Source organism: Virgibacillus tibetensis, from assembly GCF_036026595.1.
Taxonomy (GTDB): domain Bacteria; phylum Bacillota; class Bacilli; order Bacillales; family Amphibacillaceae; genus Virgibacillus_P; species Virgibacillus_P tibetensis.
In genome coordinates, this window is record NZ_JARZFX010000019.1 from 1 (window position 1) to 51,488 (window position 51,488).

68 protein-coding genes and 6 pseudogenes are annotated in these 51,488 nt (G+C 33.4%); 19 read left to right on the forward strand and 55 right to left on the reverse strand.

The window, feature by feature from the left end:
• From QGM71_RS19705 to QGM71_RS19770, 14 genes and pseudogenes are all read right to left on the reverse strand, one after another.
• Positions 1-488: GNAT family N-acetyltransferase (locus QGM71_RS19705; protein WP_327609274.1), on the reverse strand; the 488-nt coding region annotated here is incomplete at its 3' end.
• 345 nt (positions 489-833) lie between these two features.
• Positions 834-2,066, reverse strand: coding sequence for an MFS transporter (locus QGM71_RS19710; RefSeq protein WP_327609275.1), 1,233 nt, complete (start codon positions 2,064-2,066; stop codon positions 834-836).
• A 108-nt stretch (positions 2,067-2,174) separates the two neighbouring features.
• Positions 2,175-2,744 (reverse strand): DUF2087 domain-containing protein, encoded by a 570-nt coding sequence (locus tag QGM71_RS19715; protein WP_327609276.1) that lies wholly within the window; start codon positions 2,742-2,744, stop codon positions 2,175-2,177.
• Between the two features lie 213 nt (positions 2,745-2,957).
• The gene (locus QGM71_RS19720) at positions 2,958-3,311 is read right to left on the reverse strand and encodes a VOC family protein (protein ID WP_327609277.1); all 354 of its coding nucleotides are present in this window, start codon (positions 3,309-3,311) and stop codon (positions 2,958-2,960) included.
• 167 nt (positions 3,312-3,478) lie between these two features.
• On the reverse strand, positions 3,479-3,655 hold the full coding sequence (locus QGM71_RS19725) for a hypothetical protein (protein WP_327609278.1): 177 nt from the start codon (positions 3,653-3,655) through the stop codon (positions 3,479-3,481).
• Positions 3,656-3,786: 131 nt separating this feature from the next.
• Positions 3,787-4,515, reverse strand: a complete 729-nt coding sequence (locus tag QGM71_RS19730) for a metallophosphoesterase family protein (RefSeq protein ID WP_327609338.1) — start codon at positions 4,513-4,515, stop codon at positions 3,787-3,789.
• 165 nt (positions 4,516-4,680) lie between these two features.
• On the reverse strand, positions 4,681-4,914 hold the full coding sequence (locus tag QGM71_RS19735) for a DUF4306 domain-containing protein (RefSeq protein ID WP_327609279.1): 234 nt from the start codon (positions 4,912-4,914) through the stop codon (positions 4,681-4,683).
• Positions 4,915-5,067: 153 nt separating this feature from the next.
• Positions 5,068-5,589: pseudogene (locus tag QGM71_RS19740) on the reverse strand (N-acetyltransferase family protein).
• Between the two features lie 75 nt (positions 5,590-5,664).
• A complete protein-coding gene (locus tag QGM71_RS19745; RefSeq protein ID WP_327609280.1) occupies positions 5,665-6,228 on the reverse strand; it encodes an NUDIX hydrolase in 564 nt (187 codons plus the stop codon).
• A gap of 127 nt (positions 6,229-6,355) precedes the next feature.
• Entirely contained in the window at positions 6,356-7,150 is a 795-nt protein-coding gene (locus tag QGM71_RS19750; RefSeq protein WP_327609281.1) for a phosphotransferase family protein, read from the reverse strand.
• 113 nt (positions 7,151-7,263) lie between these two features.
• Complete coding sequence (locus QGM71_RS19755) at positions 7,264-7,818, reverse strand: GNAT family N-acetyltransferase (RefSeq protein ID WP_327609339.1); 555 nt, start codon at positions 7,816-7,818, stop codon at positions 7,264-7,266.
• Between the two features lie 167 nt (positions 7,819-7,985).
• A complete protein-coding gene (locus QGM71_RS19760) occupies positions 7,986-8,375 on the reverse strand; it encodes a hypothetical protein (protein WP_327609282.1) in 390 nt (129 codons plus the stop codon).
• Between the two features lie 301 nt (positions 8,376-8,676).
• A complete protein-coding gene (locus QGM71_RS19765) occupies positions 8,677-9,198 on the reverse strand; it encodes a tubby C-terminal domain-like protein (RefSeq protein ID WP_327609283.1) in 522 nt (173 codons plus the stop codon).
• A gap of 250 nt (positions 9,199-9,448) precedes the next feature.
• Positions 9,449-9,796: a VOC family protein gene (locus QGM71_RS19770; RefSeq protein ID WP_327609284.1), complete on the reverse strand. Its 348-nt coding sequence runs from the start codon at positions 9,794-9,796 to the stop codon at positions 9,449-9,451.
• A 112-nt stretch (positions 9,797-9,908) separates the two neighbouring features.
• Between QGM71_RS19770 and QGM71_RS19775 the strand changes: the two genes are divergently transcribed.
• Positions 9,909-10,424, forward strand: a complete 516-nt coding sequence (locus tag QGM71_RS19775) for a TetR/AcrR family transcriptional regulator (RefSeq protein WP_327609285.1) — start codon at positions 9,909-9,911, stop codon at positions 10,422-10,424.
• A 485-nt stretch (positions 10,425-10,909) separates the two neighbouring features.
• Here QGM71_RS19775 and QGM71_RS19780 read toward each other — a convergent pair whose 3' ends face one another.
• The 6 genes and pseudogenes from QGM71_RS19780 to QGM71_RS19805 form a co-directional block, all read right to left on the reverse strand.
• On the reverse strand, positions 10,910-11,092 hold the full coding sequence (locus QGM71_RS19780) for a hypothetical protein (RefSeq protein WP_327609286.1): 183 nt from the start codon (positions 11,090-11,092) through the stop codon (positions 10,910-10,912).
• 191 nt (positions 11,093-11,283) lie between these two features.
• Positions 11,284-11,478: a hypothetical protein gene (locus QGM71_RS19785; protein ID WP_327609287.1), complete on the reverse strand. Its 195-nt coding sequence runs from the start codon at positions 11,476-11,478 to the stop codon at positions 11,284-11,286.
• A gap of 278 nt (positions 11,479-11,756) precedes the next feature.
• Positions 11,757-12,779 carry a DUF5050 domain-containing protein gene (locus QGM71_RS19790; protein ID WP_327609288.1) on the reverse strand — a complete coding sequence of 341 codons (1,023 nt, stop codon included), beginning with the start codon at positions 12,777-12,779 and terminating at the stop codon, positions 11,757-11,759.
• A 158-nt stretch (positions 12,780-12,937) separates the two neighbouring features.
• Positions 12,938-13,353 (reverse strand): annotated as a pseudogene (locus QGM71_RS19795) (IS1595 family transposase); the annotation flags it as partial.
• Between the two features lie 85 nt (positions 13,354-13,438).
• Positions 13,439-13,699 (reverse strand): hypothetical protein, encoded by a 261-nt coding sequence (locus QGM71_RS19800; protein ID WP_327609289.1) that lies wholly within the window; start codon positions 13,697-13,699, stop codon positions 13,439-13,441.
• A gap of 133 nt (positions 13,700-13,832) precedes the next feature.
• Positions 13,833-14,540, reverse strand: a complete 708-nt coding sequence (locus tag QGM71_RS19805) for a DNA alkylation repair protein (RefSeq protein WP_327609290.1) — start codon at positions 14,538-14,540, stop codon at positions 13,833-13,835.
• Between the two features lie 313 nt (positions 14,541-14,853).
• Between QGM71_RS19805 and QGM71_RS19810 the strand changes: the two genes are divergently transcribed.
• On the forward strand, positions 14,854-15,396 hold the full coding sequence (locus tag QGM71_RS19810) for an NADPH-dependent FMN reductase (protein ID WP_327609291.1): 543 nt from the start codon (positions 14,854-14,856) through the stop codon (positions 15,394-15,396).
• A gap of 148 nt (positions 15,397-15,544) precedes the next feature.
• A complete protein-coding gene (locus QGM71_RS19815) occupies positions 15,545-15,814 on the forward strand; it encodes a DUF1292 domain-containing protein (RefSeq protein ID WP_327609292.1) in 270 nt (89 codons plus the stop codon).
• Positions 15,815-15,903: 89 nt separating this feature from the next.
• Here QGM71_RS19815 and QGM71_RS19820 read toward each other — a convergent pair whose 3' ends face one another.
• A complete protein-coding gene (locus tag QGM71_RS19820; protein WP_327609293.1) occupies positions 15,904-16,374 on the reverse strand; it encodes a DinB family protein in 471 nt (156 codons plus the stop codon).
• Positions 16,375-16,592: 218 nt separating this feature from the next.
• Here QGM71_RS19820 and QGM71_RS19825 point away from each other — a divergent pair, with 218 nt between their 5' ends.
• Positions 16,593-17,519 carry a prenyltransferase gene (locus QGM71_RS19825; protein ID WP_327609294.1) on the forward strand — a complete coding sequence of 309 codons (927 nt, stop codon included), beginning with the start codon at positions 16,593-16,595 and terminating at the stop codon, positions 17,517-17,519.
• A 368-nt stretch (positions 17,520-17,887) separates the two neighbouring features.
• On the opposite strand, the gene QGM71_RS19830 is transcribed toward QGM71_RS19825, so the two are convergent.
• Both QGM71_RS19830 and QGM71_RS19835 read right to left on the reverse strand, forming a co-directional pair.
• A complete protein-coding gene (locus QGM71_RS19830) occupies positions 17,888-18,088 on the reverse strand; it encodes a hypothetical protein (protein WP_327609295.1) in 201 nt (66 codons plus the stop codon).
• 323 nt (positions 18,089-18,411) lie between these two features.
• On the reverse strand, positions 18,412-18,975 hold the full coding sequence (locus QGM71_RS19835; protein ID WP_327609296.1) for a hypothetical protein: 564 nt from the start codon (positions 18,973-18,975) through the stop codon (positions 18,412-18,414).
• Positions 18,976-19,109: 134 nt separating this feature from the next.
• On the opposite strand from QGM71_RS19835, the pseudogene QGM71_RS19840 reads away from it, so the two are divergent.
• Positions 19,110-19,331, forward strand: a pseudogene (locus tag QGM71_RS19840) (FMN-dependent NADH-azoreductase); the annotation flags it as partial.
• A gap of 237 nt (positions 19,332-19,568) precedes the next feature.
• Here QGM71_RS19840 and QGM71_RS19845 read toward each other — a convergent pair.
• The 16 genes and pseudogenes from QGM71_RS19845 to QGM71_RS19920 form a co-directional block, all read right to left on the reverse strand.
• On the reverse strand, positions 19,569-20,021 hold the full coding sequence (locus QGM71_RS19845; protein WP_327609297.1) for a hypothetical protein: 453 nt from the start codon (positions 20,019-20,021) through the stop codon (positions 19,569-19,571).
• A gap of 134 nt (positions 20,022-20,155) precedes the next feature.
• On the reverse strand, positions 20,156-20,617 hold the full coding sequence (locus QGM71_RS19850) for a GNAT family N-acetyltransferase (protein ID WP_327609298.1): 462 nt from the start codon (positions 20,615-20,617) through the stop codon (positions 20,156-20,158).
• 123 nt (positions 20,618-20,740) lie between these two features.
• A complete protein-coding gene (locus QGM71_RS19855; protein WP_327609299.1) occupies positions 20,741-21,262 on the reverse strand; it encodes a nucleotidyltransferase domain-containing protein in 522 nt (173 codons plus the stop codon).
• 247 nt (positions 21,263-21,509) lie between these two features.
• The gene (locus tag QGM71_RS19860; RefSeq protein WP_327609300.1) at positions 21,510-22,769 is read right to left on the reverse strand and encodes an MFS transporter; all 1,260 of its coding nucleotides are present in this window, start codon (positions 22,767-22,769) and stop codon (positions 21,510-21,512) included.
• Positions 22,766-23,248 carry an ArsR/SmtB family transcription factor gene (locus tag QGM71_RS19865; protein ID WP_327609301.1) on the reverse strand — a complete coding sequence of 161 codons (483 nt, stop codon included), beginning with the start codon at positions 23,246-23,248 and terminating at the stop codon, positions 22,766-22,768. The genes QGM71_RS19860 and QGM71_RS19865 overlap by 4 nt, the downstream gene beginning before the upstream one ends.
• A gap of 276 nt (positions 23,249-23,524) precedes the next feature.
• Positions 23,525-24,022, reverse strand: a complete 498-nt coding sequence (locus QGM71_RS19870; RefSeq protein ID WP_327609340.1) for a GNAT family N-acetyltransferase — start codon at positions 24,020-24,022, stop codon at positions 23,525-23,527.
• A gap of 309 nt (positions 24,023-24,331) precedes the next feature.
• A pseudogene (locus QGM71_RS19875) lies at positions 24,332-24,469 on the reverse strand (GNAT family N-acetyltransferase); the annotation flags it as partial.
• A gap of 152 nt (positions 24,470-24,621) precedes the next feature.
• Positions 24,622-24,942: a hypothetical protein gene (locus QGM71_RS19880; protein ID WP_327609302.1), complete on the reverse strand. Its 321-nt coding sequence runs from the start codon at positions 24,940-24,942 to the stop codon at positions 24,622-24,624.
• 161 nt (positions 24,943-25,103) lie between these two features.
• A complete protein-coding gene (locus QGM71_RS19885; RefSeq protein ID WP_327609303.1) occupies positions 25,104-25,772 on the reverse strand; it encodes an MOSC domain-containing protein in 669 nt (222 codons plus the stop codon).
• A 132-nt stretch (positions 25,773-25,904) separates the two neighbouring features.
• Positions 25,905-26,252 (reverse strand): hypothetical protein, encoded by a 348-nt coding sequence (locus QGM71_RS19890; protein ID WP_327609304.1) that lies wholly within the window; start codon positions 26,250-26,252, stop codon positions 25,905-25,907.
• A 57-nt stretch (positions 26,253-26,309) separates the two neighbouring features.
• Positions 26,310-26,519 (reverse strand): hypothetical protein, encoded by a 210-nt coding sequence (locus QGM71_RS19895; protein WP_327609305.1) that lies wholly within the window; start codon positions 26,517-26,519, stop codon positions 26,310-26,312.
• 157 nt (positions 26,520-26,676) lie between these two features.
• Complete coding sequence (locus QGM71_RS19900) at positions 26,677-27,453, reverse strand: SDR family oxidoreductase (protein ID WP_407703061.1); 777 nt, start codon at positions 27,451-27,453, stop codon at positions 26,677-26,679.
• Positions 27,454-27,915: 462 nt separating this feature from the next.
• A complete protein-coding gene (locus QGM71_RS19905) occupies positions 27,916-28,461 on the reverse strand; it encodes a hypothetical protein (RefSeq protein ID WP_327609307.1) in 546 nt (181 codons plus the stop codon).
• 165 nt (positions 28,462-28,626) lie between these two features.
• Positions 28,627-29,010 (reverse strand): VOC family protein, encoded by a 384-nt coding sequence (locus tag QGM71_RS19910; protein ID WP_327609308.1) that lies wholly within the window; start codon positions 29,008-29,010, stop codon positions 28,627-28,629.
• A 223-nt stretch (positions 29,011-29,233) separates the two neighbouring features.
• Positions 29,234-29,815, reverse strand: a complete 582-nt coding sequence (locus QGM71_RS19915; RefSeq protein WP_327609309.1) for a DUF4256 domain-containing protein — start codon at positions 29,813-29,815, stop codon at positions 29,234-29,236.
• A gap of 276 nt (positions 29,816-30,091) precedes the next feature.
• Positions 30,092-30,895 carry a nucleotidyltransferase family protein gene (locus QGM71_RS19920; protein ID WP_327609310.1) on the reverse strand — a complete coding sequence of 268 codons (804 nt, stop codon included), beginning with the start codon at positions 30,893-30,895 and terminating at the stop codon, positions 30,092-30,094.
• A gap of 316 nt (positions 30,896-31,211) precedes the next feature.
• Between QGM71_RS19920 and QGM71_RS19925 the strand changes: the two genes are divergently transcribed.
• From QGM71_RS19925 to QGM71_RS19940, 4 genes are all read left to right on the forward strand, one after another.
• The gene (locus QGM71_RS19925) at positions 31,212-31,499 is read left to right on the forward strand and encodes a TIGR04104 family putative zinc finger protein (protein ID WP_327609311.1); all 288 of its coding nucleotides are present in this window, start codon (positions 31,212-31,214) and stop codon (positions 31,497-31,499) included.
• Between the two features lie 530 nt (positions 31,500-32,029).
• Positions 32,030-32,914 (forward strand): fructose bisphosphate aldolase, encoded by an 885-nt coding sequence (locus QGM71_RS19930; RefSeq protein WP_327609312.1) that lies wholly within the window; start codon positions 32,030-32,032, stop codon positions 32,912-32,914.
• A gap of 85 nt (positions 32,915-32,999) precedes the next feature.
• Positions 33,000-33,716, forward strand: a complete 717-nt coding sequence (locus QGM71_RS19935; RefSeq protein ID WP_327609313.1) for a DUF2161 domain-containing phosphodiesterase — start codon at positions 33,000-33,002, stop codon at positions 33,714-33,716.
• A 270-nt stretch (positions 33,717-33,986) separates the two neighbouring features.
• Positions 33,987-34,301, forward strand: coding sequence for a hypothetical protein (locus QGM71_RS19940; protein WP_327609314.1), 315 nt, complete (start codon positions 33,987-33,989; stop codon positions 34,299-34,301).
• A gap of 450 nt (positions 34,302-34,751) precedes the next feature.
• On the opposite strand, the gene QGM71_RS19945 is transcribed toward QGM71_RS19940, so the two are convergent.
• The 9 genes and pseudogenes from QGM71_RS19945 to QGM71_RS19985 all read right to left on the reverse strand — a co-directional run bounded on the left by QGM71_RS19945 (position 34,752) and on the right by QGM71_RS19985 (position 39,542).
• A complete protein-coding gene (locus tag QGM71_RS19945; protein ID WP_327609315.1) occupies positions 34,752-35,168 on the reverse strand; it encodes a VOC family protein in 417 nt (138 codons plus the stop codon).
• Positions 35,169-35,254: 86 nt separating this feature from the next.
• On the reverse strand, positions 35,255-35,566 hold the full coding sequence (locus tag QGM71_RS19950; RefSeq protein WP_327609316.1) for a hypothetical protein: 312 nt from the start codon (positions 35,564-35,566) through the stop codon (positions 35,255-35,257).
• A gap of 109 nt (positions 35,567-35,675) precedes the next feature.
• On the reverse strand, positions 35,676-36,029 hold the full coding sequence (locus QGM71_RS19955) for a VOC family protein (protein ID WP_327609317.1): 354 nt from the start codon (positions 36,027-36,029) through the stop codon (positions 35,676-35,678).
• Positions 36,030-36,166: 137 nt separating this feature from the next.
• A pseudogene (locus QGM71_RS19960) lies at positions 36,167-36,616 on the reverse strand (DinB family protein); the annotation flags it as partial.
• Positions 36,617-36,932: 316 nt separating this feature from the next.
• A complete protein-coding gene (locus QGM71_RS19965) occupies positions 36,933-37,493 on the reverse strand; it encodes a GNAT family N-acetyltransferase (RefSeq protein ID WP_327609318.1) in 561 nt (186 codons plus the stop codon).
• A 179-nt stretch (positions 37,494-37,672) separates the two neighbouring features.
• A complete protein-coding gene (locus QGM71_RS19970; protein WP_327609319.1) occupies positions 37,673-38,053 on the reverse strand; it encodes a VOC family protein in 381 nt (126 codons plus the stop codon).
• A 209-nt stretch (positions 38,054-38,262) separates the two neighbouring features.
• A complete protein-coding gene (locus QGM71_RS19975) occupies positions 38,263-38,763 on the reverse strand; it encodes a GNAT family N-acetyltransferase (protein ID WP_327609320.1) in 501 nt (166 codons plus the stop codon).
• On the reverse strand, positions 38,754-38,951 hold the full coding sequence (locus tag QGM71_RS19980) for a hypothetical protein (RefSeq protein ID WP_327609321.1): 198 nt from the start codon (positions 38,949-38,951) through the stop codon (positions 38,754-38,756). Before QGM71_RS19980 ends, QGM71_RS19975 begins: the two co-directional genes overlap by 10 nt.
• A 129-nt stretch (positions 38,952-39,080) precedes the next feature.
• On the reverse strand, positions 39,081-39,542 hold the full coding sequence (locus QGM71_RS19985; RefSeq protein ID WP_327609322.1) for an NUDIX hydrolase: 462 nt from the start codon (positions 39,540-39,542) through the stop codon (positions 39,081-39,083).
• Between the two features lie 195 nt (positions 39,543-39,737).
• Here QGM71_RS19985 and QGM71_RS19990 point away from each other — a divergent pair, with 195 nt between their 5' ends.
• The 7 genes from QGM71_RS19990 to QGM71_RS20020 all read left to right on the forward strand — a co-directional run bounded on the left by QGM71_RS19990 (position 39,738) and on the right by QGM71_RS20020 (position 45,959).
• The gene (locus QGM71_RS19990; RefSeq protein WP_327609323.1) at positions 39,738-41,480 is read left to right on the forward strand and encodes a M3 family metallopeptidase; all 1,743 of its coding nucleotides are present in this window, start codon (positions 39,738-39,740) and stop codon (positions 41,478-41,480) included.
• Positions 41,481-41,627: 147 nt separating this feature from the next.
• Positions 41,628-42,140, forward strand: a complete 513-nt coding sequence (locus tag QGM71_RS19995; RefSeq protein ID WP_327609324.1) for a GNAT family N-acetyltransferase — start codon at positions 41,628-41,630, stop codon at positions 42,138-42,140.
• Positions 42,141-42,374: 234 nt separating this feature from the next.
• Positions 42,375-42,794 carry a fructose-bisphosphate aldolase gene (locus tag QGM71_RS20000; protein ID WP_327609325.1) on the forward strand — a complete coding sequence of 140 codons (420 nt, stop codon included), beginning with the start codon at positions 42,375-42,377 and terminating at the stop codon, positions 42,792-42,794.
• Positions 42,795-42,872: 78 nt separating this feature from the next.
• Positions 42,873-43,706, forward strand: a complete 834-nt coding sequence (locus QGM71_RS20005) for a DUF4037 domain-containing protein (protein WP_327609326.1) — start codon at positions 42,873-42,875, stop codon at positions 43,704-43,706.
• A 128-nt stretch (positions 43,707-43,834) separates the two neighbouring features.
• A complete protein-coding gene (locus tag QGM71_RS20010) occupies positions 43,835-44,371 on the forward strand; it encodes a GNAT family N-acetyltransferase (protein ID WP_327609327.1) in 537 nt (178 codons plus the stop codon).
• A 413-nt stretch (positions 44,372-44,784) separates the two neighbouring features.
• The gene (locus QGM71_RS20015) at positions 44,785-45,267 is read left to right on the forward strand and encodes an NUDIX hydrolase (protein ID WP_327609328.1); all 483 of its coding nucleotides are present in this window, start codon (positions 44,785-44,787) and stop codon (positions 45,265-45,267) included.
• A 128-nt stretch (positions 45,268-45,395) separates the two neighbouring features.
• Entirely contained in the window at positions 45,396-45,959 is a 564-nt protein-coding gene (locus QGM71_RS20020; protein ID WP_327609329.1) for an HAD-IIIA family hydrolase, read from the forward strand.
• Positions 45,960-46,094: 135 nt separating this feature from the next.
• On the opposite strand, the pseudogene QGM71_RS20025 reads toward QGM71_RS20020, so the two are convergent.
• From QGM71_RS20025 to QGM71_RS20055, 7 genes and pseudogenes are all read right to left on the reverse strand, one after another.
• Positions 46,095-46,551, reverse strand: a pseudogene (locus tag QGM71_RS20025) (GNAT family N-acetyltransferase).
• A 251-nt stretch (positions 46,552-46,802) separates the two neighbouring features.
• Positions 46,803-47,288: a hypothetical protein gene (locus QGM71_RS20030; RefSeq protein ID WP_327609330.1), complete on the reverse strand. Its 486-nt coding sequence runs from the start codon at positions 47,286-47,288 to the stop codon at positions 46,803-46,805.
• Between the two features lie 136 nt (positions 47,289-47,424).
• Entirely contained in the window at positions 47,425-47,841 is a 417-nt protein-coding gene (locus tag QGM71_RS20035; RefSeq protein WP_327609341.1) for an oxidoreductase, read from the reverse strand.
• On the reverse strand, positions 47,838-48,041 hold the full coding sequence (locus tag QGM71_RS20040) for an oxidoreductase (protein WP_327609331.1): 204 nt from the start codon (positions 48,039-48,041) through the stop codon (positions 47,838-47,840). Before QGM71_RS20040 ends, QGM71_RS20035 begins: the two co-directional genes overlap by 4 nt.
• 55 nt (positions 48,042-48,096) lie before the next feature.
• Positions 48,097-48,237, reverse strand: a complete 141-nt coding sequence (locus QGM71_RS20045; protein ID WP_327609332.1) for a hypothetical protein — start codon at positions 48,235-48,237, stop codon at positions 48,097-48,099.
• 130 nt (positions 48,238-48,367) lie between these two features.
• On the reverse strand, positions 48,368-48,802 hold the full coding sequence (locus QGM71_RS20050) for a GNAT family N-acetyltransferase (protein ID WP_327609333.1): 435 nt from the start codon (positions 48,800-48,802) through the stop codon (positions 48,368-48,370).
• Positions 48,803-49,171: 369 nt separating this feature from the next.
• Positions 49,172-49,339 (reverse strand): hypothetical protein, encoded by a 168-nt coding sequence (locus tag QGM71_RS20055; RefSeq protein WP_327609334.1) that lies wholly within the window; start codon positions 49,337-49,339, stop codon positions 49,172-49,174.
• A gap of 473 nt (positions 49,340-49,812) precedes the next feature.
• Between QGM71_RS20055 and QGM71_RS20060 the strand changes: the two genes are divergently transcribed.
• The 3 genes from QGM71_RS20060 to QGM71_RS20070 all read left to right on the forward strand — a co-directional run bounded on the left by QGM71_RS20060 (position 49,813) and on the right by QGM71_RS20070 (position 51,403).
• Complete coding sequence (locus QGM71_RS20060; protein ID WP_327609335.1) at positions 49,813-49,941, forward strand: hypothetical protein; 129 nt, start codon at positions 49,813-49,815, stop codon at positions 49,939-49,941.
• A 107-nt stretch (positions 49,942-50,048) separates the two neighbouring features.
• On the forward strand, positions 50,049-50,534 hold the full coding sequence (locus QGM71_RS20065; protein ID WP_327609336.1) for a tetratricopeptide repeat protein: 486 nt from the start codon (positions 50,049-50,051) through the stop codon (positions 50,532-50,534).
• 161 nt (positions 50,535-50,695) lie between these two features.
• Positions 50,696-51,403 carry a hypothetical protein gene (locus tag QGM71_RS20070; protein ID WP_327609337.1) on the forward strand — a complete coding sequence of 236 codons (708 nt, stop codon included), beginning with the start codon at positions 50,696-50,698 and terminating at the stop codon, positions 51,401-51,403.
• The last annotated feature ends 85 nt before the right edge of the window (positions 51,404-51,488 follow it).

Consider the following 51,488-nt stretch of genomic DNA (forward strand, 5'->3'; position numbering starts at 1 on the left):
TCATCTGAATATGTTTTATTGTAAAATAAAGACTGACGTAAGACACCTTCTTTTACAAATCCCACTTTTTCATAGGCTCTAATTCCACGTAAATTATGGCTAAATACTTCTAACTGTATACGATTTAATTTGAGTTGTACAAAAACAAAACTTAGAACTATTTTAATGGCTTCTGTACCATATCCTTTTCCTGTTAATGAAATAGAAGCCATTGATATTCTGAATCCCGCTTTTTTGCTTTCCTCATCAATATCTAAAATCGATAACTCTCCAATCATTTCATCACTGCTTTTTAGACAAATAGCAAAATCATAACGACTTGAATCATTATTTATATTCTTTATATGTGCCTTAATTTGCTCCAAAGAAAAACTAGGATTAGTCCCTGTCATATAACGTATTTCTTTATCTAGTGTATTTTCTAACATAATAGAAGCATCTGACTCACAAAGAGGTCTTAGATATATTCTCTCGCTTTCTAATCTCATTTTGACTTTCTCCTCATTTCTGTTATTCAATTTATTGTTTGAGTAAATGGACTTACTCTTACTTTGATATTACATTAATCTATAATGCTGTGATACACCAAGAACAATTTATAAATGTTTTATCCCCAACACAATGCAATAAAATGTATCTACACTAACCTGCTACGTTCGTAATAGGAAAATAGTATTGCCATTTTTTCAGTAATGCACCAGTTACTGCAATAAGGCAGTTATATAGAACTGCAATTCATTAAGTTTTATTGGAGTTATTTCTTTGTACTACTAATCACCTCTAAATAAATGCACAACAAATTGAGTCTGGTACAGAGTATCGTCATTATTTTCCTACAAACTCCTTCTTAGTTTCCTTTTTTCATGAAGTAAATCAACTTGTAAAAATAAAATGGCGTATATTATTGTAAAGATAATATACGTAATCCCCACAAGGAAGCTTAAAGCCCTTGGTTCGAAAACTTCTAATAGAAATCCCGCTATTCCCATTGAAATCCCTAATGTAGTATTGGATATCATTGTAGTCAAACCGAAAAAAGTACCATGCATTGATTTCGGTACGATTTTCATAGTAATTGTAGATAAGCAGATGTTACTTATTCCTCCAACAAACGTAATAAATAATACAGTTAACAGGGCTAATGTAAACGATGGAACAATACTTAATAGCAGGTGGCCAATCCCCTCAAATGCAATAAATATAACAATAAGTGTAACTAACTTTCGCTTAAGTAGATTAGAAAGGAATGAACTTAGAACAAACCCTAATCCTAAAAAAGCATAAATAAACCCTACACCTAAATCTTCCATTTGAAAAACCTCTAATGCATATACACTCATTAGCACATTATCAATGCCGTTAGCCAATGGCATAGTCAATTCGATAAAAAGAATTACGATTAATGCAAAAGAGCCGAAAATCAGCTTATTTGCTGATTTTTTATGAGTAGTTATTTTTTGGTGTTTTACATTAATTTTAGCTTTGGATGTTACCGGCATTGAAATTTTTGATAGAAACAATGCGGATATTAGGAAACTTATGCCATCTAAAAGAAAAGGAATATGTAATCCAAATAGATATGAAATAACTCCTCCAGAACTTGAACCGAAAACAAGAACACCGCCTACCATAATTTGTTCAATTGCATTAACATACAATAATCTATCCTGTTTAACAATTGCAGGTATAGATGCCATTCTGGTCGGGGCATACAATGCCTCTCCTAAAGCTAAGCAAAATGCACTAATAAATATAAACCACAATTGCTCTGAACCATGAACTAAAATAGGAGACACAGCAAATGGAACTCGAATCACATCAATCATCATTAATAATTTCTTCTTTGAAAATCGATCAGCAAGTATTCCACCCAAAGGTGCCATTACTAAAAAGGGTACAAGGCGTATTGCAAAGTAAAGCCCAATTGCAGAGCCTGAACCAGTTAGTTGATAGAGTAATGTAAGAGTTGCAACTTGAGAAAATCTATTTCCTATTCCACTTGCAGTGCCGGCCCAAAACAACTTTTGATAACTTTTCTCTTGCTTCCACACTTTCCAGTTATTCATATACCCACCTCTAATTCGATAATTATCTAATTAGTTTTGTAAGAAAAACCTTGACTTATTAGATAACCAGAAGTCAAGGTTCTGACTGTACTATAATCAATGTTGTACTTAAATCAACCACATTTCCTTTGGATTCAATTCATACTCTCCATTTTGTCTATTCATAAAATGACACATGATGAACTCACGTCGTATGGTTGCATAATCCTCATGAAACTGTTTAATATATTCATTTATTTCTTTTTCCTGATAATTACGACCTATTTTTAAACCCTTAATAAGATGTTCTAACACTACGAGCTTTTTCTTGCGTTGGGCAGGAATGTTTTTCAGTTTGCCACTATCATCAAAGAAATTAGTAATGATTTTGTATTTTTCATCTTTTGAAATATTTAATGGTTCCATTTCCTCACCTCGAATCTGTAAAATCGCAGTGGCCATAGATTCAAGTTTTTTCTCATTTAAATGAAAATAGATAGTGTTTTTATCACGACGCTGATAAATGACATCAATTTCTCGTAACTTAGTAACGTGGTAAGAAATAGTAGGTGGTGTCAATCCTAATTTCCCGGCCAGTGCCTGCCCGTGTAAAGGTTCCCCCTGTAATAAAGCGATAATTTTTATTCTTGTTTTATCTCCAATCGTTTTATGAAAATTTACTATCCTATCTAGCTGCATTAAAGGCACCCCCGAAAAATATCTAATTAGATCATAATCTAATTAGATATGTATTACAATAGTTAAATGTACGAAGTGTAGGTGTGAAAAGTATTTGGATCTGTATTCCTCATAAATTGCTCAACTTCCCAAAGGCAATATCATAAATTTAGAATAGAACAAGACGATCAATTTTGATCGCCTTGTTCAACTAAAGCACCCGTTAGCTTAATATTAACACTCGCAAATCATTAAAATATTTCCATCAGGATCTTTGAAATTAAAATAATGGTTATGCTGAATTTCTGTAATTAAATTAACGCCCTTACTACTCATAAAATGAAATGCTTCTTCGATGTTTTTTGTATTTAAGTGGAATGCTGGTATTTTAAATATTTTTTCCTCTGAATAAATCTTGCTGTCTAACACAATCTCTGTACCTTCCGTAGGTATAACGTAAAGATGACCAAACTGAATTTCTCCATCTGTTTTTAGCCCTAAAATATCACAGTACCAATCTCTCGCTTTCTCTATGTTGCTTACTGGGATAAATACTGTTCCGATTTGATTTAAAATAGGATTATCCATAAAAACACCCCTTTAAATGATCTTATTAAATATTCTATATTATTAATATAAAATCCTGCTTCTTTAGCAAAAAAGACCGCCATTATTACGATCTCATTGTTGTATTAAAGCACCCTAGAGTTGAAGATGAAAAAGACTTTTGTTAAACAAACGCCCCCGATTGAAAATTATTGGTCTGTCTTTTGTTTTGGTATAAAGTTACTAGCAATTAATATAACGATACCAATAATGGCTAGTGCCCAACTTATATAATTCATTGGTATAAAATTAACTATATTTATTGCGTCCACCGCCCCAATTGCAAAAATTACAGTACCAAGAAACCTAAGAGTATTTTTATTCAATATAGTACCTCCTTAAAAACTCATGATTATTAAAAATTTCTTCTTCTTAAATAATGTTGTCCCTATCATAAATTCGATAAAAAGGTGTTTTTCCTTCTTTTAGGATGGCACCCGTTTGTTGAATAGGATTATTAAATTTGATTTCCGTGAAAAACTTGTAGGATAAAATCACGTTCAGGTACTTGTAGCCCATGATAAGACTCTAAAAAAGAGGAGTTATCATATGTTGCTTCTTCGAGATATACGTCTACTTTGCTATTTTCTATCCTAACAATTGCATAAGGTGCTGTTGGTTTATGATTACAACCAAGCGAGCCAGGGTTTAAATAAGTAGTTTTATTTCCTTTGAAATAATGAATTGGATGGTGATGCCCAAAACAAATCAAATCTTCATTATGACCTTTAAATAAGTATTCTAAGTTACTAACACTCGGTTTAACTATTGAACTAAACGGGTCTTTACTTATGTGTTTATTAATTTTGCTGTATTCAATTTGGTAATGAATAAATAAAATTGAATAACCTTCTATGTTTTTCTCTATTGTTCGAGGTAATTGGTCTAATTTTGGAATAAATGATTTATCCATTCTATCTAATATCCATTGATGATGTTCTTTAACATGAGAATGGCTTTTAGGATACCGTTGACCTTTTGCTAAAGCTAATATACCTTCATCGTGATTCCCTGTTATCATTGACGTATCGGCTCTTGAGAATAAAGTTTCTAACACTTCGTTTGAATCGGGACCTATTCCAATCATATCGCCTAAACAATATATGTGATCAATATTATTTCTATTGTCTATTTCAGAGAGCACCGCTTTTAATGCAGATGCATTACCATGAATATCAGTAATTATTGCAAATCCATAATCTTATTTACCCCCATTAAAAAGAACGTCGAAAGAAATTCTCTTATTTCACTAGTGCACCCATTAGTAAAAAAGTAAGTATTTAATTTACAAGACTTTTTCTTCTATGACGGAACTTATTACTTAACCAAAAAGTAATTAAGCCAATCATTCCTAACAACGATAAAGCACACAACACACTATACTCATCATTGGTGTGTATTTAAAAGCGTAGATAATCTTATCAATTTCATAAATCTGTTGTGGATTAGTAGCTTTTTCAGGCGTGAAAACGATGTGACTCTTCCAATTTTCTTCAAGCATAATGTATGAACCTGTCCAAGTAGTTGCAAAAAAACTATATGCAAATACAAGTAATAGAAGAATAAAAATAAGTAATTTCTTCAAATTAATCCCCCCTTAAAATATTCTCTCTCAGCTTTAGTAAAATTGTTGGCTTATTATGTTATGCCTTCTTATATATATTCAACAATAAAAGGTGCTAATCCTTCTTAAAGGATTGCACCCTATAGCTTAATAAGGATTTAACTTTTTAGAGGATTATACTTTCTCAATAACATCGTCGATATTTTCCCATTCATAAATTAGTTCATTTAGTATTTTTCCACCAATTTCAATTTGAACTCTCTCAACTAATTTCGCACCATAATATTCATAAAAGTAACGAGTTATGTTATCCTCAAGGACTTCAACTAATATCTTTTTATAACCCAATTGTTTAAAATGCTTAAATAATTCTTTAAGCAACTACTTTCCTATTCCCTCACCTTGATATTCCTCAAGCAGGTAAATAGACGTTAGATCTCCTGTATTATCTTCCTTATTCTCTTGCCTTTTCCCTGCAGTTCCGAAACCTATTATTTGGTTCATTTCATTCAAAGCAACTACAATATAATTTGCTTCATCCGCAATATTACGTTTCCATAATTCTGTTCGTTTTTCATAAGATAACTTGTTTAAAAAGTCACTTGGGATAATACCTTTATAAGTCGTTCTCCAACTATCGACGTGAACTTTTGCAATGCCTGCTGCATCATCTAATTTTGCTCTTCGTATCAACAAATACACATCCCCGTTAATATAGTAAATTCGACAATATGAGGTGCTTCTCCTTCTTTAAGGATTGCACCCGTTTGTTCAATTAGATTGAAGGCTTTTTGCAACAAGAAATTCCTTTGCCATATAATAGGCATATGCAGTAAATAATTGTGTTTTTATTTGGCTTTGTTTTAATGCTCTTCCCATATCCTCAAAATCATACAAATGAACTTCTATTTCTTCGGTATCATCCAAGTCTTGTTCAAATTCTTTAAAGGCATCAACAATGAGAAAAGTGATAACTTTATTTGTTTGAGTAGCTGGATTAACCATGAATTCACCCATTTTTATCGGTTTAGTCTTTGAGATATATCCTGTTTCTTCTCTTAATTCTCTTAATATCCCTTCCTCATATGACTCGTTTTCTTCAACTATTCCAGCAGGAATTTCTAAAAAGAAATCTCCTCCTGCGTAACGATATTGTTCAACAAGCACAACTTTATTTTCTTTTGTAATAACTATTGCGTTTACCCAATCTGAGTATTCATTAACATAATACTCATTGATAATCAGCCCATTCGGAAGTTGACATTTATCCTTTCTCAAATTACCAAATGGTGTTTTAAAAATGTATTCTAAACCCAATGTTTTCCACTTCTCCACCTTATTTCTCTCCTCTATTTTTATATTCGTACTTCAACTAACCTGCCCCTTTAGATTATAGATTCAACAAAAAAGGTGCCTTATCCTTCTTTCAGGATTGCACCCTTTAGCTGAAGAGGAGCTATGTTTAAAAAAATTCATATAGCCCGTTAGCAAAATAATCATAATCATCTTCACCGATTATCTTTCCGCCATAGCCTTCAAAAAAGATTTCTTTATCTCTTTCATTTTCAAAAGCATTTGGTTTAGGGCGAATAGCTAAAGATACATCATACCTGGTATCTCCATATGCTCCACTACTCCAATCAATAACTCCAGTAATTACTCCATTTGAAATCATAACATTATCTATCGTAAAGTCTCCGTGAATAAGGGTTTGTTTATATTCTTTTGGTTTCTTTACTATCATTCTTTCTAATAACTCTTTAGTGCCGTCAACCATGTAATTATTGAAATTATATTCTGCTTCAAACAACATTTGTTCAAGCCACGGTTGTTTCATTATAAGTTCCTCGGGACAAGGAGTTGAATGAATTTTAGACAAGATTTGACCAAAACTAAATATGATTTCTTGTCGTTTTTCATTGTCATATTCATTAAACAAAGCCATCCTTATAGTTTCTCCCTCTATAAATTCTAAAAGAGCCCAGGATTCGCAATTATTATCTCTTTCTATGAATTTCTTTACTTTTGGTACTGGTAATTCTGTCTTATTGTTCAAGCTGTTTAAAATAGATACCTCCCTTTTCAACATTGAATTAAATAGTTTTCCCTTTGTCCTTTTAAGTGCAAAAGTTCTTTGGTCACTTTCAATTATTCCTAAATTAGATGTATAGCCTTGACGTGGAAAACTTATAGAAATTATCTTATTTAAGGATTGTTTAATCTCAATCGGAATTTCATCAATATGTATTGGTGGCAATTGTATCTCCCCCTTAAGCCTGTTCTTAAACTGCACTGCCCCGTTAATAATAACTTCAACAAAAAAGCGATAATCCTTCTTGGACTATCGCACCAGTTTGTTGAATAATCAATTCACATAGTTTTCTTATGCCAAGTTAGAAATTTTTCTTTTTCTATAACATTTAAAAAACACTTTGAATTCACTTGAGACTCTAACTTCTTATGTTCTTCTGGAAAATCATTTTCTACAAATAATGTAATATAAGGTAACTTTTCTTGTGCTTTTTGAGAGCGAATATTGTCTACTTTCGCCCCAGCGAATACATAGTCTAAACTCAATTCATTAAATGCAGTATAAAGTATTTCTGCCTTTGCTAATTGATTATATCCCTTACCCCAATATTGATGACCTATCCAAGTACCTATATGGCAGAATCTCTTTACTTTATCAATTTCTTTAAGAGTAATAACCCCGATAAGTTTCTCGTCTTCATTTAATATACACCTTGAATATTGTTTTCCTAATTTTTCTTGTTCAATAATAAATTCAATAAATCCTATAGTTCCTTCTAATGTTGTATGTTCTTCATTAAGTCCTAAAGAATCCTTTACCTCTGGGGTTGAAGATAAAAATGACATTTCCTTCGCATATTTTAACTGTTTTGGTACTAATTTAACTTTTCTAATCCCAAATACCCCCTTATCCTTCTTAAACTCTTCTGCCCCTATACTTCAACAAAAATGGTGCAATCTCCTTCTGTCGCTTACTCTCTCCAAACGGATTGAGATATACTCCACCTAAATCTCTCATTTAATTTTAGGAAAAACATAATTTTTTCATTTTTGTTCTCTGATTAGTTATTAGTAATATGTCTTTTAATTCCTATAATGCCAGCTAATACTATTCCAATAGATCCTAGGCCAGTTATATATACACCGATACCCCTGTCCCAATATATTCTAGTAAATGGATTAAGAACATAACTAAATTCAATGTAGGTACGTAAAACAAGATAGAAAGACAAAGCACCAATAAGAAGAAATAAAATTGATATAAATAAGTCTTTATTTTTTACAAAATACCAAAAAGCTAGACTTATTAATAACAATGTATGTATGATTGCACCATATATAGTTTGAATTCCAATTTTATTGCCTTCTATCGTCTCAAGCCAAGGTAACATAACCCCAATAAACGTTATTATAACGCTAATTACAAATGTTCTTCTTCCAAAACTAAACAAATATCTTCCCTCCCTATACTAATTGAACTGAAGTATTTTTCTTTTTTAAAGCCAATATATTCTTCACGATTTACCATTATTAAAATTAATCTTCCCGTTCGTTTTCCAACATTGTTAGTTAATCTCCTTTTATTAAAACACCAGAATTATTTATCAAAAGTCAATTCCTTCTTCAACAATCCAGCCCCTTAGTTAAAAAAGTAAAATCTGCTGCCACACGATCTCATTTTTAACTATCGCACCAGATAGCGAAATAAGAAACAATCCCCAAGAGCTGGTTTATTTAAAGATACCAACAAGTTTAGACTCCAATTTCAAACAAATGAAGTATACATATTATTGCTGATTCTGATAGACTACTCTCTTTCATAAAAGTTATATAGTTTTTTCTCGGTGGTAACTTTCCACTTTCCTCCATAATAACAATCGGCTCGGAATCCTCATATAAAGTTGTTTGTTTCGTATTAGCTTTTTTAGAAACTATGTACTTTCTTCCGTCTAAATTAAATTCTAATATTCTTTCAGTCATTTTGAATTTACTCGCATCAGTCAGTATTAACTTCTCTTTATTTGCTGAATCCTTTAGAGACCACTTCCGTTTTGCAACCCCAATATCTTCAATTTTTTCAAGCTCTGAGCCTGCCATATTCATTATAGATACATTTATAAACCAAGTCGTAAAATGTAAGGCTAAAAGTTTTTGCCAATATTTCTTATGATACTTTTGTAAAGAATAGACTACTTTCCCTTCATTGTTTATTACACCAATCTCAATGTTTGATGTTATTCTTGTTGGCACATCATAGCAAAAATCATACTTCAATTTTTAAGCTCCCTTTCCCCTCTTAATTGCTTTCTATTTTGTAATCTATATATATTTACGAATGTCACTGTAGTTTGGTTTCACTTCAAAACTCTTGTTAAAGAAACCTGCCAAATAGCACGAGAAGCGATTGCTCTTATTGTGCTATTGCACCAAATAGTTCAACAAGAAGCCAATTCTAAATCTAGTTCTTATGTTAAAATTTCTAAAAAGAAACGGTTTCACCTTCAAGGGTGAAACCGTTCTTCTTTTAGATTTTTTCTTCATTTGTGAAATCAAGTATTCTAATGGGATTTCCTGAGATATCTTTGTAAATTGCATAGCGACCCGGCGGAATATCAACTGGTGACTTTATAAAATCTAGATTATCTATATTTCGGTTATAAAAATCATCCACATTATCCACTAAAAAAACACCGCCAGGCAACAAATCATTTTCTTCATCTTCAATCATCAACCTAACATCTGAATCAGGTAGTTGAAATGTTACAGTATGATCTCCTTCCCGCCAGGCTTCTTTAAAACCGAGCGCATCACGATAAAATGCAGTAGATTCTTTAATATTCTCAACCGGGTGATACAAAAATAATAATTTCATCAAACGTCCTCCTATATATGATTTCCGTAAATCACTTATGTAGTACATAATGTAGTTATGTATAACATAAACAATTTACGTACAGCTGTCAATATGCTAAAATGAATTTATGATGAAAGAATGGATACCTATACCAGGCTCAAGTAAAGATAAAATACTTAAAGTTGCGTTAGAGGAATTTGGAACTAAAGGCTACAAAGGAGTCAATATCACCGCATTAGCCACTAAAGCCAATATGACAACAGGTGCAATTTATCATCACTTTGGATCAAAAGCAAACCTGTATGAAGTTATTAAAAATGAAATGGAGCAAAGAATCGTTGATAGAATGGAGGGAGTTATTTCAGTTTTTGAACAACCTGATCAAGGGTTGGAATCCGCGCTTATTACAGCCCTAAAATTCGCTGTAGAAATAAATATATGTAAATTATTAAGCGATGAAGGTACAAACCTGACACCAGATAAAATTACCAAGTATTTATCTGGATTTGATATAAATAACCATATGCCAATTAGTATAGTATTAATTTCTTCTTGGCGATCTATTCTGTATTCTATTTCGGAAAATATAATAACACTTGAACAAGGAATAGCGTTAATCAAGTGGATATTTAATAAGAGTGAATAAATTTTTAAGACATGTTTTCTTCAAAATAAAAATTTTTAACAAAAGGGCCTGATTCTTAATGAATCGGTCCTTTTGTTAAAGCTCAGTTTTAATTAAGATATAAATTCAGGGTTGTTGTAATAAAGATAGGTAAGGGTTTGAAGTTATCACCCCCTACCATACGACCGACTTTCACCGCATATGGCGTTCTAACTAATCCAATTCATTCAAAGAGTTTTATAGAGCGAAATTTATACTTTTGTTTGAAGTTAATTTTAACTTCTTACATATTTAATAATTCCTCTTTCTATTTCCTCGAAACTCTTTTGCCGGATAGATCAACAGTCTTTTATTTAACATTTACATAATATTCCTAACATTATTAGAAACAAAGATAATCAAATTCTGATTGCCATATTCAACTCTTGCATCAAATTTTGGAGGTTAAATATATTTCACAAAGACTTCGGACCTCTTATGCGTTAGTCTGCTTCATATTATAATTTTTAGATTTGGATATTTTGAAAAAGTGAAATGGTCAGTATTAGTGTTGATAAGGAACCTGCAGATATTAAAGTTATTATTTTTCGCCCGTTCTTCTCTTTTGAAGATTTTACAAGCTCTCGGAACACCGCAATCCAAATAACAATAGAAACTATAGCTACTATGGTAATAATATCTGTAGACATATTGGGAACCTCCCCTTAATTTATATTTTATCTGAATTTTAACGTCCCGTTAAAACACCAGTTATATTTATCCCTGTACCTTATATGTACAACCTAGAAAAATAGAAGCTTTCTATAAAGCAAAGGGACTCCCATTTAGGAAGTCCACTGCATGCCATAACGCCTCTGTTAAAGGATGATTTTACTTTATTCTAATCCCTTGTTTTGGAGCCATGATTGTCGTCATCGGTATCTCTCTCCGTCTTGTTGTCAGCAACAGCACCTGCAGCAGTACCAAATGGGTCGAGAGCAGAAGCTATGGTATCTCCAGGAACAACACCTACACCACTTCCAACTGTCTTGCCATCATCGTTATCGTCACGTTTGCGTTTGTTGATATCAGCCATCTATTTCACTCCCTCGTTTTGTATAGGGAAGTGCTATTGTTTTAACAGCACTGTCCTGTAACATATTTTGTCCAATAGCTACAAATTTACGAGGAGAAATTAATGAACAGCATTTGTAAAATTTTTCTTCCTTCAATTCTTCTGCCATGTTATCTAGAGAAAGACCATCGTATATTGATGATCTCCTTATTGTGTTAAAGTTTCCTTGTTAGCTTACTATTAAAGTCCTTCATACAATTTACTTACCAATATTCCATCTAATAAGTCAGTTTTTATGTTCAATCTCCAGTGATTTGAATTAAATCTTGTTTATCAGGTGTATAACGATATACGCGGGAAGGTTTGTCTGCTCCCCAATCGAGTAAAAAGAGTGTTTCATCGATAATATTAATCCAATTCCAGTCTTTATTTCCTCGATAAAGCTCCATTTTATTTTCGCCATTAAGATTCATTCGGTATAAAACTGATTCTTTAGGAGCAAGTGTAGAATAGTATATATAGCCTGCTTTATCATCAATGATATGTAAATCCCCCTTTGCGAGTGCTTCTACACGACCATCAACCAATGAAAGTCTGAATATATTTGTAGAAGCATCTTCAGTATAACGGATCCCAAACATATCATCACGGTTTTCAAAATAAATCCAGTCATCAATCACAATGAATTCGGTCGATGATATTTCGATGTCGTCTATTGTCCTTAACTTCTCCTTATTACTCCCAGAAGGTCGCATTTTATACACGTGTCCACCAGAAGAAACACCGTAATAGAGCCATCCTTCCGACCATTGAAAGTTTGTAATCGAATCATGAACTAACTGAACTTGTTCTGATCCGTCAATCTTAGTTCGATATAATCCACTTTTTTCTCTGTCATCCTTTAAATATAAACTATAAAATATATAGCCATTAACGATAATCGGACTATTTATATGATGGCTAAGTATTTGCTCAATATCCGTGATGTTGTCTTTATGTATTCGGTAAAATCCGCTGCTTCCTTCAAAATCGGAACTATGAGAAGCGAAGTAAATATAATCTCCATAAAGATTCAACCCACGTGCATAAGTATTTTCATACGTTTCTTTTACAGTACCATTCGTTCTAGTTATATTATGGTTGTTTTCACCATCAATATAGTATAACCAGTTTTTGTCTTTGGCGATGAAACCAAATTGAACAGAATTGAGGGGATAATTCCCTATGTTATATGGAGGCTTTACCTCAAATTTTGGCTGGTTGCAACTACTCAACACTAAGAGAAAAGTTATTATAACAATTGTGGAAATGCCTTTTTTCATAGTAACCTCCTTTGTATTTATTCTTTAAAAATATGAAAAAATATATGTTCCAAAGTTTTTATCTTTATACAACTCTTCTGCCCTGTTAACTGAATAAGAAACAATGTTTATATCGTGAACTTAGATAACCTAAGTGTATCGTAGGCTTTAAGTCATATTCGGTGGTAATTGTTGATATTTTGGATGTGATAAAGCCCCTTTGTACGAACCTTACCATCAGACTTGAAATGATAAATATCCATACCTTTTTTAGCAGCATATGTTTTAAAGGTACGCGCCAAGAATCGGTACATAAAATATTGTCTTTAGATATCTTATGCCCGATTTCTTCATCTAATTGCTTTTTGTTAATCTACCCATCCCTTCCCTAACGTTCGAGAGTAGGTTAGCTTATCTCGGTCTCTTGCACTAAAACGCATATTTTTTCGTTGCTTATACCTCGTTTGTTTATGGAACCACCACATTTGCGGAACTTTCTATCTTTAATCTTTCTTCTGCCTTTTTCTAAAGTATTGGAAATAGGTCTCGTCCATTTCACGATACCTTCGAAATTTGATATTTCCATTTGTTTTAATCTTCCCGTTTAATTTACTACATACTATACAGGCGAATTCTCCCTTTTCAGTATTAAATTATGTTCAACCCGTTTATATAAATCCCTATTTGATACTGTTCTTGTTTCTTATGAACTTTTTCGGAATAAAATAAGCTATTGTAGCAGATAGAAAGGCAAAAAATAATGTAATTAAAAAATGACTGTTACTACTTTTAATAACCACTTCTTGAGATAGATTACCATTCGCATTCCAGGCCTCAGTTATATCTGGAGTATACATAAATGTAAGGAGCATTCCAGATAGAACCTGGAATATTGAAAATAATAATATAAAACTAATAGCAAAGATACTATATTTTTTCATTGTCGACATCCCCTATTATTTTACTTCTATACGTTACTACGTATTTAGAAAGAAAGGAGTTTCACTATTCCACTAGTCTTCAAAAAAAGAGCGTTAATCCTTCTTGGATTAACACCCCTATGTGAAGTTAATTTTAACACCTTACATACTTACGTTTGAAACCAAGTCTCCCTCTATCAATTTGTTTTTGAATACTTTCGTAAGCGTTTAGAAAACTACTTTTTTTATTGTTACTTTTAACTTCTACTATACCTACTTCCTTTGCAATATCGACTGCTTTTTCATGTAGGGGCAAATAGGAAACACCCACGGTATATTGAAAATTATTCATAGCGGACTTCGTTCGTTCTGGCGAGTCATGAATCAAATCCTTCACCATATCAAGCATATTGGAAATCTTGCTTTCGGAAAATTCATTGTCCTGGCGATTCCCTAAAAGCCAGCAGTAACAACTCCAGCCCGCTGACATTCTCAGCTCATCACCTCTAGAAATCCACTTATCAGCAACGTCTTGTGCAATATCTGACTCTGATAACGTCACTGCCACAACAAAATCAGACAGCATATAAAAATACGCTCCGTCCATCCAACGATTAAAATCCGATTCCGTCATGGCTTTTGGGTCTGCAATAATGCCTGCAAAGTACATTGCGTCGTAGTTTCCTGTAGCATAATGTTCTTCAGCTAAACGTTGATTTATTTTTATTTTCTTTGCAATTGGTTTCATAGCACCTGTAGTCACGCCAAAGAGCGGCTCGTTCGCACCATTGGATATGTGTATTTTTTTAGTTCGTTCCTTACCGAGAGCTTCAAGCTCCTGCATAACTGTTTTGAAATCCATAGTTATGCACTTCCTTCCTTATTGCAACCAACTAGTTATATGTTTTTCCATTCTCCCATACTTCTCCATTTTACCATAAGCATACTTTTCCAGGAAAAATCCATAGATACCAGTCCTTTACAAGCGAATTAGTTGCATTAAAATTCAGAATTAGATACCATTCCCTATAAAATGTGCAGCCTAGTAAAATAAACTAGCAGCGACGAATCTGATTGAAATGATCACATCAGTGGAATAGTATTCATACAACTGTTCAGGTACTATAACGGCGTGTTATGCTATGTAAATACGAAGATATTGTGAGGTTATAATCATGAAACTTGTCGGGATATCAGGAGCACTGGCTGGGGAAAAGACTTCTCTAGCTGTAAACGACGTTTTGGTTGCGGCCCAACATAGTGACCCATCCATACAGGCAGAGTTAATTGACTTAAAAGAGTATGAGATAGAATTTGCTGTTGGTGCCCCATTAGCAGATTACAACGAGGATACTTGGGATGTTGTTAATAAAATTTTGTCTGCCGATTTTCTTGTATTTGGTACGCCAATTTATCAAGCATCCATTACGGGCGCATTAAAAAATCTGTTAGACCTTTTACCTGAAAATGCCTTCAAATATAAAGTAACAGGAATTGTAGCAACAGGATGGTCTGAAAAACATTTTCTAGTAACCGAATATCAATTAAAGCCAGTCCTTTCTTATTTTAAAGGATTAATTCCCACGGGTAACGTCTTTATCCATAATGATTCCTTTAACGAGGAAAGTGAAGAAATCACAGATCGTTATGTTTCCGAGAGGATTCAAAAACTGGCCGATGAAATGATTTATTTGCAACGGGGGATTAATAATAGATAACTGCAGACTCTATTTATGATACTTTTATCAAGTCAGTAACTTACCATTTTGATATTGAAAAAAGCAACTGGCTTAATTCTTCAGTATTGAAATCATATTTAAAGGAAAAATAATAAAGAATGCATCTACAATAGGAGGAATAATTAAAATGGATGAAATCGAAGTTGGCGAAGTTTTCTCAATAAGTGATGAAACAGAAGAAGAACAACAAGTTGAAGTTTTAGCAAAGGTTACATTAGAAGGAACTGACTATGTGGCTGTCAGCTTTCTAGAAGATATACAGGATTTACAAGAGGAAAGTGACGATGATATTGATCTTTTTTTCCTCAAAATAGACGATGATCGTGATTTATCAGCTATTGAAACGGATGAGGAATTCGATAAAGTTTCAGAGGCGTTTGATGCAATTTTAGAATAGGAATGAACTAGTGGTGAGGTACTATAGTAAATATAAATGTTTTAAGGGAGCGACTTTAATAGTCCTCCCTTTTTCACTTATACAAGCGTCTACTTCAGTTCATTTGGATGCTTCATAAAAAACGGCAGCTCTTTAGCCCCGATTATGCGGACGTATGTAAATAATTGGCCTTTATGATGAATCTCATGGTCAATTGCATTGGAAAGCCAATAACTTCCCGGAGCCCTATCTGTATTAAACGCAACTTCAGAAGTAATTTGTGTTTTGGTAAGTCCCTTTATTTCCCTCTTTGACATTTCCGTATACTTTTTGACAATTTCGCGGACATCGCTTACTGTCTTATAATCCTTTTCAACTTGTGGCGGGGTAAATTTCCCATTACTAACTGTTTTGACAAACATATCCATCGCAGTGACAATATGAACCGCCAATTCACCAAGCGTATACGCACCATCCCATGGTTTAAAATGAATATCTTCGTCTTCAACCAATTCCAGTAAATCATTGATAACCAACCTGTGTTTTAGCCATCCGTCCACTACTTCGTCCATTGTACTCATGTGAAAACCTCCTGATTTGGATTCTTCCTGCGTCTACAATATTTACCATCTACGCTATAATCCTACCTAATAAAACCTTCTAAAACAAATGATATATTCTATATTATCAGATAAAATATATTTGCTTCACTAGTCTAGTTTTATAAATCATAGCTTCATATTTCACTGGCTAGGGTATAGTATGAGATTAATATAGTAGATAAAGGAGTTAAAGAAAGATGAATCAATCCTTCCTGGCACCGATTAAAAATAGCTGGATTTTATTACGGTCAATAGCAGTAACCTCTTCAAGCGTTACGACAATTGTTTCTACTGTGCTACCTCTATTCCTGTATTATTCTGTCGCTAATGATAAGTTGCTCTTCATCTTCCTTTTATTATTTTTTGGCGCCTTCCTGATTCATGGAGTTCTTACGCACATGTTGAATGACTATGTGGACTATCAATCAGGAACAGATCAGAATAGCCCAGCAATTTTGTCCGGTGGAAGTCGAGTTATTCAAACTGGAATTATTTCTGCTTCCACACTTTGGCTGCTTGGGAAATGGCTGATTTTTTCACTTAGTGTAATTGTCATCGGATTACTCGTATTTGGTTACTACAAAGTCGCGCTATTACTTGCGATCGGAATATGGGGAGCAATTTCCTATTCGCTCCCTCCATTACGACTCAGTTATCGCCCCTTTATTGGCGAATGGCTATCTATGTTCCCTTCTGTTTTCGTACTTGGGCTGGCTGGTGCCTGGCTGACGTTGGACACAATTCCGGAATGGGCACTGCAAAACGCAATCATCAATGCTTTATTTTGTTTAGCCTGGGTCATGGTTCATCATATACCAGACCGAGAGGCTGATAGAATGGCTGAGCCTATTAAAAGAACAAGTGTTGTTTGGGCTATGGAGAAATTTGGACCTGCGTTCAGTCGTCTTCCCGCTCTCTTATATTTCGCTATGACGGGACTATGCGCCGTATGGCTTGGAACCGATCGTATTTGGGCAATGATTGGAACGTTAGCTGTGGCAGGAAGTGCCCTTTTCCTAGTCCTAAAAATGCAAATAGAAGATCATGATCAAGTTACGGCATACGAAAAAATCATACTTATACTAGCGATGATCAATGGTGTTTGGCTTGGTATTTTTATATAAAATGACCTAACTTGCCGGTAAATGCGGTAAAATTAGCCAAGTCCTCACTTAGGAAAGTAAACCCAGTAAAAATCTGGCCTTCATCTGTTTAAACGAGGCGAATATTTTGTGTAACGGCCACTTTTTTTCGCAGAGTGAAATTCGAAAGTTCCTCTTCTGATATCCATTTTGTTTCAACAGGTCGATTATCCATGATAACTTTATTGGCGATTGTCTCTACGCGAGATATTTCTTCTTCCAAAAGGTGCTCTACTTCAAGGTCGATCGAGCAAACTTCCGTACCAAGATGGAAGCTAACTGTTTGATAGTCATATTCCTCATCCAGTGTAACTCTCCAGTATATTCATTATGTACCTGAGCAGGTTCCTCTATATAAAGTCGGACCTCCCCACATCGAGCACATGTAAACCATTTAGTGTTCCAGTATCGTGAGGTTGGTCCCCACCAGTAGGGTAAAAAGCTGTTTGATCTAAGACAATACGTCCTTGCTCATCCCTATCTGACCGCTGTAGGCTGGCTGTAAAGAGTTGCTTGTATGGGTCCTGATTATATAATTTTTTGGTTACCATAAATGTACTCCTTTATTTATCGTCTCTAGTATCATGTCTGGCGCGAGTTTCCTTAATAATTTCTTGGTTGATCTAGTTTACCATACATGCTCTACCCCCAAAACAAGGATATCACTCCCCGCCCTGGCTTCTTTACAACAATGTGTAATGTATTGGACAATTAATCCTGTAAGCACCCACACTAAACTTCCTCCTACTTCTATTTCCTCGTATAAACTCTTTTGCCGGATGGATCAACAGTCTTTTATTTAACATTACCATAATTTTTGTGTTAAAACACCAGATAGTGGGATAACGGAATCACCACTCAATGAAAAATAAATTTATGTTAGTTTTTCATTTTTCACAAAATATACGTTATAATAGCTAATTAAAAATAGAACTTCCAACAATAATAAAACACCCATTAAAGTATTTACTAACATTGGAATAAAATTAAAAATAGAACTTACACCTGCCAAGACAAACGTTAACATCATTATATTTGTAAGATTGTATAACAGTTTGTTGTTAAAGGTTTTACTTGTTTTATCATTTAAACATTCTATCAGTAGAAAAATAATAATGAATATCATAAACATACCCACTATAATAAGCCCAAGCCCAACTAAAGATATAAATGTCCCTAATGAAGTTGATAAAGCAATTGTTAACGGTGAATTTTCTGTAATATTCAAGAAGAAAAATACGATACTGTGATATATCATAAAGATGATATAAGGTTTAATCTTTATTAGCTTTTGATTTTTACTCCCCAATTCCCTTATCCCAAAAAATATCGACATATAGCCTATTATACTTGTTAGATAATAAATAGCTCCGATATCCAAAAAACTTAAATTTGTTTTGAAGAAAACAAAAATTAATCCAAAGAAAATATTTACCACAACATACCTCCTTTACAATTTATTAGTAGATAATTTTAACTGGTAAACATACTACTACAACTATCCTCCCAATTATAAACTGGACAAAATAGGAGCTTCTGCTTCTTTAAGGATGGTACCCGGTAGTTAAATAACGTGGCGGGGTTTACTCCATACCAGAGGCAGCTCCGATGGAAATGGCTGTTAACTACATGCGCAACGTATTCAGTGGTATATTCGGTATGCAAATCATTGATGAAGTGATTATAGAAGGTCACGCTGCTATGCCTGATAAAGCGCAAGAAATTATTGCAGAAGGAATGGAAGAAGTGAAAGCTTCTGCTCAACGTTTACTAGAGTTACCTATTAAAGCATAATTATAGATTACAATTCAATAGGGTTATATTAAAATAGGGGAAGTCTACAAAGGTTAATGATCATTGGCCTTTGTAGGTTTTCATTTTCGCATTCACAAAGATGAGTAAGAAATGTTAATTTTGTATGTTTTTATTGCTCTAGTTTTAAAACACACGGCTACCGCAAACTGTAGTGTTGACATTGAAATATCCTTAATGACCTATCCGCAAGTGTATCAATTCACAAACTTATTCATTTTAGCTTGAGTATTTCATAATTAATTTTTCCTCTTCCTTGTATTCATCGAACAATTCATTTATATGTTCATCTATTTCTTGCCCCCAAACTTCATAGTATTCTTCTGGTGACACTTCTAATATTGACGCTTGTCCTTCATAAAACTCTTTTTCTTCAATGACTTCGAATCTTTCATTTGCATTAGAATTAGGAATCTGCAATTGCTTTCTTTCTTCGATTTCTTCTTCAGTAACTGTTACGCCTCTATATTTTGCTTCCCGAATAACAACCTCTTGTTTCAAGTAGTCTATAATCCTATCTTCTGGTTTTTCACCTAAGGAATATTGCCAAAGTATTTCCTCAAGTATAATCTCATTTCCATCTAAGACTGCTACAATATCCTCTTTTTCAAAGTTTTGTCCAGTACAAGCTGTCAGTAAGATTGTACATATTATAAATAATCTTAGTTTCACTTTATTTCCTCCTCACAAATAGTAAACATACGAAATTTCAAAATGAAATTTTACTATTATTTGAGTTTTCTTTTACTAACATCGAAGTGACTACTCCTGTTTAACTTTTGCACCAGTTAGCACAATAAGATATTTTATAAATAACCCTTCATCCTAATTACTTTCCCTTCAACTTCTGGACCAACTTCTTCCATTCCATTTTTATGATAAAACTTAATCGCAGCTGTATTTGATGGGGCAACTCTTAGGTGATACTCACTAACTTTATTGTTATCAAAGAATTGCTTCGCATAGTTGTGTAATTCTTTTCCTTTACCCTTTCCACGCATTTCAGGTACTAAGTAATACAGATTTATATACCCAATTTCTTTACCTTCGAATTCACGAATGGTTAATTCCAGTTGTCCTATATATTTACCGTCTTCTTCAACTAAAACAAAGCCTTTTGAAAGATCTTTTATTTTTTCATCTAACCAATGTAGATATTCCTCTTCATCAAATCCCGAAGTATCTCCAAAACTAACTTTAAAAGAGTCTTTCCGAAATTCAACTACTTTATCTCGATGTTCCTTTATTTCAATTTCCTTGAACTTCACTTCCTCACCCCTTATAAAATCTCTTCTTTAACAAAACCCTTGTTTTACAAGAGCACCACTTTTAGTTGAATAGAAGTTATGTTATTTCTTACCTAAAGAAAAACCATCAAATAATCGCCCTCCTTATGGATGCAGAATTTCATCAACTAATTTGATAACTTCATTTTTGGCATCACTTTTATAAAATATATCAAAGACTTCAACAAATTGTTCGGCAAAGTTTGTATCATAATCCCTTAATGAACGTATTATCCATTTAGAAGCACCAATCCACCTATTATTCGTTCTTAATACAAATTCACTGACTAGTTCAGCAAGTGTATTAGCAATGAAAATTCCTTCTGCCCTATTATTACATCCTATAAAATCATCAAGGGTATCCGTAATAAAGTATCGCTTGGTATTTATTATCTCAATTGACCACTTCTCTGGACCTTTAGATAATAATTCTTTTGCTTCACATTTTATAGAGTCAATTACCCCATTATCTTTGAGAATTATACCTTCTGATATCATTCGAGGTAGTGACGGTCTAGCACGTTTATAATAAGAATTCAAGTTATGTGCAAATACTTCTATCGGCCAATCATACTTAATTACTGACTCCCTATAAGAGGAACTATATGTTTTATCAAATACCACCATATCAAGGTCTGATGTTTTTGTTGCTTTACCACGAACAACACTTCCCGCTAATAAAGCCCCATCGCAATATGGAAAATAATTTTTGATGAATTTCTGTGCGGCTTTTACTGATTCTAATCTGTTAAGACCCCCCCATAAATCATCCCTCTTTTGATATTTAGCTTATTAAACATTGCACCCTCAGTTTTAGTATTGACGACTCCAATAATGAACAATTTTTTATATCACTTTCTATACTTAGTTTCAACTAAGCCATCTCACTATTCTTGAACAGATTTACTCTATCGATACCAGGAAGTTTACGTAAAACAGAACTACATAACCAAAAAACACTGAAGATAATCATCGAAATACCACAGATCATAACAGGTATTTCTGGTGATAATGTTTCACCTAAAACACCACCGAGTAAAGACCCTAGGGGCATTCCTAGAGCTGCTGCACTAGTTATCACAGTAATTACTCTTCCTATATACGCTGTCTCTACCTGTTTCTGTATAGATGAAAAGACAAGGATGTTTAGTACCCCAATAGAAATTGCACCTATACAGAATAAGATCATGGATGCTATTAATGGTAAAGTTGAGGCGCCTATCCACATGATACCTGTACCAATAAATGTAATGATAATTAATTTTCCAAAATTGATTTGTCTAAGCTTTGGAGAAATAATAGTTCCAATCATTATTCCTAGCGAGATTGAAGCAAGATAAAATCCATACGTAGCTTCTATACCATTACCTTTTATAAGGGAAAATGCAGGTAAATTTGTTGTCATGATAACCATTGCAATGTTAATAAAGACGATAGAGAAAATCATTTTAGGAACTAATGAATTTCTAATATAGTTAAAACCCGCTCTAAGATCTATAAAATAAAAATTGACGGCAGATCCAATAGAATGAGATTTTTCTCTAGAAATATCCGGTTGTTGGAAATTGAAAAATGCATACGAGATGGTTACTAATACTAGACATACAGCAGTAATTGAAATAGCCGGAATCGTACCAATAAATGTTATGATAATACCTGCCCCTGCAATAAAAGCAATATCCATTGCTTCACGAATCGTTTGTAAATATGAATTCGCTTCAACCACATTATCTTTACCTACAATTATTGGCAGTATGGTTGATTCAATTGGATACGTATATTGTGTAAATAAGGCGGTGATAAACAGCAAAATAATTACATACCATACATTTAATCCAATCGTGTAGTGTACCAATGGTATCGTGAATAAAATAATCGCCTTTATAAGGTTGCTATATACCAAACCATTTTTATATCTAGCATAGTTAGCTAATGGAGCAATTAAAAAAGACAATGCACCTGCTGAAGTTATCGCAAAAAATGCAAATCCTGAATAGAGAACACTTCCACTCAAATTAAAAACAAGCAACATCCCCGCAACTGAGTAAATACCACTTCCTAATCCATTAATAAAAACACCTGTCATTAATATTAAAAAATTTCTTTCAACCATAAATGGCTTTATTTTCTTCATTCATCTTCCTCCTCTTTGAATTCTTTTATAAGATACTCAACGGTATAAGGAGCTTGTTCTTCAACATCTTTCTCTTTATAAGATAAATGTCCGTATTTAAGTAAAAGATCCTGCACATCTTCACCTAACTGTTTTACCAGCTTTTTGGACAGATAAATATTTCCTTCTCTACGATCAACCTGTCCTAATGGAGTTTCTTGTTCTGGATTTCTAAATGATATAGCTTTAGCTCTATAGTATTTTTCAACGATCCCCTTTTCTGTACTTACACTTTCTACTTCAAGAATACCGTGCTTTACAAGCTGTTGGATATGGTAGTACACAGTTCCAGGATTTTTTCCCAACGTATCAGCAGTTTGTTTTGGTGTCATGGGCTGTTCATAAAGCAATGCTATCATTCGAGATCGCAAGGGATTAGAAATCACTTTTTGCTGTTTCCAATTAATTTCCATCGTTTCATTTCTTTCTTTCTTTTCCATTAAATCACCCTCGGTCATTTGTATTTGTAAATCGATTTGTAAATCCAAATCGATTATATATCACTAATATACAATTTTAAAAGACAAATTGCAAGTGAATTTTCAAAATACTTTTATATAACAAATATCAAATTGTAATTTGATATCGAATTTGATTAGAAACATTGTAAACTCTTGTTTTACTGCAAATAAAGAATCCATCTTGATAAAAATTCATCAACATGGATTCTTTAATTCGAGCATAATATTTTTAATAAATTCAAAAAGGGTAAAAAATCAATTCATACCCTCTTTTAATTTGACCAAGTTATACCAGCTTACTCCACCATGTTTTGATTCAGACATGCCATGGCTAACAAATTTAATTTTTTCATAAAAAGAAACTAATTCCTGTTTACATGTTAGAGTAATTCCTTCTCTTTCATTTTCTTCTACAAGTTCTTCCATTTTCTCAATTAAAATCTTTGCAATTCCTTGATTTCTAGCCTGTTTGGACACTGCTAACCCTAAAATACTTTGATATCCTCCTCTTTTCGGATTCTTTTTGATTACCTCAAAAAGATCGTCGGTTATGTAAGGTTGATTAATGATAGGTCCATTAATATAACCAAGTATTTCTCCTTCCTTTTCTGCCACAATAAACGTATCAGGTATCAACTGAATCCTCCCCACCATTGCTTCTCTTGTGGCAGCTTCTTCTATTGAAAACCCTTCATTCTCAATAATTAACATCTGTTCTAAATCTGTAGATTGAACATTTCTTAAAGAAATCACCTTGTCTATAACCCCTCTCTTATCCATAGGTTTATTATCCTTTTCAATAGTTATTTGTTCAACTAATGTGCCGTTCGTAGCTTAAGTACATTCTTTAACAAAGTCATCTGAAATAGAAGTTATCTACTGCGCAGTATACGTGTTACTCCACAATCTGGCCCGTTTGCGGAAGACTGAACTTATTGAAAATCAGTCAAATTTGTATAACAACCATTTTCCGATTCCCAATTTATGGTTTTTTAACTTTTATCACCAGAAGATTTGAAGAAACTTCATCTCTATTTAGACCATTCCATTTAATCACTTAGTTACACCCTCTAGTGGATTTTCTCTTTGTATTGCTTCTTCATAACTTGTAGCGAACGCCTCAGGGTTTTGTTCTAAAGCCTCTAATCTTAATTCCCAATATTGTTTTGCATCTGATGGTTTTAATAATCTAATATTCATACGTTCTCCTTCATTACTAATTTAGTGATATTCAACTATCATTGCAGCCGTTAGTGCAATAACATTAGACGATTACTTTTTTAGATTTTCCTTCATTAATGAAGAAATCTGTTGCTCATCTGTATATGATATTTGTTCTAGTTGATTAATAACTAGCTCTTATCGCTCAATCCCGTAATGTTGCTTATATACTGATTCAAGAATATATCACTCGCCCACCAAAGAAGAAAAAAGATAATAAATATCAAAGATGCACTATGAAATTTTTTCTCATAACCCCTCACCCATTCTTTAGCTACCTGAATATAAAAATCATCTTCGTCTTTATTGTTTCGATTGGCAACGAATGCAGATATCAACCTTTTACCGTTTTTTATTTTTGCGGTATTTGGTCCTTTTGTTAAATCTTCACGTAAATATTTGTTCCTAATAAGATTTTTAAGGCTATTTTCCATTATGGAGTTTTGAAACATCTTTTACTACCTTTCTTTTTTATTTATTGCATTTTTCTTTTCATAAGTGCGAAAGAAGCTACTGTTCCTATTTAACAATCGCACCATATAGTTGAAGGATGATTTGTATAATTATATGGTTCAATACCTAAATAATAATTTTAAGGAAATCACGCACTAATTTAATGAATGGCAGTAAGTTTATTTAACCGACTTACCAGTGGCTCTTTCCACTCGTCAGCCAATTCTTCAACAGACAACATTCTTTTTATCCCTTCAATATCCTTATGCTTATGAAAGTAAATCTCATTTCCAAAAAGAATGGACACTTTTTTAGGATGTGATTCCAATAATGTAATTTTTGAATCTTTTTGAACAACGCCTTCTTCTAAAACACGACACAGATAACCTGTAAAACCCGTCTGTACCATCTTTTTTAGAAGAGCAGGATTATTAGTTCTCTTCGTAATTGTACTACACGGGATTCTACCTTGAGTTACCTGTATTATTGCTTCTCCAAGACGAAAAATATCCCCAACACAAACATCCTTTTCCAGCATATTCGTTACAGTTAAGTTTTCACCGAATGTTGAAGGTGGCAAAGGATTTCCAAATTCTTTTTCCCAAAGCAAATAATGTTCATACGGGTATACACATACTGCACGATCTAAGCCTCCGTGGTTCTTTAAATCCCCAACTCCGTCTCCCCGAAACCCTTCTTTTTTTAAGAGAGCTTCTTCAGTTGTTTGTTTACGAATTCCTGTATTTATTTCTTTACCATTCCCGTACTTCATTTTCTTGGGTAGTCCAGTTGAAAAATTCCTTATTTCTATAGTTTTATTATTTATCATTTCAATATGTACCCACTTTCTATATCTTTTATATTATTAATTTTATTACTAAAAAATCCTTTTGTTAAATACAAATGCAAAGATTGCACCCGTTACTTTAAGTGCGTTTATTCACAGATTGAAACATAGACATTAATTATCTAAAAGTTCTAACTTATCCAGTTTCACTTGATTTTGCCCCTCATCTTCTTTAGTTATCCAGGAAACCGATACTTCTAACCCCTTTACCAAATCTTCGAAATGAATGACTTCCTCTAATTGATTGAGCATTTCGCTATTTTCGGTAATACGCAAATTCACTTGCTTAGATTCACCCTCAACAGTTATCTCCCTATCAGTATGATTTACATCCGTAACAACACCCCTTAATACAGAATGTTGAACCGTACCAGCAGTAGACTCCATCGTATTAGAATAACCACAGGCGCTCAGTGGCAGAGAAATACTTAGAATTAAAAGAAAAATTGACTTCAATTTCACTTTTTATCACCTCCATATTTAATAGTTGAATATATTCAGCCAAAATTCACAAGCGCTTTATTGAACAAAACTGTTGCGATAGCACAATGTGCGACCATATTCCATTAAAGTCATATGAAATGTCACTTTCTGAATGTTTTCCATTAATTTGGGCAATGATTGGTGTTGGAAATTTATTATTGAGGATTGTTTAAGACTTCCGAAGACTGTAACTAAAAGAATAACACTAAGTATTCCTGATACAGTTAGCAGTTTTTTCGACTTCATTTAGCCACCTCCTTCTCTTTACTTTCTTATTCAACTACTGCTTCTTTAGTACAAGAAGCGAACAATAACACCAGTTTAAGTACAATAGTTTACAAACTAATATCTATGCTGATAATTAAAAACGAAAAGACCCCAGGATAAGAGCCTTTTTTATAGTCTATCTTTTAAATCCACCTTCTGAATGAATAATCTGACCTGTAATCCAATCTGCCTCATCACTCACTAAAAATTTAATGGTTTTTGCAACATCTTTCGGTTCACCTATTCTGCCGAAAGGAAACATCGGTTTTAATTGAGTTTTTATTTCCTCTGTCATCCAGCCAGTATCTGTTGGACCTGGATTGATTGCATTAACTGTTATACCTAACGGGGCTAGTTCAGCCGACAATGTAATAGTTAGAGCATCAACAGCTCCCTTAGTTGTTGCATATGCTAATTCACCAGGCATTGGTCCTTGAAACTGACCTGAAGTAATATTAACTATTCTTCCACCAGATTTCTTATCAAACCTTTGAGCAAATTTCCCACTCAAAAGTGTCGTTGCACGAACATTTACCATGTAATGTTTATCTAATACATCCGCAGTCAAATTAGTAAAATCGTTGTTAGTTGAGTATACTGCGTTATTAACCAGGATGTCAGGAAAGCCAAGTTGTTCAATCACTGTTTTCATAAGTTGTTCTGGTGCATCATGTTGAGTTAAATTCAACTCCATACATGAAACTTTCACACCATTTTTTATTAATTCTTCTTTTAATTTTAATGGCTCATTTAATTCGATACTCCAAGGCATTTTTTTATCATATTCCGTCCAGTAAGTAAAAAAGATGTGATAACCCGTTTCAGCTAACTCCTTACAAATAGCTGCCCCAATTCCTTTCAGACGACTTACACCCGTAATAATTGCAATTTTATCTTTTAATTGGTTCATTATAATATTCCTCCAAATGAAGGACGCATAAATTAGGTCAACAGGGGATATAATTGTCCCACTAATAAGGCAGATGCACAAAAGACATCGATCCTTTTAAAAAGGGTTTTGAAGCCAAACAATGCAGTCCTAGTATGATTTAGATAGTCAAATAACCCTCATAAACGAGAGTGAAAATTAATCTATCCATTTTCTAATCATTACAAGTTCATCCACATTAGAATCTTTATCCCCTTTCAATATATCTCCACAATGTATATTCTACTATTTAGTATAATTTTCCTTCTTTCACTAAACTGCTTCTTTAGCACACGTGGCGACTGCTCTGATTGAACATTTGTACCATATAGTTGAAGAAGGAGTACATATCTTATCTAAAGTTTCTATCTAGAAAAAAGCTGAAGACTAGCCTATCTTCAGCTTTTTTCTTTAATAATTCACTCTCTTAAGGAAGAAATATTTAAGCTATTTCCATATATTAATATACTTTTTCTTGTACTTATGATCGTCTACAATTTCAATTAACTCTATAGCTTTATTTTTGATATTTTCGTCATCTAAATGATTGTACAAATTTCTCATGTTCTGTAGTATATCGGAACGGATGAGAGTATAATTTTTTTCATCTGTACAATACGTAAAACGGTGAACCATATATTCCAAAACCATCTCTTTTTGTGCGGTCCCAGCAAGTCCTACTTTCCATATCGATTGCAGACTGTGTCTTGCAGTAACAAACTTTTCATCTTTTGTTACTTCCCATAATTTGGGGAAATCCTGTAGCATTTTGTTTTCCGGATCACTTTTAGCTAAATTGGCTAAATATTGTGCAGCTCGAGAGCGTTGATGGTTATCTTTATGGGATAAATCCTCCAGCAGTTGATCCCAAACTTCGTATGCCCAATCTACTTTTTGCTCAGTTACTTTTAAAATGGTCTGATACGCTTCATATCGTTCTTCTTTATCTTTTGATTTGGATTTTTCGAATTCTTTTTTCATCTGACTATCCATTTTCTAAACCACCTTATAAAAAAAAAAGAAATTATTTTTAGCATCTTTCCAACTGGAGATTTAATTGCTAGGATACTCTGTATCGATTGTCTACCCATTTTAACCAATCCCTTATGTGTGGCACGTTAATTTTGCAATTTGAAGTAATTCTATTTCTCCATAAAGTTACTTTTGTGCTATCTGAATAAGGTTGCCACATGTATCGTCGAAGACAGCGATTGTGACTTCACCCATTTCTGTAGGTTCCATAGTAAAATTAACACCTTTTTCCAGTAATCGCTCGTATTCTTTACGAACATCTGCAACGCCAAACATTGTTGCTGGTATCCCATCGGCGAAGATCTTTTTTTGATACTCTTTGGCAGCTGGATGGTCATTCGGTTCAAGCAAAAGCTCGGTACCTTCTTTATCATCTGGAGAAACAAGCGTTATCCACCTAAATTCTCCAGCTGGAACGTCATGCCTTTTTTCAAAGCCCAGCGTTTCTGAATAGAACTCCAGTGCCTTCTCTTGATCTTGTACGAATAAACTAGTAACTATAATTTTCATACTATTTTTTCCTCCCTCGCTACTTTCCATTGCATGATAATGTAGTGTCATTTTTGCTATCATTCAAAACACCTTTTGTGATTTCATCCACTTTTATTTTCATTGTCCAAACCGCACCATCTACGGGATATTCTATTAATTGCTTTTTAAAGCTACTGTACAAGCAACAATTAGCCTAAACTCTTTTTTTTTAGCCCTTACCATTTAGCTATCTGTGCAAATTTCAGACTCTTAGCGAGCCACGGAACCCTCTGACACCATAGTAAGAGGACGCACCGTTGTGATACAGAAAGACGTGTCCAAAGCGACGATCGCAAAAAAGGGCACCACCGAGTTCTCTAATATCAGAGGGGGTTTGTACCCAACTCGACGTTTTCATATCGAAATTTTCAAGTTCCTGTAACGCTTTATATTGTTCTTCCGTTAAAAGTTCAATACCCATGGCAGCTGCCATATCCATAGCGTTATTTTCTGGTTTATGTTTTTTCCTAGACTCCAGCCCCGCGCGGTCGTAACAAACACTTCGGCGACCCTTAGGACTTTCCACTGAACAATCATAAAAGATATATTCGTCCTTCTTTTTATCATGTTCAACAACATCCGGTTCACCGTCAGTTCTTTCCATTTCATTGAGAGACCATAGCTTTTCAGGATTAGCATCCAGCTTTGCATGGACCTTATCCCATTCAAGACCCTTATGGCGGTGCATGTTTTTCTCGAAGCGGACTTTCAATACACTAAGTAATTCTTCCCGTTGTTCTGGTGACAACTCTTTTTCATTACTGATTTCATTTCTCTGTGTCATATTAGTTTCCTCCTTATTGTTTTTACTCCTAATGTTTTTTTAATCGCTTCGTGTTCAAGACGTTTCCGAGACTTACCGGCGAAGTCCCAAGCTTATCATTCTTAGTGCAAGGATGTGTTTGTGGATGACTTTTTGTCTAAACTACTTCGAGCCTCTTCTTGTAAGTTCCTGCCTATACGGCGCAGGTTTGACATTTTGTTATCGGATGGCGTTCTTCTAGTTCAGAAGATACCATCGATGGGAACCCCTTTCTTGTTAAAAAAAGCACCAATTCGTTTAAGAAGAAATATTGACTTCATGTGCAAAGTTCGCACTAGCCCATTCACCCTCGCTCTTAAACAACTCATATACAGTCTCACGCTCCATCGGGGGTTCATCTATCCAATTTATTAATGTACGAATAATAGATTCTTTATCTGGAAAGTGGTGGATAAAAACTTCAGCTTGCTCGTGAAGTCGTGTCGACCAAATCTGAGAACGCACCATCACCATTGAATAGTATGTTCGAATGAGTTTACGAGCGAAGCCTTGTGAAAATGTTTTAAAATCTTCATTAGACGCTGTTTCTAACCGATTTAACGTCCGAGCAAGAGCCTCACCAATATCACCATTGAAGCGAATGGCTATCTCAGATGTGAGTTTATACGGACCAAATCGCTCTCCTAAATCCTCTCCGTACACACAAACACAGAGTTCCTTAAGAAATGCATTTTCGTAATAATTTGAGGGGTCAACCGTATAGTCATAATATGCAACAGCTATACCAACATCACGAAGTAGTGAACGATACTTCCCGGACAGTTCTCCAGCTAGTTTCTTTAATTCAGCCAACTTAACGGAGCTCAGTTTGCCATCAAACATAGCGATCAGATCTAAATCCGATTTAAAAGCAACCGCTTCACCTCTGGCTACGCTACCGTACACATAAACACTGTGTACGTGTTGAGGAAACAAATTCCTAAGACTCTCGACAGACTCTCGAATGCACGGCAGATAGACATTATCAATTTTATCTATACTAACATCACTTACAATAAATCCTTGAGGATCTAGACCATAACCAGCTCTTAACATCACCATGTCAATCCCTTCCCTCTTCTCTTATTCCTGTATTTTCCTAATTATATCACCAAGTTAGTGCGGACAAACAAGTTTCTAATTAAAGGAACCTGCCTCTAAAGACAATTCTGTTTTGGCTTTAGTATACGCGCTTCCCTGTCATTGTTGTATCTTATGGATAATTCTTTTTTAGAATAGCGTATTCATTCATACACTGCTGACTATTTTGTATTAGATTATGAAATATAAGCGAACAGTTTTCCAAAAAAGGAAAATTTTATGATAAAATAAATATAGATTATAAAGCAGGATAGCTTTAAAGAAAGGGGATGTTTAAATGCCAACTTGTCAAAATTGCGGCAAAAAATGGACTTGGAAACAAACGATTAAAACAATATTCAGATTGAGATGTCCGCATTGTGATAAAAAGCAATATGAGTCTGCATCGTCAAGAATAAGAGGTGGAGTATTTTTTATGCTTATTCCATTACTGCTGTTACCTATTAATGCTTTATTGGATTTTTCAGTAGGCGCGTTAAGTATTGGCATCATTTTTGCCTTAATTTTATTTGGTTTATATCCATTTATTTTACAATTATCTAATGAAGAAGAGCCATATTGGTAAATTTTCATCTAACTATTAGTGGGCATTCCAGTGGATCACATCGATCACTTTTCCAATACCCATTATTTTTCTTCAATTTGTTTGTATCGTAGAATCCTAGGTTTCTATTTAATAACTTGATTTAATTTCACTTTAAATTGTCCCCTTTCATATTCTTTTTCACTTTCGTCACTCCCTACGAGTTGTAATCGTGACATCAATTAAATAATCTTGAAACATTCATGGTATCCCCAGATACATATACCTTTTCCCTCTTCTCCACTCATAGTCTCTGATTTCCGTACTCAAATTCAGTCCAATTTATATAAATTGGAACTGATAAAGATTAGTATTTGATGTTGTTGTCCCCTTAAACTGAACCGAATGTATATCACCCAGCATGCAAACAAGAGCTTACTTTCATGCTCCTGACTACAACCTACCTTGCATTAATGCTACAATTAAATTAGACAGGTTGCTTCTACTCAGATTAGTTTTGCTATCATCTAGACTTAATGAAGCTGATACTACTATGTAGAGGAGCGAAAATAATGCAACATAATCAATTAGAAAAAATCAAAAACGGAAAAGGATTTATTGCAGCACTGGATCAAAGTGGTGGCAGTACTCCAAAAGCACTCGCCGCTTACGGTGTTTCAGAAGATGCGTTTGCCAACAAGAAGGAAATGTTTGATCTGGTACACGAAATGAGGACACGAATCATTACATCACCTGCTTTTGATTCGGACTTTATTCTAGGTGCTATCCTGTTTGAACAGACAATGGACAGCAAAATCGAAGGTATGTACACTGGCGATTATTTAGCTGAAAAGAAGGGCATTGTTCCTTTTTTAAAAGTCGATAAAGGCCTTGACGCGGAATCGGATGGCGTACAACTGATGAAGCCGATCACAGACCTTGACGAAACACTTAAACGTGCGACGGAGCACCACATTTTTGGTACGAAAATGCGCTCCGTTATTAAAGAGGCCAATCCAGAAGGTATTAAGGCTGTTGTTGATCAGCAGTTTAAAGTCGGCAAACAGATTAGTGCTGCTGGTTTGGTTCCAATTATTGAACCTGAAGTAGATATTAACAGTACGGAAAAGGAAAAATGCGAAGAACTTCTTAAAGCAGAAATCCTGTACCAACTCGATCATTTGAGTGAGGATGAGCCTGTGATGTTAAAATTAACGATTCCAACACAGACAAACTTGTACAAAGAGTTCATTGACCACCCAAAAGTAGTGCGGGTCGTAGCGCTTTCTGGTGGTTACTCGACAGACGTAGCAAATGAAAAGCTAAAAGCAAATGAAGGTCTTATCGCCAGCTTCTCAAGGGCTTTAAGTCAAGATTTGAACGTCAATCAAACAGATCAAGAATTTAATGCTGCCTTAAAAGAAGCTGTAGAATCCATTTATGATGCCTCGATCTAGAAGGAAAAGCAGTTACTATAAGCCAAGTGCCTGGCACCTTAGACCCTGAATTGTCCAAGGTGCCAGGGTAGGATGGTGTTATCATATGAAAAAAACAACAAAGCTTAAAGAGGCTGACTTATATGAACCAATTCAGACCCATTTTATTCAAGAAGGTTATGAAGTCTATGGTGAAGTAAAAGATTGTGATATGGCAGTGGTTAAAGGTGATGAGTTAATCATCATTGAATTAAAACGTAACTTGAGTGTAGACTTACTCATACAAGCAACAAAGAGACTGCAGATATCAGAGCTTGTTTACATTGCCGTACCCAAAAAACCAATGCACAAACCAAGATCAAAGCGCTGGAAGGATGTATGCCAATTAGTAAAAAAATTAGAATTAGGGTTAATTCTTGTTTCATTTACAGGAAATCATAAGAAATCAGAAATTATCTTTCACCCAACTCCTTATAACCCTCGGAAGAATACAAGGCCAAATAAGCGCAAACGACAGGGAATCCTAAACGAAGTCGATGGTCGAAGCGCTGATTTCAATATTGGTGGAACAAACAGAACACAAATCATGACTGCATACAGAGAGAACTGTATTCAAATCGCTTGTTACCTTGAACAGGGAGAGCGATCACCTAAAGCATTACTCGAGATGGGGACTGGCAAAAAAACGTCATCGATTTTAACGAAAAACTACTATGGATGGTTTGATAGAGTTAGAAGAGGCGTCTATGTTCTGAGTGAAAAAGGCAAACAAGAAGTGAGTGAATATCCCGACCTTCTGGCTTATTACAGGGAAAAATTATAGGGAGCAGATTCTGAGAAGTTTGGGTCATTGACCCCAGTAAAATTACTTAATTTGTGAAGAGATTCATTTAACGTGCAAATTTTTTAATAAGAAAACAGAGAGTTATGGCAGATTTTAAAACTAGCAATCGTTGGAAAATAAGGTGTACTGAAAACAATATTTTGTATCAAAAAAAAATCTTTTAACATTATGTCATTGGAACTTTATACTGTGCTCTTTCGTATATAATACAACAAAAATATTCTGTATATTGGGAAAGGGGTTACCATTATGAAAAAGCGGTTTATTTTTCTATTACTTTTATTTGTACTTTTGGCTTCTGCTTGTAATAATATCGACGAACTATCTGGGCAAACTTTTAATGTTGCTTATACGCCAGTGCTTCATTTTGAAAATGACAATGAAAATTTAGAAATAAAATTTACAGTTAAAGAAAGTGATAAAGATTTCAGCGAGTATTCTGCAATAATTAGTGATGTTGATTTTGTAATTACGGATACGGATAAAATAAGCCACTTTAAAAATTTATCCCTTACATTAACTAAAGATATGTCAATTGAATTCCTAAAAGAAAAGTCCTTATAGGTCAACTTTTAGTTATTTTATTAACTGGTGCGATACTGCAATAAGTAGTTATGACTTAATCCTAAATAGGAAAACGGATTACTTTTCTCTGTAATTTTAACTCTAATAATATGACGGGAATTACCCAAATATAATTTCTATTTACTTTTAATACTATCAGAAACACACCCTATTCTTTTATAATAATCCTGCCCCTTTAGGTGAACAAGTACTTCAGTTCATTTGGATAGTCTTCTTGTACTGCATTTGGATTGTTCAGCAACTCCATAATCTCAATAATTCGTGGAAAATGCGTATTTTCTAAACAATGGATGCTATTCTTGTGTCCAGCATATATGAATTTTTAGGATTATATATATTAATAAGTTTTCTGCCTCCAACAACCTTTTCTTATTCCACAAATCTGCTTCGTTAGCACGATAAGCGACCATCCTTATTTAACATTGAGTTTTATGAGATAGAATATTTTTCTTTAAAAATTGGACTAAGTTCACTCCACACATCAAATTTATTACCATCTAAATCATAAAAAACAAAATTTCTTCCAGAATGTCCTCTGTCTTCAATAGCTCCAACTCTAATGTCATTCTCAATAAAGTCTCTGTGTATTACTTCTAAAGCATCTAAACCATCAACTTCAAAAGTGATAGAAAAACGTTCTTCACCATAAATATCAATGAAATTGGAACTTTGGTTTTCATTTGTTTTCACAAGGAAAATACTTTGACTGGCAAGATTTAAAATCGCTTTGTCTTCATCTTTATAACTTAATTCAGCACTTAATTTATTTTCATACCATTCAGATGAAAGTTCCACATTAGTTACTGGAATATATGTAGTACCCACCCGCCATAATTTTTTATTCATCTTAAAACCCCCTCCACTTTTTGATAAGTTGCACAATAAACGACCATCCTTATATAACAATCGCTAGTTTGTTTAATTACAAAAAATCATTCAATGGCTAAGTCAAAACCATCCTTGTACGTTGTTATTGCGATTTTTTTCCCATCCTTTTCAAAAATCTTTTTAGAACCTAATACTTCTATCTCTTTCCAACCAAATAATTTTACGTGTTGAATATAAAGACTATTTATTCCATTAAAGTCATATGAAATGTAACTTTCTGAATGTTTTCCATTAATTTGAGCAATGATTGGTATTGGAAAGTTATATATTGAGGATTGTTTAAGACTTCCGAAGACTGAAACTAAAAGAATAAGACTAAGTATTCCTGATACAATTAGCAGTTTTCTCGACTTCATTTAGCCACGACACCCCTTCTCTTTACTTTCTTATTCAACTAATGCTTCTTTAGCACTATAAGCGATCATCAATCGCTACCCGTTGGAAAGGACACCAGTTAGCTTAATATTAACATTTGCAAATCATTAAAATATTTCCATCAGGGTCTTTGAAATTAAAATAATGATTATGTTCAATTTCTGTAATCAAATTAACACCTTTAATCCTCATAAAATGAAATGCTTCTTCAATGTTTTTTGTATTGAAGTGGAATGCTGGAGTTTTAAATATTCTATCCTCTGAATAAATCTTGCTATCTAACACAATCCCTGTACCTTCCATAGGTATAACGTAAAGATGACCACACTGAATTTCCCCATCTGTTTTTAACCCTAAAATATCGCAGTACCAATCTCTTGCTTTCTCTATGTTGCTTACTGGGATAAATACTGTTCCAATTTGTTTTAAAATAGGATTTTGCATAAAAACCCCCCCTTTAAATGAGCTTAGTTAAATATTCCACATATTTAATATAAAATCCTGCCCTTTAGAAAAGACCGCCATAACGACGTTCTCATTGTTGTGTTAAAGCACAAGTTTGTTTAATAAGATTAGACAGATTATAATTTTCTACCGATAAAATTAGCAGAGACAGGTCTTAGATCTAATTCTCTTGCCCAAACAGAAAGTTGACCAATATGATGAATTTCGTGAGCAATTATATGGTGAATTATTTCATCCTTCGTATATTTATCTTCATCCCAGGCAACATTTACGAGTTCATCTCTTGATTCCTCTAAAATAGTTTTTAAATCAACAACAATTTCATTTCTGAATGTGTCTGATAGCGATTTAACCTTTTCAAGCGTATTATAATCAGCAAACGGAAATGCTATATCTTCTTTCCCTTGAATACCACGAATCCAACTATATTCCGCGTCAATAATGTGAAAAAGGGTATATAAAATATTTCCTACTCCCCCTCTGCGGTCTTTTAACAACTCATCAGGTGTTAGTAGGTTACACCAGTCAAACCATTCATCTCTTACCTGCCAGTTATACTCAAAGAACCAAAGGAAACACTCCTATAATTTGATTATAATAATAGTAGTTAAAGCATTTAGGTACATTCCTTCACAAACTTGTAACTTATTACCATCTAATTCATAAAAACAAAAAACTTATTCACTCCGTTATCTGTATTCTACTAAGAGTTACACTACTTTCTTTTAATATCTCATAAGTATTCTCAATATTTTTAGAGTAAAAAATCGGGAATACTTTACTATGCGAAGATTTCACATCGCCCTCCTCAATAGTTAGCTCATTCGAGTATCCTGCTGCGTTAGCACAATAAGCGACCATCCTTATTTAACAATCGCACCGTTAGTTCAATAAATTAGCTTCACTTTTGAGAATTCCATAATATACAAGATCTATATATTTATTTTCCTTCAAAACATGATTTCTTAAAACACCTTCTTTTCTCATTCCTATTTTTTCTAAAATTCTACCAGATGCTAAATTTGAAGCAAAGTATCGAGCAAATACTTTATGATATTGCTTTTCAATAAAAGCAAAGTCGACTACAGCTTTTGCAGCCTCTGTGGCATAGCCATTTCCCCAATATTCTTCTCCCATCCAATAAGCAATTTCCCCGTTTTTAAACTTTTGATTGTTAGTTAATGCTATTGCTCCGTATAATTCTCCCGTAATCTTATCGGTAATAGCAAATTCATACGACTTATCCTCCTTAAAATTAGCAAGGTGATTTTTAATCCATAATAAAGCATCCTCTGTAGAATACGGATACGGTAGATATAAAGTATTTTTATAGATGTTGTAGTTATTACAAAGTTTTGCAATCTCAGGTGCATCAGATTCTTTAAATAGACGTAGAAGTAATCTATTCGTTTCTATGATTGTTTCTGTTTTATTGTAGATCATTATTTCCCTCCCAAAAAACGATATTAATCAAACTTATACTTAATTGGGAAAGAATAAATCTTCTCTCTCCAATAATTTATATTTTATTAATCCATCCTTATACTAAAACTGCGTAGTTAAAGACTGAATAAAGAAAAAAATGTAATAAGACTTAATCTTACAGGCAACTATCAACTTATTTAACAATTACAGATCATAACCACATTACCATCCGGGGCTTTTATGTTAAACCAGGCTGTATCGCCTACCCGCTCTATTTCTCTCACAATTTCAATACCTTTGTCCTTTATATACTTGTATGCTTCTCCAATTTTTGGAGCATATAAATTAAAAATTGGGTTGGTACTTACGTTATGTGTAAATTCAGGATCAAAGGTGTGATCATCTAAAGTAAGGGATGTAGTCCCAACTAAGGGTATGTTATAGACAGGTGAAACTACTTGATCTAAATCAATATCAAGCCCTACTAAATCAGAGTACCATTTTGCTGACTCTTTCAAATTAGTTACATGAACAAACACACCATTCATTTGGTTTTTAATGGGTAATAATTTATGCATTTTATAATTCCTCCTTTTTTATTGGACATTTATATAACATCTCTCAGTTTCAATCAAATAAATTTATCTCCTCTAACTTATTTAATGCACGTATTATCACTGTAAAAGAATTTTATTAGTTTTTATTTGTTCCGCTAACCTGTTTCTTTAGCACAATAAGCGATCCTTCTTATTTAAAAATTGCACCAGATTGTTTAAGAACAAAATGTTTAAAGAAATAAAACCATATGCTCCTCATCATAATATGTATTATCTATTTTCAATGCACGTTTCTCTTTTCCAATTATCTCAAACCCACAAGAGGCATATAACTTTTTAGCTGGGATATTAGTTGTTACAACACTTAAATAGATTTGCTCAATACCTTCTAATCTATAAGCTTTTTCAAGTACTTTTAAGATTAAATCCTTTCCTAAACCAATTCCACGCTTCTCTGGTTTAATATACATTGCCACAATATTTGCTCTATGGTTCAACTTTATTAATTGCTCAGTTATTAATGTAACAACCCCTACAAGTTGAGATTCTTCGAAAGCACCAAAAGTAAATGTGTTTGCCGGTGTAGTAAATCTATTTTTGTACTTTTCTGCTGTTTGATTTTTTTCCTCTTCATAGCTTGATGCAAAAGCGTATGGGCTACTTTGGAGTGCTTCAAGCCTTATAGAAAGATAATCTTCAGCATCAGTTCGATTTAATTGTCTTATTTCCATTTTCCCTCTCCTAAGCACAGTATATTTCCATAATTAAAACCGTCCGCAAAATGCAATTCCTGATATAATTCAATTGAATTTTTAGGTATAAAGAAATAGACATAATATAATGAACCACCAGCTATAATTAAGACTACAACTAAGAAAGCAATCCAATCTATTAGTGTTTTTTTCTTTGCACCCCTCAAAATTTCTCCCCCATCTCTTTTTAAACAATCCTGCTACGTTAAAGTTAAAGCTTATTCAGTAAACTTCCTGTATTCTCAAGCTGCAAAGCGCTTATAACAGAAATTGTCGAGCGGGACCCGATAGTTGGATTAAAATAATCTACCTATTAAGTTATAAGGATTTACCTCCCAAGTTTCATAAGGGGTGAAATTTTTAGCTTCCATACAATCAATTGTGCGAGACTTCATATGTGGGCGAGTTATGTAATTATCTATATTTCCCTCAGTAAGTTTAACGAATTTAGCCTCTTTAATTTCTTCTGGTTGAATTTTTATGTCTCCACTAACATAGTTCGCCTTAAACACCACGGATAATAGATGTTTTGTGGCATTGTAATACAATCCTGTTATACCAATAGGTGAGATAACTATTCCTGTTTCCTCTAATATTTCTCTACATACAGCTTTATCAAGAGGTTCTCCTTCTTCCACCTGTCCTCCTGGAGCTTCCCAAGTATCAGACCGCCAGTGTGTCTTGACTAATAGAGTTTCTCCATTTTTGTTAGTAACATTAGCAGAAACTGCAATTATATGTTTTGGTGTCGTATCCATTTTCCATTCCCCCGTTTTGTTAATAATATTTAATATTATCTTGAAAAACCAATACCCCCTGTTTTTTTTACTTGTTCTTTAACTGGCAGGATTGTTTAACAAAAGAAAATTAACCCTTTAACAAATAGTTGTTGGAATTTTATGTTAATATTAGTGTAACATGCAAAACTACAAAATCAATAAGGGGAAAAATGTATGGAAACATTCAACACATTAGTTCGTTGGGATTTAAGTAATCTCCTATGTGGGCCTGACTTGGAAAAGTTTGAAGATTATTTGAGTAGCATTCAAGAAAAGTTGACAGAAATCGAGGAGTATTTAAAAACCAATACCTTGAATGACGGTGAATTGACCTCGATTTCGCAAATAATAAAAAATATTGAATCAGCAGAATCCTTTTATTACTGCTTAACCACAGAAAACATTAACTCTCCTCGCCTAACATCATTAAACGGATTCATATCAGTATTAAAATCACAAGTTAGCTTTATATTATCAAATTTGCAAGAAGACCTAAGTAATATGAGTGAAAATCAACTAGCAAATTGGTCAAATAATATTTATCAAAAAAGTCTTATAGTGGATTTACTTAAGGATGCAGAAACGACAACAAGAGAAGAAAAGGTTGTTTCAAATTTTGCCAGAGAAACATTAGCTGGTCTTGAAGACCTTTATATACAAGTTCGTAATAATATAAAAATAGATCCAGTCAGCGGAGGGAATGAAATATCTTTTGCTGAAGCAATTAATTTAGCATTGGCACATCCAGAACAATCTAAAAGAATTCAGGTATTCAATGAACTAAACAAAACCCTTGAAACACAAGCGAATATCTTTGCTTCTATATATAATCAAATGGTAGGACTAAGACTAAATGAAAATAAGATAAAAAAAGTAGACTACCTTGACGAATCCTTAAAATTAAATGGCATATCTAGACCAATACTTAATGCTATGTGGAATGCAGTAGAATCCAATATACAAGAGCTTTCAAGTTATTTCAAAATAAAAGAAGAAATAGGAACTGAAAAACCCTCTTGGTATGAATTGATGACTTCATCTCAAAATGAGTCGATTCAGATTACTTTCTCACAAGCTGTTGAGGAAATAACAAGGTCTCTTTTGAATATTGACAGCAATATGTGTGAGTTTGTAAGAAGTACAATTACGCAAAGGTGGGTCGATGCGGAGCAACGAGGAACAAAACCACCTGGTGGATTTTGTGCTCCATTTATTCCAGAAGGTGAATCACGAATTTCATTAAGTTTTGATAATAGCATAGATAGTGCTAGAAGACTTGCACACGAACTTGGTCATGCTTGGCATTTTAAACAAATGAAAGATACCCCTTCAATACACTTTTCAGATGATACATTTGAAATGACAATGGCAGAAACTTCTTCAGTCTTTTTTGAAACAGCATTTATTGACTATATTATCCAAAACACCAAAGAAGTTTCAGTTAAAAGAGCAATTCTTGGGTCAAAGATTGAGCGTAGTCTAAATTATTTGATGTCTATAAGAGGAGCCTTCTTATTTGAGAATGAGTTTTATGAGCGTAGAAAAAAAGGACAATTGAATGCCAAACAGTTAGAAGAACTTTCGTTAACATGTCAGGAAAAAGCATATGGAGATAGTTTAAGTGAATATGAGTCTTTTGTATGGATTAAATATGGACAGTTTTATCAAGCTAATGTTCCTTTTTATAATTATCCATATACTTTTGGGTTCTTATTAAGTATTGGACTTTTAGAACTAGCTAAAGAGGATAAACAATTCAAACAAAAGTTTCAAGGATTCCTGAGTGAAACTGGAATTCTGCCATTAGAACAACTATTTAAGAAACATTTCAATATAGACCTTTCACAACCAGATTTTTGGCAACAGTCGGTACAAAGATCAATTCAAGATATAGAACTATACAACCATAGTTTGTAAATAAGTGTACTTAAACTATATGGTGTGTTGCTACAATATATGGCGACGATTTTGTTAGTAACTGGCAGGGTAATTTAATAAATGTTTAGGAGTTGTCAAAATGATTGAACATAAAATTTTCCGAATTTAGAAACAGATAGGTTATTATTGCGAAATGTAAATAATGAGGATGTTGATTTTATTTATAGGCTTTTTAGTGATGAAAGAGTATGTGAATTTTTATCTGATGAAGAATTATTTATAAGTAGAAATGATGCAATAGAGTTTGTTGAATGGAATAAAGACCCAGAAAAAAAGGGATATAATCGTTGGGTATTAGTCAAAAAAGGTGCTAACCAAGAACAAATTGGAACCTGTGGATATGATAATTGGGACAGAATGAACAATATTGCAGAAATAGGCTATGATTTATGGCACGAATATTGGGGACAAGGATATATGAAGGAGGCATTAATTAGTGCAATTGAAAGTGGATTTAATCATATGAAATTGAATAGAATTAACGCTTATGTTGCTTTAGATAATGTCAACTCTATCAAGTTATTAGAAAAGCTTGGATTTGTTAATGAAGGAGTATATAGAGATAAGCATTTATTTAGGGGTAAATATTATGACCATTATTCCTTTTCTTTGTTAAAAAGAGATTGGAACGAATACTAAGGTATATTAAATATCAAACTAACGAACACAATTAGTACGTGATTGATTGTACTTAAACAAACGGGGTGCGATTGTTCAATAAGAACAGTCAATTCTTGTGCTAATAAAACAGGATAGTTGAATAAGGAGTGGGTTGTTATGAAAAAATTATAGTTTTTATTTTGGTTATTAGTCTTAATTCTGTTCGCTGCTGCCTGTAGTCATACCCAGGAACCAAAAACTACCACCGAAGCAGTGGTTTCACAATCGAGTAAAGAGGAATTCGATAATGTTGGAACTACTGGATTAAATAATCCTAAAAAAGATGACTTTCTCAAATTTACTTTCAACTTTGAGGTTGAACACGCTGCAAACAATACACGAAAAGTTGAATTTCCTAAACGGAAAAGTTGGAAAGAAGCTGTAAACTCGATAGATGATAAAGATAGGTTTTGGTTTGGAGATGGTTATAAAGAGAATTCCGATGGTGAAAATTTTGCAAGATATGAGAGTGAATTTGTTTTTTACTCCAAAGGCTTGAATGAGGAAGAAATCAGGAAGGCTTTTAACTCTATCACTTTAGAACTTTATTTAGACATTGAAGAAGGAGAGACCTTTGAAAAGGAATATAAAGTTAGTGATATAGTTAAATTTAATAACAACCAAAGTTCTTAAAGAAACGGGTACTTTAATATAACAATGGCGGTCTTTTTTACTAAAGGATCAGGATCAAAATGAGTTAGGGGAAGCTATATGAATTTAAAGTCGTTAGCGTCTGAAATTTCTAAAGTCTATATGCAAAATCCAAAGGTTGAAGCTGTTCTGCTTGGCGGTTCTGTTGCACGTAATTGGAATGATGATTACTCTGATATTGAATTATTTGTTTTTTGGAGAGAGAGTCCCACTGAACAGGACAGAAAACTTTCTATTCATACAGTTAATGGTAAAATTATTGATTTTCATCCTTATGAGGAAGAAGAATGGTCAGAAACGTATATAACACAAGAAGTAAAATTGGAAATTAGTAACTTTTTAACCCAAACTATCTATAAGATCATTAATGATGTAATTGTAAAGTATGAAACTGACTTAGATAAACAATGTCTTGTAGCTTCAGTTAATGATGGAATATCGCTTGGTGGCGAAGAAATGATTAGTCAACTCAAGGAAAAAGTAAAGGTTTATCCTAAAGAGTTGAGTAAGGCTATGATAAGAAATAACATCTACCTGGGTAACAGGTGGAGTAATCGTGAGGCTTTGCTTGCTAGAGAGGATTGGCTAATGCTATACATGGTAATTGTTTCAGCACATTCCAATATTATGGGAATATTGTTTGGTTTAAATCGATTATATGTTCATCATCCAGCTTATAAATGGCAAAATCATTCTTTAGAAAAAATGACGATTGTTCCCAAGAATATATCGAGTCGTTTGAATTCTATCCTATTAGAACACCCTAAAAAAGCTGTGATAGAATTAGAAAATATTATTCAGGAAATTTATCAATTAATACAAAGTGAGTACCCAACTATGGATTTATATAAAGTTATGGATCAGACACTTTTTCTAAGACCAAAACAGAATTAGATTAATAGTTGTTATTCAGCTAACTGACAATTGTTAAATAAGAAAAGTCGCATATTGCATTAAAGGGGCAGAATAGTTAATTAAGCATTTCTTACAGAAGGTTTACTTTTGGGGAGGTATTTTAAATTATGGAAAATATAGAAATTGTTCATTTTTACTATAACGACCCTGACATAGAAAAAATCGGAGAACTGTATTGTACGATTTTTTTGACAGATGATTATTCACTTGAAGATAAAGAAAATGCTATAAAAAATATTAAAAAGCACGCTAGTTATGAAGGCTTTATCGGTTTAAAAGCCAAAGATAACAAAGGAAATATAATCGGTTTTACATACGGCTATACAAGTTTGCCAGAACAATTTTATAGAGGAAAAATTACTAAACAATTATCAGAACTAGAAATAAAAACTTGGTTATTCAATTGCTTTGAATTTGTTGAATTAGCAGTAAACCATTCTTATAAACGTCTTGGTATTGCAAGTAAATTACACGATATTCTGTTGGAAAACATTAATCGTAAAACCGCAGTATTAACAACAGGCATTGAGAATATACCTGCAATTAGTTTATATAAAAAGAAAGGTTGGGAAATCATCAAAAAAGATGCCCCTATTATTTCAGAAGATAATTTACAAGTAATAATGGGCAAAGTATTAAACTGATTTAGGAGGAATTTATGACTAAAGAAATGTTGCTAAAATAAATTGAGTTTTTAAAAATAAATCTAAGCAATTATATTCGTTTGTATAATCAAGAAAATGCACAATGGTCTCCAAATAGTCAACTAAGGAGTTTCTTGTCCTTAACGAACCATATATGTGGCGTACCATGCGTTGCAGCAAGATGACAAGTTACAAGTTAAGGTAACCGAGCTGAGAACATACGATACATTTCAGGATATGTACAAAGATATTCCCTTTAAAGAGTTCGATTGTGAAGGTTGGACATTGAAAGAAATGGTAATATGATATATATTCTCCTGAACAAGAAAAGGAATGGGGAACATTAGCTATTACACTTAAATATTAAAGTCGCAGAATCATAAAATGGTATAACGGAAAAAGGTGGCGGAATTATGTATAAGCATACTTTATGCTTTATTAAAAAGAAGGATAAAATTCTAATGTTAAATCGTAAATATTCTCCATTAAAAGGATTGTGGAATGGTGTCGGTGGAAAAATTGACGAAGGAGAAACGGAGACGCAGTGTGTCATTAGAGAAGTAAAAGAAGAAACTGAGATTGATGTATCAATCGAACAGATTAAATACAAAGGTATCATCACCTATGAATTTGATAATTCCTTTAAAGGTGGAATACACATTTATTTAGTAGATATTCCAAATGAATATGAATATTTAACTCCCAAAACCACTGATGAGGGTATCCTTGATTGGAAAGAAATCACTTGGCTTTTGAGTGAAGATAATTATGGTGTTGATGTTATGATTCCTCGACTATTGCCAACGTTAATAATTGATCCTAATGAGTACCAACACAACTTTGTTATTGAAAATAATGACATAAAAGAGTATACCTTAAATAAAATTGTGAATTAGTGTATTTAAACAAACTGGTGCTTTAATACAATAAGAATTTTAGTAATAAGGATTCTTCAGCTAAATAGGAAGTATAGTTAAAGATGCTTGAATGTATAATGATTCTGAATTATAAGGAGACCGTACTAATGAGTAATAAACGTATTATTGAAGCTGTATTTTTAGACCGAGACGGAACAATTGGTGGAGATGATACTGTACATTTTCCAGGATCATTTGAATTATTTCCCCATTCTCAAGAACTAATAAGCAAATTGAAGAAAGATGAAATAAAAGTATTTTCATTTACTAATCAGCCGGGAATATCAGAAGGGAAAGCAACTTCACAAGAATTCATTGACGAACTCACTAAATTTGGCTTCGATGATACTTTTATTTGTCCACATAGTCATAATGAAGGTTGTAGTTGTAGAAAACCTAACACGGGTATGCTTCTCAAAGGAGCAGAGAAATATAAATTAAACATAGAAAATTGTATTGTCATTGGAGATAGATGGAGTGATTTGGTAGCAGCTTCTAAAGCAAACTGCATTAAAATACTTGTGAAAACAGGTGCAGGTAATTCGGCATTAAACGAACACTATGACAAAATAAAAGATATAGACATTGAATACATTGCTGAAAATATTAAAGACGCAATAGATTGGCTATACCGCCAATTCGAGATTAAAGATTTATCTTTTTCTTCTTGAACTATCTGGTGCGTTAACACAGTAAGTGGCGAGGGTCTTTTTAATAACTGGCGGAATTATTCAATAACTAAATCTTAGTTAACTAAAAAGACGTACCCATTTGTACGTCTTTTTGATTTTGTGATTTAATATAAATTATTTTTTCAATTGCCATTTCAACATATTTTTTTGGGGTTCTATCCTTTTCATATGCAATTTTTCTAACACACACTCTTATTGAAGCAACATTATCGCCCTGACATTCAGTGACTATCTTTTCTACATTTTTAAATGAGAAAGCCCACTTTATAATTTCTCTTACGGCTTCCGTTGCATAGCCTTTGTTTTGGGCTGAGGGTACAATTCCATATCCTACTTCAACAGTTTTTTCTGAATTGGGTTTGCCTTTAAATCCAATATCGCCAATAATAGTGTTATCTTCTTTATTGATAACAAGCCATACACCCCAACCTATATGAGTAGAGTCCTCTTTTAATTCCTCTAAATACATATTTATATGAGAACCAATTCCATATTCATTCGTTGCTGAAATAATTTGTAATGACTCTTCTGTGCAAGGTGTGATTTTTAGTCTTTGAGTTTGTAATTCCATTTATTATCTCCTTTTAAATAAGTATTATCACCTCGGTAGCAATTAACAAGCTAATTAATTCATTCATAGTCATATCCCCTTTTAGTTTTTATAATTTATTTTCAATAAAATTAAGTTATGGTAACATTGCTAATTTTCTGTTTTTTATTACCAAAATAATATTAAGCATTTATTGTGAGGAAATATACTTAAACTAAATGATGCGTTAGATAATAAAGAGCAGGTCCAAAAAAGTACTTTGAATATAAGTATTAAAGTACACTTTTTTCTACATTATAGCCTAATACTATATCGCCATTTAACTTTTGATAATAATGGTACTCAACATGAAAACCGAGTTGCTTATAAACTTTTAGTAAACATTGGTCTTCTAAATCTAATATTGGATCAGTTCCTTTTGGAACAAACGAGTAGCGATAATCATGTCCTACTCTTGTTTTAATTTTGGTAAAGGGACTTTTCCTTGCAAAGTTAACAAAAGCTTTGAGCATTTTGTAAACAATGTCCTCATTTCCTTTTAATCCTTCACTAGCTGATATACTTGGTGATACTGTTTCCGGTTCATTACGAGGAATTCTATAACGCATAATTATATATTCCTTGTTACTTGAAAAAACTAGTTCTTTCTCTTTTCTGAACTCATTCTCTCGTTTTTCTACACTAATATTTCCTGGTAAGATTTGATCCGCTATTAGTTGAAAGCAATTCAAAAAAAGTTCGTCCGTTGTTGTTATCATGTGTTAACCCTCCTATTAAATTGAAAAAATATACTAAATTATAACATGTAACTGGTAGATATAGTGAACATTTTATATCAACTTACCTATATCCAGAGAAATAAAACAAACTCAGGGTTCTACAACTTTACTAAATTTACGCACCTATCAAAAAATTCATTCTCTTTTGTACACTTCCCCTCCATTGGTCGGTTCTGCGATTAGAGTGCGGAGAGAAAAATTGTTGAATCAGATAGGTATTAGCCCCATGAATTTCCATCCCATCCCAACCAGCTTTAATTGCCCTTCTTGTTGCTTCTCCAAAAGCAGTAATCGTTTCATTTATTTCTTCTTCCGTCATTTCTCTTGGTGTAATCGCTTCTTCTCGTTCTGGTGCTACCGCACTCGCACTAATAGGTTGCCCATCAGGTAGTAGATCTGGACGTGCCATTCTACCGGCATGGTAAATTTGTAAAATGGCTTTTGCTCCTTGATCATGAATCGTTGCAGCTAATTTTGCTAAACCAGGTATTAATTTATCAATATCTGTGCCAATTTCGTTTGGAAAACCTATCCCACTTGGTAGGACATGTGCAAAATGAAGTAAGTACGGCCCTCAGCACTTTCCCTATAGTAGGCTAGTTCTTGTTCCGAAACACTTCCGTCCTCATTAGAAGACGCGTTTGTCATTGGAGCCATTAATACTCGATTCTTAAGTGTCACCCCTGAAGGCAACGTAAGTGATTCAAATATAGCTTGATACTTTGTATTCATAATTCTATCTCCGTTGGTTAATTTTTATAGATGACGCTATTACAATTTCAAATCGTTAATCACGATGTATTTTTCCCATAATAATGCCGTCTAATTCAAAATCTTCTACTACATCCACTTCCACCACGAGCTCTTCCTCTTTTTCAGGCATCACGGTAATAGTCACCTGCTTGTTCTTTCCTGCATTGGCGACCATTCCATCTTCATCCTGAATGTTTTCACTGAGTGGTTCACGTATCAAATAGAAATATAGACCTTATTCTCAACCAAAATGAAAAATAAGCGCTAAACCTATACAAAGGCCAGCGCTCTATTTAACATATCTCTTATGATTTTATGTACTTATAATGAATAAAGTCATATGTGTTATACTTATCGTCTCTCAAGCCAAGATTTTGGAAATGGTTCATCTCTAAAACCCTTTGAGATGCGTAATTGTTTGTAGTTGTCTTTGCATGTATTTCCTTTACTTTAATTTGATTTTTCATTTCATTTAAAAGCAACCTCACGCTTTTACCTGCAAGCCCCATGCCCCCATACGCTTCATCAACTCTAAAACCTAACTGACCAATTCCATGCGTATCAATATCTATCAAATTAATTCTTCCAACAATGATTCCACCCTGACTTTTTATCAAATAGAAGTACGACTCTTCTCTATCCTGCTCATCAAGTAAGTTCTGATGTCTTTGTTTAAATTCCTTGTATTCATAATAGTCATCACCACGACTTGAAACCATTTCTTTTAGAAAACTTGGCATTCGCCAAGTATTTGGGCGATGCCTTAGTTGCACTTATGCAGAAAGAAATATGGTTATGCTTTCTTAACTGCCAAAAAAAGAACGATTATTTATTTCAAATTCAAATAAAGCCTCTGCATCTTCAAGCTTTAATTTTTCACTATATATTTCCACCTAGATCCTACCTCCAATACATCTAAACCTACTCCTAAGCATTCCTTCAGTTCATTATAATACAGAAAGAATCCACTTTGATCATGTCAAAATGGATTCCCCTTTGATTCGTCCAGAACCATAGTCCTGCATGTTTTGTTTAAATAAACCATTTATTTTACATTTCTCTTTACCAGAGATCTGTTACCCTTATCCATCTTTCGCCTTGTTACTCACTCAGCCTTTTCCGGCTTGAAAAAACGATCTAAAAATCATGTATTTCTTCTTTTTCTTATCGATAGCGTGATTAGTTTTAGTAACGATTCTATTTTGACAGGCCTCTTTTTTCAATTGTTCCATACGGTCGTTAACGATACTTTTATAAATATCTATATGAAAATGCACGATGATACCTCCCTTATGTTGCTAATATTGTTTCTCATACAACCGGGAAGGCTTTTAGTTTTCGGCAGGGTGACGGAAGTTCGCTTCACAAATAACCCCTGCTTTTGGAGCAGGGAATCCACACTTCAGGTATGAATATGGTTCCTTACACGTTGAACTTTTTCTTACTTCTATGATTTTATAAGTTTATACAAAAATCACCTTTATTTGTGTAGTCATTATTATTCAGCCTCCTTTCACCAGGATCTATCGCGACATATCCATTAACTCACAAAACAAACCCTACAAACAAGCGAAAGAATAATTATAGTTATTTATTATTACATAAATATACCAGTAAATAGGGAATCTTTAGTTTTCACTTTATTATGAATATTTATGTTAAAATAAATGCAGAGATTGTGAACGATTACACTCAAACTAACGACGCAGATAGTTGAATAAGAAAGAGCAGGAGTAGGGGGGATGTTGTAGTGTGGTTACTTTTAGGTTTTATCGTAGTAGTTATTACTCTTTTATCAATAGACGGACAGCTCAGAAAAGGATATAAGCAACAACAAGAAATAGTAGAATTACTAAAACAAATTAAAGAAAAGCATTGATTTAATTCTTTAATAATCTGGTGCGATTGTTAAATAAGGACAGTCGATTATTGTGCTAACGACGTAGTTTAGTTAAACAAACAGATAAAGTATCGAGGGTGAAAATAATGGCGAAAGAATTAGAAAGAGCTATTGATTTACGGAAGGCTGGGGACCATAAGGAATCTAACGAATTATTTATGAAACTGGTACAGAAGTTCCCCGATAATGCGTCAATTAATTATCAATGTGCTTGGAGTTTTGATTTATTAGGAGAAGAATCGAAAGCAGTGCCTTTTTACGAAAATGCAATCAAATTAGGACTGTCTTCAAATGAACTTGAAGGAGCCTTAGTAGGATTAGGGAGTACATACAGAACACTAGGAGAATATGAAAATTCCAAAAGGGTATTTCAAATGGCAATCGAATCATTTCCAAACAATAGAGCAATTCAAACATTCTATTCTATGACCTTATATAATTTAAACGAACATAGTGAAGCGATGGAGTTGTTACTAAAATGCTTAATAGATACAACAACAGACGAAAAAATTTTAAGTTATAAAAAGGCAATTGATTTCTATTCGAATACATTAGATAAATTGTGGAAGTAGTTTGTGAAAAGGTATACGTAAAGTAAGGGGTGCAATAGTTAAACAACAGGAATCTTCATAAATGACAATTCCTGTTTACTTTTTGTATCACTAATGAGGCAGGATTGTGGAAGAAGAAATATAACGGTTAAGAGTGCAATCAATAGAGAGGAGGAAACCATTTGTTACGAAGAATTTTGTTGTCAATGATATTCATATTTACCATGTCATTTATTTCAGCATGTGGGGAAAGTGCGGAAGATAATGGAGAGTATCCCTATGGTCATTATGAAGATGATAAAATGATAGGTACTGTTTCAGAAGTGAATAAAAGCGGGAGTACTATAGTTGTTGACATTTCTGAATGGGAAAAGCGAGATAGAAAAGGTCCTGTTATGACAGATGAGGGCTATTCATATAAAGCTAAGATAACCGATAAAACTGTCATAAAATCTGAAAAGGATAATGAGACATCAATTGATGATATAAAAAAGGGACAAAAAGTGTTAGTTAATCCGCCAAGTGAGGATGGCTTCGAAGGTCATCCAGACGAAATTATTTTATTAGAAATGACTTATGAAGAAAAGTATTCACGGCTTCTATCGCATACAGATGGAATGAATATTGTCATCATGTATAAGGATGGGGAAACGCTACCTATGGAGATGCAAGAAACTGTCTATGAAAATGTAATGAATATATTGGAGGGGACAGAACACAGAGCTTCAGCTGCATGGGTACCTTATGATGAAAAATTTATTGTAGATTATAAAGAAGAATTGGACATTCAACAGTTTCCAGCCATGCTTGTGTTTGATGGAGAAGAGCTTATTTTTAAAGGATATAGTGTTGATGAACTATATGAGTTTTTTAGAAACTTGATTGAATAAATACTGTATGGGTTTTGTATATGAAAAAAATCACTTAAAATGGGTGCTTTAATTTAATAAGCAATTTTGAAAATAAATATAAGAA

Coding starts and splice junctions, on each gene's coding strand:
- QGM71_RS19710 (WP_327609275.1), bottom strand. CDS start 2,066: ATGAATAACTGGAAAGTGTGGAAGCAAGAGAAAAGTTATCAAAAGTTG.
- QGM71_RS19715 (WP_327609276.1), bottom strand. CDS start 2,744: ATGCAGCTAGATAGGATAGTAAATTTTCATAAAACGATTGGAGATAAA.
- QGM71_RS19720 (WP_327609277.1), bottom strand. CDS start 3,311: ATGGATAATCCTATTTTAAATCAAATCGGAACAGTATTTATCCCAGTA.
- QGM71_RS19770 (WP_327609284.1), bottom strand. CDS start 9,796: ATGAAATTATTATTTTTGTATCACCCGGTTGAGAATATTAAAGAATCT.
- QGM71_RS19775 (WP_327609285.1), top strand. CDS start 9,909: ATGAAAGAATGGATACCTATACCAGGCTCAAGTAAAGATAAAATACTT.
- QGM71_RS19780 (WP_327609286.1), bottom strand. CDS start 11,092: ATGTCTACAGATATTATTACCATAGTAGCTATAGTTTCTATTGTTATT.
- QGM71_RS19785 (WP_327609287.1), bottom strand. CDS start 11,478: ATGGCTGATATCAACAAACGCAAACGTGACGATAACGATGATGGCAAG.
- QGM71_RS19790 (WP_327609288.1), bottom strand. CDS start 12,779: ATGAAAAAAGGCATTTCCACAATTGTTATAATAACTTTTCTCTTAGTG.
- QGM71_RS19800 (WP_327609289.1), bottom strand. CDS start 13,699: ATGAAAAAATATAGTATCTTTGCTATTAGTTTTATATTATTATTTTCA.
- QGM71_RS19805 (WP_327609290.1), bottom strand. CDS start 14,540: ATGGATTTCAAAACAGTTATGCAGGAGCTTGAAGCTCTCGGTAAGGAA.
- QGM71_RS19810 (WP_327609291.1), top strand. CDS start 14,854: ATGAAACTTGTCGGGATATCAGGAGCACTGGCTGGGGAAAAGACTTCT.
- QGM71_RS19815 (WP_327609292.1), top strand. CDS start 15,545: ATGGATGAAATCGAAGTTGGCGAAGTTTTCTCAATAAGTGATGAAACA.
- QGM71_RS19820 (WP_327609293.1), bottom strand. CDS start 16,374: ATGAGTACAATGGACGAAGTAGTGGACGGATGGCTAAAACACAGGTTG.
- QGM71_RS19825 (WP_327609294.1), top strand. CDS start 16,593: ATGAATCAATCCTTCCTGGCACCGATTAAAAATAGCTGGATTTTATTA.
- QGM71_RS19830 (WP_327609295.1), bottom strand. CDS start 18,088: ATGGTAACCAAAAAATTATATAATCAGGACCCATACAAGCAACTCTTT.
- QGM71_RS19855 (WP_327609299.1), bottom strand. CDS start 21,262: ATGGTGGTATTTGATAAAACATATAGTTCCTCTTATAGGGAGTCAGTA.
- QGM71_RS19860 (WP_327609300.1), bottom strand. CDS start 22,769: ATGAAGAAAATAAAGCCATTTATGGTTGAAAGAAATTTTTTAATATTA.
- QGM71_RS19865 (WP_327609301.1), bottom strand. CDS start 23,248: ATGGAAAAGAAAGAAAGAAATGAAACGATGGAAATTAATTGGAAACAG.
- QGM71_RS19880 (WP_327609302.1), bottom strand. CDS start 24,942: ATGTTTCAAAACTCCATAATGGAAAATAGCCTTAAAAATCTTATTAGG.
- QGM71_RS19885 (WP_327609303.1), bottom strand. CDS start 25,772: ATGATAAATAATAAAACTATAGAAATAAGGAATTTTTCAACTGGACTA.
- QGM71_RS19895 (WP_327609305.1), bottom strand. CDS start 26,519: ATGAAGTCGAAAAAACTGCTAACTGTATCAGGAATACTTAGTGTTATT.
- QGM71_RS19905 (WP_327609307.1), bottom strand. CDS start 28,461: ATGGATAGTCAGATGAAAAAAGAATTCGAAAAATCCAAATCAAAAGAT.
- QGM71_RS19910 (WP_327609308.1), bottom strand. CDS start 29,010: ATGAAAATTATAGTTACTAGTTTATTCGTACAAGATCAAGAGAAGGCA.
- QGM71_RS19915 (WP_327609309.1), bottom strand. CDS start 29,815: ATGACACAGAGAAATGAAATCAGTAATGAAAAAGAGTTGTCACCAGAA.
- QGM71_RS19920 (WP_327609310.1), bottom strand. CDS start 30,895: ATGGTGATGTTAAGAGCTGGTTATGGTCTAGATCCTCAAGGATTTATT.
- QGM71_RS19925 (WP_327609311.1), top strand. CDS start 31,212: ATGCCAACTTGTCAAAATTGCGGCAAAAAATGGACTTGGAAACAAACG.
- QGM71_RS19930 (WP_327609312.1), top strand. CDS start 32,030: ATGCAACATAATCAATTAGAAAAAATCAAAAACGGAAAAGGATTTATT.
- QGM71_RS19935 (WP_327609313.1), top strand. CDS start 33,000: ATGAAAAAAACAACAAAGCTTAAAGAGGCTGACTTATATGAACCAATT.
- QGM71_RS19940 (WP_327609314.1), top strand. CDS start 33,987: ATGAAAAAGCGGTTTATTTTTCTATTACTTTTATTTGTACTTTTGGCT.
- QGM71_RS19945 (WP_327609315.1), bottom strand. CDS start 35,168: ATGAATAAAAAATTATGGCGGGTGGGTACTACATATATTCCAGTAACT.
- QGM71_RS19950 (WP_327609316.1), bottom strand. CDS start 35,566: ATGAAGTCGAGAAAACTGCTAATTGTATCAGGAATACTTAGTCTTATT.
- QGM71_RS19955 (WP_327609317.1), bottom strand. CDS start 36,029: ATGCAAAATCCTATTTTAAAACAAATTGGAACAGTATTTATCCCAGTA.
- QGM71_RS19965 (WP_327609318.1), bottom strand. CDS start 37,493: ATGATCTACAATAAAACAGAAACAATCATAGAAACGAATAGATTACTT.
- QGM71_RS19970 (WP_327609319.1), bottom strand. CDS start 38,053: ATGCATAAATTATTACCCATTAAAAACCAAATGAATGGTGTGTTTGTT.
- QGM71_RS19975 (WP_327609320.1), bottom strand. CDS start 38,763: ATGGAAATAAGACAATTAAATCGAACTGATGCTGAAGATTATCTTTCT.
- QGM71_RS19985 (WP_327609322.1), bottom strand. CDS start 39,542: ATGGATACGACACCAAAACATATAATTGCAGTTTCTGCTAATGTTACT.
- QGM71_RS19990 (WP_327609323.1), top strand. CDS start 39,738: ATGGAAACATTCAACACATTAGTTCGTTGGGATTTAAGTAATCTCCTA.
- QGM71_RS20005 (WP_327609326.1), top strand. CDS start 42,873: ATGAATTTAAAGTCGTTAGCGTCTGAAATTTCTAAAGTCTATATGCAA.
- QGM71_RS20010 (WP_327609327.1), top strand. CDS start 43,835: ATGGAAAATATAGAAATTGTTCATTTTTACTATAACGACCCTGACATA.
- QGM71_RS20015 (WP_327609328.1), top strand. CDS start 44,785: ATGTATAAGCATACTTTATGCTTTATTAAAAAGAAGGATAAAATTCTA.
- QGM71_RS20020 (WP_327609329.1), top strand. CDS start 45,396: ATGAGTAATAAACGTATTATTGAAGCTGTATTTTTAGACCGAGACGGA.
- QGM71_RS20030 (WP_327609330.1), bottom strand. CDS start 47,288: ATGATAACAACAACGGACGAACTTTTTTTGAATTGCTTTCAACTAATA.
- QGM71_RS20040 (WP_327609331.1), bottom strand. CDS start 48,041: ATGAATACAAAGTATCAAGCTATATTTGAATCACTTACGTTGCCTTCA.
- QGM71_RS20045 (WP_327609332.1), bottom strand. CDS start 48,237: ATGGTCGCCAATGCAGGAAAGAACAAGCAGGTGACTATTACCGTGATG.
- QGM71_RS20050 (WP_327609333.1), bottom strand. CDS start 48,802: ATGCCAAGTTTTCTAAAAGAAATGGTTTCAAGTCGTGGTGATGACTAT.
- QGM71_RS20065 (WP_327609336.1), top strand. CDS start 50,049: ATGGCGAAAGAATTAGAAAGAGCTATTGATTTACGGAAGGCTGGGGAC.